This is a genomic window from Methylovulum psychrotolerans, from assembly GCF_002209385.1.
In the GTDB taxonomy this organism is placed as follows: Bacteria; Pseudomonadota; Gammaproteobacteria; order Methylococcales; family Methylomonadaceae; genus Methylovulum; species Methylovulum psychrotolerans.
Map to the genome: position 1 here is coordinate 633,043 of NZ_CP022129.1, position 57,671 is coordinate 690,713.

The following is a 57,671-nucleotide window of genomic DNA, read 5'->3' on the forward strand; positions in this document are numbered from 1 at the left end:
TGGCATTTACCAGCAGGCCTTTGGGGCAGCTAAAATCAGTAAGGCCTTACTTACGCATTGATTTCATGCTGTTGTTTTAATAACCCATTGAGCGGCCTAGAACACCGGACACAAACGCAACGATTATCCCAAAACATCGCCATTCTGGCTAGGATTCAACAACAGGGGCAAAGTTGCCCTTTAACATAAAAAAGCCAAATCGCCTTACGGCTTAAATGCTTAACCCATTACTTTGGAGGCTATCATGCTAGCAAAACTGACCCGTAACAACCAACTCACTTTGCCGGAAGCCCTTATCATGTCAGTTGGCAACCCCGAATATTATGATATTGAAGTAAACGCCGGACGCATTATCCTAACCCCCGTCAAACCCCAACAGGCGGATACCGTCCGCAACAAAATAGAAGCCCTAGGCATCAATGAACAAGATGTAAACGATGCCATCCAATGGGCAAGACAAGAGCCGATATGAGCCACCGCATTGTTCTGGACACTAATTGCATCATTTCGGCATTATTGTTTTCCAAACAAAAACTGGCTTGGTTACGCCATAGCTGGCAAAACGACATCACGGCTTTAACCAGCAAAGACACCGCTGGCGAATTAGTTAGGGTATTGGCTTACCCTAAATTCAAACTCACCAAGCCCGAACAACAACTATTGTTAGATGAGTTTTTACCCTATACCGAAACAATCGCCATCACCACCCTCCCCGAAGGCTTACCCACTATTAGGGATCAAGCCGACCAAAAGTTCCTAGTGCTGGCGGTAATCGGACAAGCCGAAGCCTTAGTCACAGGCGACGCGGATATTCTGGAGATACAGGCTGACTTTCATACGCCGCCCATTATGACACTGGCTGAATTTAAGGCTTGGCTGGAAAAATAAATGGCGGTTATAACACGCCGAAAATAGAGCATTACCAATACCCATTAGCCATGAACGATCACAAAAATATTTTCTTAATTTATATTTTTAAAAATGTGAGAAATTACCTAGCTATTTGACAATATATCGCTAAAATTATTCAGTTTTTCTTCTAAGAAATGAAATAAGGCGTTTCAAACCAATTTTATGAGCAAAATATTAACTTTTATAGAAAAGGCGACCAAAGCAGACCGCTCCTATAAATCCTTCAAATACTGTTTTGAATCCATTGATGTCCCAACGCTTATTTACGACGACAAACAAGGGATAGTTTTTAGTTCCGATAAAAACGGTGAAACAGATAAAGGCTTAAAAACCTCCAAGTCACTCAAAGAACAAGCATTCAGAATTGCCCAACAAGAAGAACCGCTTTTTAAATATTTTTTAGATGGCTCCCGTCGTACTTATAAAATTGATGATATAGCTTACAGCAATGTAGTTTACCCCATTATCAGCGGACAAATAGGCGTTGCTTGCTGTGAACGGAGCAATAAGGATAGCTTCAAGCGCTTATTATTTGAGCATCAATTAGTTTTAGCCATGCCCACTCGTGCGAACTATTTAGATGATAATCATGAGCTTTTCTTTAATCAACGTATTAAAGAACTAAATGAGCTATCTTTTTTAAAAAAATTTGGCATTCAATTTAGTCGGCTCCTTGTTTATCAAGCAAGCATATTAAAAGAAGGTGAAAAATATGAAAACCGAGGTATAGCTAAAATTCAAGATGAAATGATCGAGGCCGAAAAACGCTTAGTTCATAAGCTGGTACAAGATAAAAAACTTAACCCATTTTCTTATTTAATCAAAGACGGTTCTTTGGAGTATATGAAAACGGGAGCCGTAGATTCTAAGGAGCTATCTAAATTTAAAACTAATTATAAATGCGTGATTGGAGCGTCTAAGTCTTTTAATCCAGAGCTTTGCAAAGATGGAAATAAAAAAAGCATTGCCCAAAAAATTGCAGAATTGCCCCTGTTCCATAGAACGCCCGCTTATAAATATACCGTTGAGAGAATACCTGGCGTTACATTCAGTGTTTGGTATCTGAGAATTAGAGAACAACATCAAACAGCCAGCCCATTTGACGGAGTGCTAAAAATTGAAAAAATTTTAGTTTCCGAGCAAGAAAACGAAGAAGGCTTAGATTCTGATGAAATAGACCGTATTAGTTGTCATATTATTAACGAGCGCAACCCCACCTGTTACGGTTCAGATAATCGCTGGGCAAATCACTTATATCCTATATTTTTAACTGAAAGTTTTATAAAAAGTCAGTATTTAAGTGATGTTTATTTTTTAAATTTGTTTTGAATAGAATTATGAACAAAATAATTGGCAAAATTGCCGCTACCGAAAAATCACCAACAACAATAGAAGAATTCTTTTTTTGGACAGATAAAGAGAGGGTGTTACATCCGTTCGATGTTGTAAAGGTTGATCATCTTAGAAACTCATTTACTTTTGGCGTAATCGAAGAAATATCTCATATTACGGATGCTGCAAGTTATTTAACCAGTTATGTTTCTAACGATTTTGGTGATGTTACACATGCCCCTAATATGCACCGTATTGGTATGAATTTTGTTAAGGCAAGGGTTGTTGGTAATACAAATAATATTTACAACCCCGTTTTAGATGGTCGCAATGTAAGTCTAGCAAGCATCAAAGAAATACAAACAGCACTAGGACTTGATAACATAAAAAATCCTTTGCCATGTGGTTACTTAGAGATGTACGAAAGCGAAGATAAGGTAACGTTACCTGTGCATTTTAATTCGCATTTCCTAATAGGCCCAGAAGGAGCGCATCTTAATATTTCTGGTATATCAGGACTGGCGGCAAAAACATCCTATGCTATGTTTTTATTAAAAGCAATTCAACAAAACTACTTAACTAACAAAGATATTGACAAAAATGAAAGCATCGCTTTTGTTCTTTTTAACGTAAAAGGGAGGGATTTATTAGCCATAGATGAACCTAACCAAGACTTAAATGGAGCAGATAAAGATATATATAAAATGCTAGGCGTAACCGCCGAGCCTTTTGAAAATGTGAAATATTTTTATCCGTATACAAAAAATCATCAAAGTGAACATGCTAATACCTATGCTCACCCAAAAGATGTTCTTTACCAAATCGATGAAAACAAGGCTCTAAAATACAAATATATTTATGAGCAAGACAAAGAAAGCTTGGAATTACTTTTTTCAAATATAGAAGATTCTACGGGAACAATGGACTCTATTGTAAACTATATTATTACCGAACAAGGTGAATTTAATGGGTTAAGATGTTGGAGTGATTTTAAGGATAAAATCAATGAATATTGTCAAAAACAATCGGGGAAAAACAGCGAAATTACCGCTAATAGCTGGCGAAAATTTAAACGGGTTGTAAATAAAGCTTTAAATAATGACTTCTTTGCTCCCCGCATAACAAAAGATTCTAATGAGACCCGACTTGAGGAAGCAATCGAAAATATTCAAAAAAATGATATTCTCGTAGTAGATATTGCTAAATTAAGTGAAGACATGCAGGCATTTGTTTTTGGTGATGTTATCAGAGCAATTTACGAATTAAAACTGGGGCAACTCAGTGATAGAGCTGATGAAGAAATACCTTCTAAAATTATCATTTTTGTTGATGAGTTGAATAAATACGCTTCAAGCGATGTTCCTAAAAACTCACCTATATTAAAACAAGTCTTAGATATTACAGAAAGAGGACGTTCGTTAGGCATTATTTTATTTTCTGCCGAACAATTTAAAAGTGCCATTCATGATCGGGTAAAAGGCAATTGCGCTACTCATGCTTATGGACGAACTAATGCAATAGAAATATCCAAAAGTGATTACCGATTTATACCTGGTGTTTATAAAGGCATGATGACTCGCTTGGAACAAGGTGAATATATTATCCAAAATCCAATTTTCAGATCCTTACTCAACATAAAATTCCCAAAACCCGTTTACAAACAATTTAAAAATGGATGAGTTAAACAAAACCGTTATTGGCAAAGATATTATTGAATCCCTGACTCTAGGAATGTATGAAGACGCAAGGATTATTTATCGCGAATACATACAAAACTCAGCAGATCAAATTGATAAAGCAGTAAAGATAGGCTCTTTAGAATCGATTACTGATGGTAATATCTGGATTGAAATAAATAAAGATAAGAGGCGTATTGTGATTGAAGACAATGCAACAGGTATTAGCTTTCAAGAGACTGCGGAAATTTTAAAAAATATCGCTCAATCCACTAAAAAAAGAGGAATTGACAAAGGCTTCAGAGGAATTGGCCGCTTAGGCGGTTTAGCTTATTGCGAAAAACTGATATTTGAAACGTCTTACAAAGGTGAATGCGTTAAAACCATTGTTGAATGGGATGCAAGAAAACTCAAGCTCATTATAAATGACAGAAAAAACAAAGAAACCGCATCAGAAGTAATTGATAACATAACGGAAATACATCAAGAATCCGAACAGCAAGAAAGCCATTATTTTAAAGTAACACTCAATAATGTATCCAATCCCTCATTACTGAATGTAATAGATATTAGAGATTATCTGGCTATGGTTGCCCCGACCAATATCCATCCAAGATTTACTCTACTTTCAAAAATAAGAGACTATGTTCGTACCAATAATATTGTCCTTGATGAATATAAAATATATGTAAATTCGGATGAACTATCTAAAGCATATACAACAAAAATTTATGAGCTATCTGGCAATGAGAAAAAAACGATAGATGAAATAAAAGATATAGTCTTTTTTGAAAAAAAGTCTGATCAGGACGGAAGCCTGCTACTTTGGGGGTGGTATGGAACATGGAGCTTTTCAAAACAAATTCCAGAGAAAGCCAATCTCGCAAGAGGAATTAGATTACGAAAGAGCAATATTCAAATTGGGGATGAGTATTGTCTTGTAAAGTTACATAGGGAACCTAGAGGGAATTTTTATTATTTTGGAGAAGTCCATGCCATTCATTCAGAATTAATTCCAAATGCGAGAAGAGATTATTTCTTAGAAAATGATTATTTAATGGAATTTGAAAATCACTTAAAAGAGTATTTCAAAAAACTTTACGGTGGCTATCATTTATCATCAAAAATAAGAAGTGCTCAAAGAGACATATCCAGATTAGCTGAAATTAATAGAACGATTAAAGAAAAAGAACAAAAAGGTTATGTTAGCCATGAAGAAAAAGCAACACTAGAAAAAGAAAGACAGGAGCAGCTAGATAAAGCAACAAAAGCAGAAATTAGCCTACAGAAATATTCTGAAAATTCAAGAGAAAATGAAGTAAATGAAAGAATATTTAATGAGCTTACAAAAGAAAATGTTGCATTAAAAAAAACCAGCACTTCATTGCCTGTAGATGCTCAATTATCAAAAAAATCAGAAAATGATGAACCTGTTTTAAAAAAAGAAAAAGTAAAAATTATATTTATTGACGACAATACGCTGCCAAGACAAAACAAAGAAGAAAGAAAACTTATTAAAAGAGTCTATGACGTAATATCAAAAAATATTCCTGATAAAGCGATGGTGGAAAATATCCGTTTAAAAATAATCGATGAGTTTAATAAAGGAAAATAATAGAAATGGCAGCTAAAAATATCCTATTAATCGAGCCTAAATATAAAAATAAATACCCCCCACTAGGATTAATGAAAATTGCCACATATCATAAAATGCTGGGAGATCAAGTAACTTTTTATAAAGGGGACTTAAAAGAGTTTGTTTTGGATATAGTTTGTGACAAATGTACTGAGCAATTACTTTGCATTGATCCGTCTATTCAATGGCTCAATAAAAGACTGCTGATAAAAGAATTTATAAAAAGAAAAAACAATCTATTATTAAACGACATTGAGCTTATAACGCTAGACAATGCACCTTTAATTAAAAACGCATTAATATACTTTAGAGAATATTTTTTAAAACAAAACTACAAAAATGAACCGTTATTTGATAGGGTTTATGTGACAACTCTTTTTACATTTGACTGGAAAGCCGTTATTGACGCTATTTTATTTGTTAAGCTACTAACTAAGGATGTTAGGGTAGGCGGCATTATGGCTTCTTTGCTACCGGATAAAATAGAAGCAACAACGGGTATTAAGCCTACGGTGGGCTTATTGGATAAACCAGGAATACTGGATGATAACGATATTGTTATTGATGATTTGCCATTAGATTATTCCATTCTTGATGAGATAGATTACAAATACCCCACAGATAGTGCTTACTTTGGCATGATGACTAAAGGCTGTACAAGAAAATGTCCATTTTGCTCTGTACCAAAATTAGAACCCGTTTATATCCCTAAATTGAAAAATAATAATAGATTTAGCAAGGTAAAAGAGCTATACGGCGATCAAAGAAATTTATTATTGATGGACAATAATATTTTAGCCTCTCCAAACTTGCCCGAAATTATACAAGAAATAAAAGACTTAGGATTTTATAAAGGAGCAATTTATATTGAGCCCAATCAATTAGATATTGCTATTACAAATTTAATCGCAGGGATTAATAACAAAGCTTATACAAGGCGTGCTTATAGGCTCATTCATGATTTATTTAAAAGAACAAGAAGCAAAAATAGGGAGATTTATTATTCTGCCCTAGCTGAACACAATCTTTTGCAGCCAGAAACCGCAACAAAAGAACAGTTAATATCTGTTTATCCAAAAATAAAAGACATTTATGAAAAATATCGATACAAACAACCAAAACAACGGTTTGTTGATTTTAACCAAGGAACAGATTGTCGCTATATTACGGAAGATATTGTAAAACTCATTAGCGAGATCCCTATTCGGCCATTACGAATAGCATTTGATTATTTCGGCTTAAAAGAACAGTATATAAAAGCAATAAAACTCGCAGCTAAATATGATATAAAAGAACTGTCTAATTATATTCTTTATAACTTTCACGATACTCCAGACGAACTCTATAAAAGACTAAAAATAAATCAAGAACTAAGTGCAGAATATAATTTGCATATTTACTCTTTCCCAATGAAATATGTCCCCTTAGAGCCTGGAGGCAGAGATCATATTGGTAAACATTGGAATCGAAAATTTATTAGAGCGATTCAATCAATTATTAATGTGACAAAAGGAATTGTCGCGCCATCAAGAAATACGACACAAGGAGATTTTTTTGAAACGGCTTTCGGAAAAAACTTAGAAGAATTCAATGAAATTTTATATATGCCAGAAAATTATATTGTTTATAGAAAGCTATTTGAAGAAGAGCTAGGTTATACAGAAGTTTGGAAAAATGATTTCAGGAATTTAAATGAACAAGAAATAGAAATTATTAAGCCAATTATAGAAGAAAATGACTTTAGCAGCCTTAAGCCATCAATTGACAATAAAAAAATACTAAGAGTATTGATGCACTATACAATATCTAAAGACATCGCCAACTCTATTGCAAGAAAGGATCAGAATTATGAACAGCTAAAAAAGCAAACTGACAAGCTGATAAAACAAGACAACTTATTAAATTTGACATTGACTTATGATTATTCGTAATTTCAAAAACTATTAAAGCTGCATAGTGGTATGAAATTGCCCCGTTTATAAGCCAGATCCATGACCCCCATCCCCGTCCTAGACCTAAAAAACCAACAAGTCGTCCATGCTAAACAAGGCGACCGGGCGCATTACCAGCCCATCCACTCCCCCCTCTGCCCCTCGGCGGATATTTTCGCCGTCCTAGAAGCCTTCTTAAGCTTGGCGGATTTCGATACCTTTTACATCGCCGATTTGGACGCGATTACCCATCAAGGCCATCATGATGCGTTGCTGACGCAGGTGCTGGCGGCTTTCCCGCAGCTAACATTTTGGGTGGATAAGGGCTATCAACACGCCCAAGACTTACCGCCTTATGGCAATTATCTGCCCGTGCTGGGCAGCGAGTCTTATACCGACGGCTCCCTTAGCGAGTTGGCGGCGTTTGGCGGGCGTTTTGTGTTGTCTTTGGATTATTCGCCGACGGGGCAGGCGTTGGGGGCGGCGGAACTGTTTGCAGGGGCGCAGTATTGGCCTGAGGACATTATTATTATGACCTTGGCGAAGGTGGGCAGCGACCAGGGGCCGGACATGGTGCGGCTTAAGGCGTTTTGTGACACTTATCCCAAGCACCGCTTTATTGCGGCGGGCGGGGTGCGCAATCTGGCCGATTTGCAGGCCTTAAGCGCGTTAGGGATCAAGCAGGCCTTGGTGGCGAGCGCCTTGCATTCGGGGGCGATTGGGCGGGAGGCTTTGCTGAGCTTAAATACGGACAGAACATAAGCGGCAACGGGCAGGAGACCTACGCCCCCTTTCCTTAAGGCAAAAAAATACCCCAGCGGACTGAGGTATTTTTAACATCCGTTAAACGAAAAAGCTTACGCTTCGTTGTTAACAGCGAATGGGTGTTTTGCGTCTTTTTTAGCAGCAACAACTTCAGCAGCGGTTGGTGAACCGTCTACAGCGCGTTTCAGAGCTTCTTTAGTTGCAGCGTAGTTGAAAGATTCAATTTTCGCGTCGTCTTCAGCCATCCAGTGGATGAATACACCAACAGAGATGAACAGGTCGTCAGCTTCGTCAGCTGGGATAGTGCCGTCTTCAACACAATCAGCAACAGCCATAGCAACAGCACGTTGTGCTGGGCCAAACATTTGTACGGCTTGTTTAGAACCTTTGATAGTGACTTTGTTGAACAAAATAGTCGCAGGTTTAACCATCAGGTTAGGAGCAACAACAGCCAACAGAGTAGAGAAACCGTCTTTGTTGTTAGTCAAAGCAGTTGCGAAAGCAGTTTCAGCAGCTGAACCTCTTGGGCCAATGATCAAGTCGATGTGAGCGATTTCGTTGCCGTCGCCAACTAATGATTCACCAACGCACAATTTAGTAATTTTTGCCATTTTTGTTTTTCCCCTGTGAAGAAAAAGGTTGAAAGGTTTAAGCGAATTTTGACACCGTCTGTGTCTTGTTATTTGTCTTTGAAAACAAATTCTTGATGGATAGAGTCATGCACACTCTTCCTGTAAAAGTACCGCCAGCAACGTTGCTACGGTCATATCTGCTGTGGTGCCCGGATTTATTCGTTGGGCTTTTAGTGCCGCATCCGTTTGGTAAAGCAAAGGCAACACCTGTTCAGGGTCTGGGGTTTCCAGCACCTGGGTGAGCCGCGCCATGGTTTGCCTAATCATCTGGGAATACTGGTTACCATATTTTCTTTCGATGTGGCTGTCAGGAAATTGGCTTAACATCGTTGTATAAACCACTACCGCTGACCAGCTTTTGCTTTTCCATACATTTTTACCATTATAGTAGGTTGGTAAGGCAAAATCAAAAATATCTTCATAAGCAGTAAGGTATTGCAGGGCTATGCGGTCTTTGCCGCTGGCAAGCTGCATGGCGGCTTTTAGGGTCACGGTCGCGCCAGTATGCACATCTTGTTGTTCGGCCTCACCTAATCCGCCGGGGGCGGCAAGGGCTATGGCCCGGAACACCCAATCGGCATCGCTGACCGTGGTGCTGTCCAACACTTGCCTAAGGGCATCACGCAGCCCCAGGCCTGTGTTGTTCAGCACCGCTTGCACTAAGGGAGCGGCTAAGAGGATGATTCCTAAATTGGTATTACAGCCCACGGCAGCGCGGGTGGCCTTCACGGCATAATAGATTTTCTCGCCTAAGCTGTAATCAGGGCAGCATAACGGCGCAGCACTGACCTCGGCACTGAGGCGAAAATCGGCGACAGTCATATCATGCCCATCCGCGTAGACACTGATATTGCCGGGCTTGAACGCCTGCAACTCAAGCTCACACGCTTGCCGGTAACACGCTGCCAAACGGGCGGGAGATAAAGTCATGGTTTAAGAAGAGGATTAAAACGTTGTGCCATTAAGGGAAATATACTTCAAACGGTCAAGTTTTCGGTTTTTTGGTAGGGTACGCTGTACCCTCAGGGGCATAAATGCGTACCTTTAAAAAATCATCATAAAATCAGTGCAAAAGGTACGCACAGCGTACCCTACAGTGAATTGTAAAAGCCGGAAACTTGGCCGTTCACAGTATAATTGGTTTTGTTAACCGTTTTGCCGCTTGGGCAATCCAGCAGAGCCGTCAAGCCAAGCACCTGCCCAGCAAATCATCGGCCAGTAAGGCGGCGATATCCACCTCGCAGACGCTTTGCAGGCCCTTCCAAGCCGGGATGCTGTTGACTTCGATGATGGTGTACTGCCCTGCCCGGTCTTCAATAATATCCACCCCGGCGTAGTCCATCGCCAACGCCTCAGCGGCTTTTACCGCCAACTCCGCCAAATCGGCATTGAGGATGACAGGGGCGCAACTCGCCCCACGCGCGACATTATTCAGCCAGAACTTACCGCGCCGCTGCATGGCGGCAACGGCGCGGCCATTAATCACAAACACCCGATGGTCAGAAAAGCCTTCGCCCGCACATTCGACAAAGCGCTGCAAATAATACACGCCCCGGCTGGCGGTTAACCAGAACAAGTCGGTCATTTTTTCCAAACGGCGGATACCCTCGCCTTGCGAGCCGAACAAAGGCTTGCTGATCAGCAAATGACCGTTGCTTAATTCCTGCTCAGCCAAGGCCAACGCCGCTGCCCTATCCCGCAACACCCACGTTAAGGGAGTCGGCAAACCGGCATGGTGCAACAAAAAGCTGGTCATGCCCTTATCGACACTGCGCTCTATGGCATGGCCGTTATTGTAAACCGGGATAGCCAAGACTTTTAAGGCATGGAGTATGTCCAAATACAGCACCACCTCTTCCAGCGAGCCGCCGGGTACGCCACGCACAAAAACCGCATCCGGCAAAGCGTTTTCAAACTGAGGGATCAGTACAGGCAACTGGTCTGGGGCGATGCGCAAACGGCATTCGGTTAGGGAAACAAACTCGCTGTCAAACCCACGCTCAGCAAACGCCTGTTGAAGCTGTTTGCCGTGCCAGCCTGGGTCATCGGTAAAAATGGCTATTTTGCCCACGATGTCGGTAAAAGGTTGGGTTACATCCTGCCGCTAGAGCGGATGCCATAAGAATTTAGCTGAAAATAAACTCGCCCCTGTTGAGCGACAAGCCCACGGAGGAGGTTATTTTAGCTAAATCCTGCAAGGAGATTGTAAAAAAGCGATAGCCGGGCGGAATTAGCCGCCCGGCCACCTAAGACCAATTAGCCTTTTGCTTTGTTGCGTTCGTTGACTTCTTTAATCACTTCGTCAGCGACGTTTTTCGGACATGGCATGTAGTGCGAGAACTCCATAGAGAACTGGCCACGGCCCGAGGTCATAGTACGCAAATCGCCGATGTAGCCGAACATTTCGCTCAACGGCACATCAGACTTAATGCGCACACCGGTGATGCCTGGATCTTGTGATCTGATCATACCACGGCGACGGTTAAGGTCACCGATCACGTCACCGACATGAGATTCAGGGGTGAACGTGTCCACTTTCATAATTGGTTCAATCAATTGCGGGCCCGCTTTAGGGATTGATTGGCGGAACGCCGCTTTTGCCGCGATTTCGAAAGCGATGGATGAGGAGTCAACCGCGTGGAAACCGCCGTCTGTCAGAATGACTTTCAAATCCAAGCAAGGGAAGCCAGCCAGTACGCCTTTATCAAGCATACTCTTAAAGCCTTTTTCCACCGCAGGCCAGTATTCGCGTGGCACGTTACCGCCCGTTACCGCTGATTCAAACACAAAACCGCTACCTGGCTCGCCTGGCTCGATTTTATAGTTGATTTTCGCGTATTGGCCGGAACCGCCGGATTGTTTCTTGTGGGTATAATCGTCTTCAATCGCTTTGGTGATCGTTTCACGGTACGCAACTTGTGGTTTACCGACAAGAACGTCAACGCCGTGCGTACGTCTTAAAATATCAACCTTAATATCCAAATGCAGTTCGCCCATACCTTTCAGAATGGTTTCGCCGCTGTCTTCGTCAGTTTCAACGTGGAAAGACGGATCTTCTTGGATCATCTTACCTAAAGCAATACCCATTTTTTCTGAACCGGCCTTATCTTTAGGCGAAATCGCCAACGAAATAACAGGATCAGGGAATACCATAGGCTCCAATGTCGCAGGGAACTTAGGGTCACACAAGGTATGGCCAGTTTGGATGTTTTTCATACCCAATACGGCAACAATGTCGCCCGCTTGCGCAGATTCCAACTCATTACGCGTATCGGCGTGCATTTCGACGATACGGCCAATACGCTCAGTTTTACCGGTAAATGTGTTCAGCACCGAGGTGCCTTTTTCCAATTTACCGCAATAGATGCGCAAGAAAGTCAACGCACCGAAACGGTCGTCCATAATCTTAAACGCCAAAGCGCGTAAGGGTTTGCTAGCATCCACAGTAGCAAATTCCCCAGTCGGGTTACCTTCCAAATCCACTTCAGGCTGTGGCTGAACTTCGGTTGGGCAAGGCAGATAATCAACCACACCGTCCAGAACCAACTGCACACCTTTATTTTTGAAAGATGAACCGCAGAAAGTCGGGAAGAAGTCCATCTTAATAGTGCCTCTACGCAAGCACATTTTAATTTCTTCGATAGTCGGCTCTTCGCCTTCCAGATATCTTTCCATGACATCGTCGTCTTGGTCGGCAACCGAATCAATCAGCTTTTCGCGCCACATTTCGGCATCCTTAACCATATCGGCAGGAATGTCTTGGATGGTGTAGTTCATTGGATCCCCAGAATCATCCCAGATCCACGCTTGGCGAGTTAACACATCGACCACGCCGACGAATTCATCTTCACGGCCTATAGGCAATGTCATAACAATAGGTTTAGCGCCCAATACTTCTTCTACTTGCTTAACAACGCGGTAGAAGTCAGCACCAATACGGTCTAACTTGTTGATATAAATAACCCGCGATACTTTCGAATCGTTCGCATAACGCCAGTTGGTTTCAGATTGGGGTTCGACACCGCCAGAACCGCAGAACACGCCAATACCGCCGTCCAATACCTTTAAAGAACGATATACTTCAATAGTAAAGTCAACGTGACCCGGAGTATCAATGATATTGAAACGGTAGTCTTTCCAGAAACAAGTGGTTGCCGCTGATTGGATGGTAATACCACGTTCACGTTCTTGATCCATAAAGTCAGTGGTGGTCGCACCGTCGTGCACTTCACCGATTTTATGAATTTTACCGGTGAGCTTTAAAATCCGCTCGGTGGTAGTGGTTTTACCGGCATCGACGTGCGCGAAAATACCGATATTTCTGTAATGCGATAATTCTGTCATGTGTTTACTCTGAAAGGTTGGGCATAAAAAACTTTTGGGTGACCACTCATGAACCTTAAAACTCAAGAGGGCTTGGTTCGGACTGGGACTAATGGACAACCATAACCACAGCCTTGTAGGTGACGCTTAAGACACCATTGCATCGAGAAATGCGCAGGCCAGATGCAGTCGTCCAAAGCCAATGAGATAGCGTTTTTAAAGTCACCGTTGCTTCTCATACGTCCAGCTTTGAAAGCCGCCTATTTTAACCTAAAACGCGGACAAAAATACAGGAAACCATTAACAGGGCTTATAAACAGGCGTAAATTGCCGTTAACAGCGGCATTTATCCGCACCTAATCGGCCATAAAAGTTATACACAAAAGCTGTGGATAACTTTGTGGACAAAATGTCGGCTTTACGGGTTAAGCACGGTTTTTATTAGTGTTTTGTCAGATTGTACAAATATCGATCAATCTCATAAAAATAAGAAATATCAATCAGTTGCATTTACAAAAAATTATCATGGGCTTATCTGTGAACACACGCCAAGTCTTTGATTTTTTCTGTGGGCAACTATTGTTGAATCAAAACCGTTCGCCTAAAAAGCCCTACATTTTTTTCTTGACCCAGTTTGGGGCAAGAATAGCCGCTGGCGGCGGCAAACAGTGGCCGCTAAAAAAGTTATACACAAAACCTGTGGATAACTCTGTGGATTACTTGTAAAAATTAACGCTTAATGGCGGTTTTTGTTACAGTTTTGTTAAATTGTATAAATATAAGCCAATTTTATTATTTTTATTTATCATAGAGTTATATTATATATGGCAATAGATGGCGGATCGGCAAGCTCCGCTTAAGTGCTTGATTTTTGCTGTGGGCAAATCACCAAGACGACTAACCCCGTTTATCTTAAAATGCAATATTTTTGTGAGGTATATCACAAAAATAGCAGCCCCCTAGCCTCCAAGCGTTTAAAGGCAACACTTAGCCAAACAAAGGGGCATACTATGCCGACTTTATGCACAACAATAGACCATGCCCCGCACAAAAATCCACCGTACAGGCCACCTTGTCTGGACTGCGCGTCCGTCACTCCCGAAAATTCTCAAACTGCAACGGCACTTCCAGCTTCTCGTCACGCAGCATCTGAATAACCTCCTGCAAATCATCGCGTTTTTTTCCGGTTACCCGCACTTGCTCGCCTTGAATCGCCGCTTGCACTTTCAGTTTCTTGTCCTTAATCAATTTGACGATTTTTTTCGCCATCGCCGAATCTAGGCCTTGCTTTAAAGTGATTTCTTGGCGCATGGCTTTACCACTGCCTTTGGCATCGCCAAGTTCCATACAAGCAATATCAATCCCGCGTCGGCTGAGTTTGGCGCAGACGATGCTAAAAATCTGCTGTAACTGGAAGTTAGACTCCGACACCATGACAATTTTCTCATCGGTTAACGTCACCGACGAATCCGTGCCTTTAAAATCAAAGCGGGTATCCACTTCTTTGCTGGCCTGATCGACCGCGTTTTTTAACTCATGTTTATCAAATTCAGAAACAATATCAAAAGAGGGCATAGCATTAACTTCAAATAGATTAAAAACTAATGAGTCGCTGTCGCGACGACTTTTTAATCGGGTTCTCGCACCCGAAGGCGAGATACTTTCTTTTGCTCCGCCAAAAGAAAGTATCCAAAGAAAAGGCGGCCCGATTGCCGCTTGATCCTGCGCTTCTCGGTTTTGTCGGGGGTCGGCAAAGTGGGCTCCTGCCCACTTGCCGACGCGCGGCATCCCTGCCGCGCCCCTTCGGGCTTATCCCGACAAAACCTGCGATGCTCGGCGCGGCAAACGGGAGTAAAGCACGTTACTACGTAACGTCAGTGAAGCATTTTACAACAAAGCATAAGCCCGGATAGCTTCAGTCACCGCCCGGATCCTCAATTGGCGTATCGCCTCGCCGATTTGCGCCCCTTGCAATGTACCGCCGACAATCGCCGAAATATCCACCGACACCGCCGCCTTGGCGGCAGCGCGGAACAAGCCCGCTTGTGGATATGGACGGTTTTCAAAGCCCGTGCGCCCACGCGCGTCCGCCTCACAGGCCAATAAAAAACTCTCCAAGGCATTGGCGGGCTTAAACGCCCCCAAAGCCGCCAGCGTGTCGGTCAACGTCCCTGGCCGCAAATCCGCCGCCCTATGGCAATGGGTATGGTATTGCATCACTTGTTGCGCCAAGGCCTTAAAGCCGTTAGGAATGCGCAGCCGCGTACACATCGCTTCTAACAGCGGCAGGCCATTAGCCTCATGGCCGTTGTGGTGCGGCAAGTCTTCTTTCGGCGACAAAGCCTTGCCCAAATCATGCACCAAAGCCGCAAAGCGCACCTCAGGGCTAGGCGACAACAAAGCCGCCTGCTCCAAACACATCAGGCTATGCACCCCCGTATCAATTTCGGGATGATGCTTGGGCGGCTGAGGCACCCCGAACAGGTTATCCAACTCAGGGAAAATCCGCGCTAATGCCCCGCAGGCTTTTAAGGTAGTAAAAAACGCCGCCGGGGTGGTTTCGTTCAACGCCTTAAACAACTCCGCCCACACCCGCTCAGAGACCAGATAATCCACCTCCCCTGCCGCCACCATCGCCTGCATCAGCTCGCAGGTTTCCGGGGCCAAAGTGAAGCCTAACGTGCTGTAACGGGCGGCGAACCGCGCCACCCGCAAAATCCGCACCGGATCTTCGGCAAATGCGGGCGAAACATGGCGGAACACCCGTTGCTGCAAATCACGCTGGCCATGATACGGGTCTATCACCCGACCGTCGGGAGTCATCGCCATCGCATTAATGGTCAAATCACGGCGGATCAAATCTTCTTCCAAAGTCACATCCGGCGCAGTGTAAACACTAAAGCCCTTATAGCCATGCGTGGTTTTGCGCTCCGTCCGCGCCAGCGCGTATTCTTCTTGGGTGTCGGGATGCAAAAACACCGGAAAATCCTTGCCCACTGGCCGGAATCCTTGCTTAAGCAAACTGTCCGGCGTTTCGCCCAACACTACCCAATCGCGCTCGGTCACAGGCAGGTTAAGCAATTTATCACGCACCGCACCGCCGACGAGATATATTTCCATAATTAACTTTAACAGATTATAAAGAGTTGGCAGTAGCATAGCATAGGCGGCAACGATCAGGATGCACCCAACCGCCTTATAAACCCACCCACCGCCTGAAAACCGCCATTATAACGGATGCCGGACGGATAGAAAAAGGTGGTAAAATTCTTGTAAAACCCGGATTAACCGGACAAAGCACACACTCCCGCTAACTGGGATTTTGGCATTTATTTTGTCTTATCGTGTCAATATGATAGAAAACTTCCACAAGGCAAGGGGCTGGGCTGTTAAATTTTTTAACGCCCTATAAACTATAGGCGAAAGCAATGATAAACTTTAGATGAACTACATAGCTTATCCGCTTGTGAGAAGATTTGCTTGCAGATGAAAGCACCCCAGCCAATTTGTCCTGGTATGAAGCAGAACTCAGCCTAACCGAAGAAAAGCTGGCGACTCATAGCCCATACTATTTGGAATAGTAGACTGGCAACAGGCTAAACCAGCGCTGCTGGCCAAATAATCCGATACCCCAGCACCGTTGCTACCCATTAGCCGCCATGACTAAGCCCACAATCCCCCGCCCTGCCCTAGCCATTACGCTACTGATAATCGCCACCAGTTGCCAAGTCAAAGCCCCCAATACCTATAGCTTCGCACTCTGGGGCGACATGCCCTATACCCGCAACGGTGACGGGGCGAAAGACGGCGAGAAAATGACCCGCTTGCTTGCCAGCATGAACTCGGCGCACTTGGCGTTTACGGTTTATGACCGCGACACCAAAGACGGCGCCTCCCTTTGCACCGACAGCGCGATTGGCCTAGAAGTCCAAACCTTATTTAACAAACTCCAAGCACCTACCGTTTATGTGCCGGGCGATAATGAATGGACGGACTGCCACCGCCGCAATAATGGCGGCTATAACGCCCTAGAGCGGCTGGATTATCTGCGCAAAACCTTATTCGCCGACGGCTTTAGCTTTGGGCAAAACAAAATCCCCCTGCAACGCCAAGGCGCGGCGGGCGGACTGTATGCGGAAAACGTCCGCTGGCAACAAGGCAGTGTGGTCTTTGTCGGCCTCAATATGCCCGGCAGCAATAATAACAAAGTCCATGACGGGCATTGCCTTAACCCCAAAAGTGCCAGAACCGAAGCCGATTGTACTGCCGACAACGCCGAATACCGCGCCCGTGATGCCGCCAATATCGCGTTTTTACGCGCATCCTTCGCCATTGCCCGCCAACAAGAGGCGGTCGGCCTCATGGTCATCATCCAAGCCGACCCCGGTTTTGACCTGCCTGAAACCGACACGGAAAACGAGCGGCAAAAAGCAGGCTTTGATGGTTATGATGCGTTTCTGGCCGCCTTAATTGCCGAAACCAAAGCCTTTAACGGCCAAGTGGTGCTGGCACATGGCGACACCCATTTTTATAAAGTGGACAAGCCCCTAGCCGATTCTGCCCATCTGCTCAAAAACCTCACCCGCGTCGAAACCTTCGGTAGCCCTAATTTACATTGGGTGCAAGTGCAAATGGATGCCAGCAACCCGAACGTATTTAGCTTTCAGCCGATGATGGTGGACGGCAATTGAACAGATGCCATGATAGGCCAACTTTACTTATCTAAATCGGCAATCGCTTGTTTTATCTTGGCAATGCGTTCTGAATACTCATCGTAACTGAGCGCAGCTTGCAAGCGCTCCAATAAAGGCAAACATTCCTGATATGCCGCTAAGGCCTGTCCGTCACGTCCTAAACGACACAGACAATCCGCCTGTTTTTCAAGAGCAATGCTTAAATCCCGGAGAATTTGAGGTGTTGCCCGAAGCCTATTTTTTAGCTCTCGGCAAATCCGTAAGTTTTCAGTGTAACCCTTATAGGCGATCTCGTAACGGTTCAAGATACTATCAATATCGGCCACTTTTTCTAGTGAGACGCTTAGATCCCGCAACATTTCGGGAGTTTCACCTAAACTATCCTTTAACCCTCGGCGAATCTGCAAGCTTTCGGCATAGCCTTTATAGGCGACATCATACCGACCTAAAATCTTATCAATATCGGCAACTCTGTCTAATGAGACGCTTAAATCCTGCAACACTTCGGGAGTATCGCCCAAACTATCCCTTACCCCACGGCAAATCTGCAAGCTTTCGGCATAACCCTTATAGGCGGCATCATAACAGCCTAAAATCTTATCAATATCAGCAATATTGTTTAATGAGACGCTTAAATCCCGCAACATGTTAGGGGACTCGCCAAAGCGATCCTTTAAATCTCGGCGAATCTGCAAACTTTCGGCATAGTCCTTATAGGCGGCATCATAGCGGCCTAATATCTTATCAATATCAGCCACTTTGTTTAACAAGACACTTAAATCCCGCAATGCTTGGGGGCTATCGCCCAAGCAATCCTTTAACCCTCGGCAAATCTGCAAGCTTTCGGCATAACCCTTATAAGCGGCATCATAACGACCTAAAATACTATCAACATCGGCTACTTTGCCCAACGAGACACTTAAATCCCGCAATATTTGGGGATTGGCATTTGTGGTTAATTCGCGGTCAATCTGTAAACAGCTGACATAAGCTTGATAAGCGGCATCATAACGCCCCATTGTTTTTTCTATATTCCCCAATCCATCTAAAGCGATACCCAGCTTACGCAAAGCCGAGGCCGTTTCGCCTTCATTGGCCAGTATCTTATGGCTAAGAGTAAGCAATTGCTGGGCTAGACCCTCAGCCAACGCCCATTGCCCAGACTCTAAGGCCGCATCAAATGCATCTATCGTCACCAAAAACAGCTCATTATCCGCCATCTCCAGATACTGCACCCGCTGCCATTCACGGATTTCCGGTCTCATTAAGGCCTGTTCGCTCACTGTTAACGGTGTTGCGCCGGATTTGGGCGTGACATACTCATGATAACTACGCCGAACTGGTGCCTGTTGGCTAAGTCGCAATTGAGCGGTATAGTTTCTGACCGACCATAAATCAGGGGCTATTTCCCGCAAGCGGCTTTTGTACGCTACAGGTAAAAGGATGATAAAGGGACACGGATAGTCACGGCGGATACGGTCGCGGTTTTCATTAAAACGGGCGAAAAAATTATCCAAAGCCCGTTGCCATTCCGGCGAGCGGTGTTGATGCAATTCCAGCCAGCACGGCACGATGGTATGCGGCACTAAACAACGCCGTAAATCCTCAAAAATATCAGCGACTAAGCTTTCAGGGCGCGAGGGCTTAAGAATATGCAAGCTAGAGACTTGGCCTTGCAGTTGGTTCTGCAAGCGTTGCAGGAACTGCCCTGCCAGCAGCGCGTCTTCAACAAACAAGATAATCAGGCAAAACCGCTCCGCCCATTCGACATGACGGCTAAATTCCTGCCACTGCTCTTCTTCGGCCAGCGTCAAGACCATTATCAGTCCCCTATTTCATCGCACAATAGCGATTGAAAATTTTTTTAGACGGTCGCGCAGTCATAGCTGACATAAATTAAATCTCGTGTTGACGTTACAGCTAACAGTATAGGCCTTAACCGTAAAAATCAACAAGGTGGCTCAGCTTAATTTAACGCCGCTTAATTCTTAGCGCCATCCCATCAGGCCTTGCCTGACACCACGCCAAATCACCCGCCTTAATGCCAGCAACCACCACATTTGGTTGAAATAAACCGCCAATAGGGGCAATACCACCAATAGCTATCAGGTTTCTAAAAAACAAATATAACAATCAATAGCTTAAATTCAGGCACACATTATGCTTATCTAAGGTTTATAGCAATTCCGCTTCACTTTGCAGGTTTCATGCGATGACAGCCACACCTTCTTACTCGATCCAGCATCATACTTCGCCAATCGGCGAAGGGCCGTTTGATCTTGATACTGCTATCGACAACATCGCCCACTGGTTGCCCACCCAAGGGCCGATTAAAGATTTTATCCACCACAACACCTTACATGCCGTGCAACACCATCCTTTCCACAAAGGCGTGGCGATTGCGGCAAAAGTGTTTGGCGCACGCAGTTATTTGCCTTTAGCCGACTACCAGCAGTTATACCGAGACGGGCGGATTAAAGATTTCGCTATCGACTGGGCCATCGCCCACTCCGAGTGTAGCGAATCGGGCGCACAAGCTTTACGCGAACGGCTGTTTATCGCCGACGATAGCGTCCACTATCCGCCTGTATCGTTGGCTAACCACGGTATCCGCAACCGTTGGCTGACCCATTTGGAAGTTGACTTAAATTCTTTAGTACATCCGATCATATTCCGGCTGCTGGCTAATTTTCTTGACCAAGGCATTAGCCGTTGGACACTGGCAAAACCCGGCGAAAGTTTTTGGCAATGTGTGCAAAGGCTGGCGCAAAATAGCTTTATCCCGCTATATCCTTTCAACGAAGCCAGCGTGGTCGGTTTATTAGACCTTGACCCCGAAGAAGTGATTTTAAGCTGTCTTGAGGCCATCGTCGGCGACGAAGCCCTGTATGAGCAATATCTGCTGGAGTTGCTGCTGTCCCATCCTGGTTGGGCAGGTATGGTGCGGCTGATTGAGCTAGACCCCAAAATTTTGCTGCAACGCCGCCAAATTTCTTTAAAAGAAATGTTTGCCGTCGAACTGATGGCAGAACTTGCCGTCGTCCAGAAAAAATTCGCCGGACGGGCCATAAAAATCAGTGACTTGCCAAATTCCGGTGATTTTCTGCTGCTCAGCGATTATGAAGAAAAAATCACCATCCCCTTGCGCCTGAAAATCTGGCACGAGGCGATGGAATTTTCGCTCCATGCCGAACTGTTGGCGGCCTTAAAACCGACCGAACCTGCCGAAGCGGACAAATCCGCCCCGGTCGCCCAAGCCTTTTTTTGTATTGATGACCGCGAATGCTCCTTACGCCGGCACTTGGAAGAAACTCATACAGGTATTGAGACTTTTGGAGCCGCCGGTTTTTTTGGTATCGACTTTCTTTACCAAGGCTTTGACGATGCCTACCCGGTGGCACAATGCCCCAATATTATTAGCCCCAAGCATCTGATTTTAGAATCGAACCTGAAACCGGAAGCGCCAAAACCCAAAGTCAACGCCGAGCTTTCCAATCTGCATATTAACCGCCATTCGCTGTTACGCAGCCTGCTGGTCACACAATTTTTAGGCATGGCTTACGCCGCCCGGATGGCTTGGGATGTGTTCCGCCCAGGTTCACAATTGCTGAAAATCAAAAAACTCAGTGAAGTCAGCGATGCCCATACCCATTTGCATCTGTTGCGCGAAACCGACGAACCGACCGAAGACGGGCAGATGCTGGGCTTTTCTTTCCCGGAAATGGCCGACAAAATCGAAGGGCTGTTACGCAATATTGGCCTGACCCAAAATTTTGCGCCCTTAGTCGTGATTGTCGCGCACGGTTCCAGCAGCACCAACAATCCGCATTTTGCCGCTTACGATTGCGGCGCCTGCTCAGGTAAGCCGGGTGCACCCAATGCGCGGGCATTTGCCTGGATGGCCAACCATGCCAATGTCCGGGCCATCTTAAGCGAGCGGGGTATCGATATCCCCGACAGCACTTATTTTGTCCCCGCCTTGCACAATACCAGCCGTGATGAAATCACTTATTTTGATAAACACTTGTATTCGCAAGCGGCTATCGACAAATTGGCGGTGTTCCAGCAAGCCATGCAGGAAGCTTTAGATAAAAATGCCCTGGAGCGTTGCCGCTGGTTTGAATTAGGGCCACAAGCCCTGCCAAAAGAAGCACTGGAAAGCAATGCCTTGGAACGTTACCGCCTGTTTAAGACCGAGCCGCAATCGCAAGCGCGCAAAGAAGCCCACGACCATGTGATTGCCCGCGCCACCTCTATCTTTGAACCACGCCCTGAGCTGAACCACTCCAATAATTTGTACAGCATTGTTGGCCGCCGCAGCTTGACGCAAGACCTGTTTATGGACCGCCGGGCGTTTTTGCATTCATACAATCCGGCTTCCGACCCCGAAGGGGTGCTGATTGTCAAAATCCTCTCGGCCATTATTCCGGTCTGCGGCGGCATCAATTTGGAGTATCTGTTCTCGCGCATCGACAATTCGATTTATGGGGCGGGCACCAAGTTACCGCATAACGTCATCGGCCTGCTGGGGGTCGCCAACGGCGTGGAAGGCGATTTGCGTACCGGCTTACCGTCGCAAATGATTGAAGTCCACGAACCGGCCCGCTTGCTGATTGTAATTGAGCAAACCACGCCAGTGCTGGATAAGGCCTTCGCCAAATTAGGCGCGTCCTTAATGGAATGGCTGGATAATGATTGGGTGCGGTTGGTGGCCTGCCATCCCGACAGCCGTGAATTATCCTATTATTTCAGCACGGGTTGGGAAGCTGTGGATTTTTCTGAACAGACCGACATACCGTCCGCCGCTTATTCGGAAACGATTACCCAAGGGCAAAAAGCCACGATTCCGGTCCATCAATTGCGGAGAGCATCATGAATGTCTTGTTATTAACCTGCCAGTTTTTACCGTTGGCGGGCTTGTTGTTGATTGCCTTGTTTGGCAAAACGGAAAAGACCATTGCTGCCCTCAGCTTTTGGGTAACCCACGCGCTGGGTTTGAGCATTCTGGCATTACTGGTCACTTGGGGTATGCACGGCTTTGCCGATTACGAATTTGAATGGTTCGAGCTTTACGCACACGGCAGCTACGAGTTTCCTATCCTATTTTTCCTCGATGGCATAGGTGCCGCCTACCTATTCGCCATTTGGGTGATTTTCTCGATTATCGTCCGCTATTGCCGGTACTATCTGCACCGTGAATCCGGCTATAAACGCTTTTTTCTGACCATTTTCGGCTTTGCGTTTGGCCTGAACATGGTCATTCTGGCGGGCTCTATCGACATGCTGTTCGCCGGTTGGGAAATTGTCGGCATTTCGTCGTTCTTATTGATCGCCTTTTACCGCCACCGCATCCAGCCCGTGCGCAACGCCTTACGCGCGTATACCGTGTACCGTTTTTGCGATATTGGCCTGTTGCTGGGCGCGTGGATGAGCCATTTGCTGTTCCATGGCAGCGACCATTTCAGCCAATTGTCGGTATTGTTTGAACATACCGCCCCCTCGCCCGCCAGCTATCCGGCCTTAATGCTGATGTCTTTGCTGATTTTTATCGCCGCTTGCGGCAAATCGGCGCAATTCCCGTTTTGTTTTTGGTTGCCTAGGGCCATGGAAGGGCCTACACCCTCCAGCGCGATTTTCTACGGGGCTTTATCCGTGCATTTGGGTGTGTTCTTATTATTGCGCACCACCCCGATTTGGAGCTACCACATCATCACCCGCCTGATGGTCTTTGGCATCGGCCTGATAACCGTACTGGTGGCGAGCATTTCCGAAAAGACCCAATCGAATATCAAAGGTCAGATCGCTTATGCCTCCATCACCCAAGTCGGCATTATGTTTATGGAACTGGCCTTAGGCTTAGAGACTTTGGTGTTGCTGCACTTTTTAGGCAATGCCTTTTTGCGTTGCTACCAGTTATTGGTTTCGCCCTCTATTGTCGCCCACATGCTGCGGGTGGAAGGGGCTATGGATACCGATATGGGCTTTAAAACCACTGCCATGCAGGCGCGTTTTCCCGTTTCGGTGCGTGATACCTTACCCGAAGTGCTGCAAAACACCTTATACGTCTTTGCCTTACAAGAAGGTAATCTGGAGCGCTTAGTCCGCTCAGTGTTATGGGAACCCTTGAAAAATATCGGTGCCACCATCAACCGCTCTAAACTGTGGCAGAAAGCGGCGGTCGGCACAGGCGTATGCGCCCTGTTTGGCGCATTGGTCGGCTTAGGTTGGCTGGAGAGCACCTATCTGGCCATTCCGGTCGCCTTGGCAATGGTTTTAGCCTCGCTCAGTGCCTTTAGCCAAAAACATAGCTTTATCCACGTTTGGAATGCGGTGGCAATGAGTTGCCTGTTAGCGGCGACATCGGTATGGTTGCTGCAACCTAGCGCCCAATTCGACATCCTGCTGTTTATGACAGGCATAGTGCCTTCATGGTTATTAGGTCTGATCGTATTAAGCAAACTGCCGGGTAAAGAACGCTTTGCCGACGCGCCTTTTGCTTACCGTGCCATGTCAGAAACCCACCCTAGCTTGGCTTTGCTGTTGTTTTTAAGCTTTTTGGGTTTGGTGGGCTTTCCGATTACCCCCGCCTTTATCGGCGAAGACTTATTGTTGTACCATGCCAGTAGCGAATTCGCCTGGATAGCGGCGTTAATCGCCATTTCTTTCGTCATCAACGGTATTGCGGCGGCACGGGTGTTCTTACGCTTGTGCATGGGCCGTCCTACCGAAATCTGTAACCATACGGAAATCACCGCCTTGCAGGCTATTTTTAAATCAGATAAGTAAGCCGTCTGTAACCCACGAAGCCTTGTTACGCGTCGTGGGTCTCCACAAACCTATCGGTAGCCGCCACCATTCCCATGTCTGGCATGGTGGCGGCACACGGATTGGGCAGGCTGTTTTCTTTAGAAATCATAGGAGCCGGACTAGAAAATGCTAGCCATAAATTACGAGAAATGGGGGCAATCCCCGGAATTTTTGCGCAACCTTGCCCTGAACAGCGAACATCCACGGACACGCGAGCGGTTTTTGGCACTGTTTGAAATTAGCCAAGGCAAAAACGCGACCCAAATCAGCCGCGAGACAGGCCGGAACCACCAAACTGTCATGGGTTGGGTACATAGCTACAACGAATGGGGTCACGAAAGCCTATTGTATCGGCATACCGGCGGAATTTCCCCTACTAGCCGAAAAACCGCTGCGAGCCCCTCTGCTCATCAGCCCCATCAAAGCTATTCGGAAAGCCACGCCAGCACCGCCTAAAGCCTCTCAGGAACGTGCTAAATCGGAAAGTACTGCCTCCCCCCATAGGGTCTCCTAATTTTCGCCTCTACGACGGGGAAGCCATTCGCTCCCCACCCTGCGAAAAGGAGGACTGGGGTGGGGTTGAACACGCTGAGGCGCAATGACCACCGATACCTCAAACGGTCAAGTTTTCGGTTTTAGGACTAACCGTCCGCCCTGAGCTTGTCGAAGGGTGGCTGTTAGCCAATACGCTCAGCTACACTGCCTGATTGCCCACGCGACATCCGCCGCCTGACGGTTTTCTTTAACATCATGGACGCGGAACATTTTTACCCCCGCCATCACCCCTAAGGCTGTCGTCACGGCGGTGGCGGTGACCAATTCGGTAGGTTCCGCCACTTCGCAAATACTGCCCATAAAGCGTTTGCGGCTAGTCCCCAATAACACCGGAAAACCTAACGCCACAAAGACATCCAAATGCGCCAGCAAATCAAGGTTATCCTGCTTGCGTTTGCCGAAGCCTATGCCAGGGTCGATAGCAATATTATCTTTTTTAATACCCGCATGTAAGGCCGTCTCGATACGTTCTTGCAACGCCTCCAGCACCTCGCGCACCACATCTTCATAATAAGGGCTATCCTGCATAGTTTTCGGCGTATCTTGGCTGTGCATAATAATAATCGGCACAGCGGCGGCGGCGGCTACAGCAAACATATCGGTATCCTGCCGCCCGCCCGACACATCGTTAATCATATTTGCCCCCGCTACCAAAGCCGCACTAGCGACTTTGCTGGAAGTGGTGTCGATACTAATCAGGGTATCGGTAAACTCGCGGATAGCCGTAATCACCGGCACCACGCGGCGGATCTGTTCGTCCGCCGCCACCAGCTCCGCCCCTGGGCGGGTCGATTCACCACCCACATCAATTATATCCACCCCTTCGGCGAGCATCTTTTCCACTTGTTGAACCGCACTGGCTATATCGCTATAACGGCCACCATCGGAAAAACTGTCAGGGGTAACATTTAAAATCCCCATGATGAGCGGCTTATAAAATGGGTTGAACATAACGGCAAGCTCCTATGCTAGCGATAATAATGGCTTTATTGTCAGTCACGCCGACATTCGGCAAGGTTCGGTTCGGGGAACGAGAAAGGATAGAAGCAGGGGGATTACCTGCGCTTAAAAACACAGCGCGGAGCGGGATACATGGCGGCGAACATCCCAGAATACTGTCGAAAAACCCTTATCTGGCAAAGGGGCTGGACTTGTTAGGTTCCGGAAAATCTACTCTGAACGGCCAAGTTTTCGGTTAATCCGTTCGTGGTGAGCCCTTCGGCAAGCTCAGGAAAGCCCCGTCGAACCATGGGCGGATTAACCGTCCAGCCTTCGACGACCAGCGGAAGTTCCTGTGGGATAAGCTAAGCCGCTAGCTTAGCCAAGCCCTCCGGCCACCTATTCCAAGACCTGAAAAAAGGTCTCATCCGCGCGGATCATACCCAATTCATCCCGGGCGCGTTCTTCTAAGGCCTCTTGGCCTTTGCGTAAATCTTCAACTTCCGCGTAAAGTGCCTCATTACGCTGTTTCTTTTCTTCAACCTGCGCCTTCAATTCTTCCAAATCCTGTTCACGATTTTGTAATTGCGCAAGACTGCCATTCTTAGGTTCCCATAAACGGTATTGAAAATGCGCAATCAGCAGCACGATGATAACGAACAGAACCTTCATTAACGGACGACCTTTAGAATAGACCACAACAAAAATTACGCCTGAATAAGAACAGCCTGTCTTATGCGCCTAACGCTAGCGTATAAGACAGGCTGCTCCCAGACTTTGGCAAATTAGCACGACCTCCACCTACCCTCAAGCAGATGAAACCCGTGCCATTACACTTTACGCCTAAGACAATCGGCTTATTGCCGATTGTCCGATATGCTGGCTATTAGAGCATTTTAAACGCGCTACGGCCTGCATAAACGGCCAAATCACCCAATTCTTCTTCAATTTTCATCAGGCGGTTATATTTAGCAACACGGTCAGAACGGCTCAATGAACCGGTCTTGATTTGCCCTGTGCCGGTAGCAACGGCCAGATCAGCAATCGTGGTGTCTTCAGTTTCGCCGGAACGGTGCGAAACCACAGCAGTGTAACCCGCCGCATGGGCCATATCAATCGCCGCCAAGGTTTCGGTCAAAGTACCGATTTGGTTAACTTTAATCAAAATGGAGTTAGCAATGTTTTGGTCGATACCTTTTTTCAAGATAGCAGGGTTAGTTACGAACAAATCGTCACCGACCAATTGGATGCTGCCGCCCAATTTTTCGGTCAACAATTTCCAGCCGTCCCAATCGTTTTCGTCAAAACCGTCTTCGATGCTGATGATAGGGTATTTGCTGACCCAATCAACAAAGAAATCAGCCATTTCTGCTGACGTATAAGTTTTGCTTTCAGAAGCCAAGTTGTAAATGCCATCGGCATAATATTCAGACGCGGCGGCATCCAGACCTAAGAAAATATCCACGCCAGGTTTATAGCCAGCTTGCTCAATCGCTTGCAGGATAACACTGATCGCTTCTTCGTTAGATGACAAGTTAGGGGCAAAACCGCCTTCATCACCGACAGTCGTCGCCAAGCCTTTAGACTTTAACACTTTGCTCAGGTTATGGAACACTTCCGCGCCGTAACGGATCGCTTCGCGGAAAGTCGGTGCGCCGACAGGCAAAATCATAAATTCTTGCAGGTCGACGCTGTTGTCAGCGTGTGAACCGCCGTTGATAATGTTCATCATTGGCACTGGCAACACAAACTTGCCGGTTTTGTTCAGGTGGCGATATAACGGCACACCCGCTTCTTTCGCAGCGGCATGGGCGGCCGCCATAGAGACCGCCAACATGGCGTTTGCACCCAAACGGGCTTTCGTGTCCGTGCCGTCCAGCGCGATCATCGTGTTATCAATGTCCGCTTGGTCACTTACTTCTTTACCGATAATCGCATCACGGATTTCGGTTCTGACGTTATTGACCGCATTCAACACACCTTTACCCAAAAAGCGGGCTTTGTCGCCGTCACGCAATTCAATCGCTTCACGCTCGCCAGTGGACGCGCCCGATGGCACCATCGCACTGCCGATAACGCCTGATTCCAGAATGACATCGGCTTCTAAAGTGGGGTTGCCACGAGAGTCTAAAATTTCTCTGGCTTTAATGTCTACGATTTTGCTCATGTTTTGAATGGCTCCAAAGGTTAAAAATAAAAAGCAACAGGGGGTTGCATTTAGGGGGTAAAAATTAATTGACTATCCGATAAGGCGGATGCTCGGCTTGCCAATGAAAAATAGCTTGCCCCAGTTCGGTTTGATACAGCTCTGCTGTTTCTATTGCCCCGCGCAGGTAATTGGCTATACTATCGGAGGTAGCCTTTTTGTTGTTGCCTAATGCACTATGCTGGAAACCAATAGCCAATATCTCCAACAGGGTGTGGCCGTTGCACCATAACCAAGGATCACACTGAGCCGTATCGTTAAGCAAATGTTCTTCAGTGGCCGCTATGCCTTTCCTGCTTGCCACCGCATAAAGCTGGAAAAGCTCTACACGCCATGCCTGCCGAATTAAGACGGTGTCATTTTTATGTAAATCTTTAAGCTCCAAACTAGGCAGGGTATGTTGCTTAAACCATTCCAGGTGCGCAAACGGCAACGCCAAGGCCAGCAAATGCGCTTGTATCGGCTTATTTATTTGTTGCTCAAACGCCGCGATACATTGGCTATCACCAAATTCCGCCAATATTTTTCTAAAAACCGCAGGCGAACGTAACAACAAGGTTTCCAAATCATGGGTATCGGTTACACAGAGATTATTATCCCTAGGCAGACACGCCAAGCTATCATAATCATTATCGATCAAGCCTAAATGGCCATCTATCGCGCTTCTACTGGCATTTAATGCGCGGATATTCTCAATAACCGCTATTTTACCTGTTTTTCTAAGATTATTTTGTGCAAATGCCACCACAAAAACAATACAGCACAAATTTTCGGCAATTCTGCCATTCCAAAACTTTTCATCCCCCTCCCCTTCGACAAACAAAAAACTGCACTGTTTGTAGGCAGGGTTTTGCCTAAACATCAACAAGGCGGCATCAAGGCTATGGGTGTCAGGCAAACATAAAGTCATCCATTAACATCCAAACCCACCATCAAATGTGAGTTTTGTCCGACAATCGTCGGCGAATAGGTGGCAATAAGCACATCAAACTTGGCTTGCTCAACGATTTTCTTTAACTCGTCAATAAATTTATGCTGCCATGATATATGCAGGGATAGCTCAGGCTCATCAATCATCACCAAGGTATCCGGTTCGACTTTAAAAATCAGGTCGTAAAACATCACCAATTCGTGTTGCTCACCTGACGACAACAGGGCAAGATCAATTTCGCCTTCCTTGCCGATAACCACCAGGCCTTGCTGTTCGTCAATACGCAGTTCTTTGCCCTGAAACTTGCTGTTGATGATGTCCAGCAACAGCTGAATTTTCTGGCTCAACGGGGCTAAAACCTCTAGTTTTTCCTCACTGTCTTTGACATAAAGATCCATCACCGCTCTGTGCTGGGCTTCTAAGCTATCAATAGAGGCGGCATCCAAATTTCCAGCATCACTTATTGGTAACAGGCCTATAGCCCTTAATTTCTGCCGCGTATCTTGCAGGGTATTGAAATGGGCTTTTAACTGCTCATCGCTGTAATGCACAGTCGTTTTTAATAGCCGGAACGGAAACGTCTGCTCCAATTCTTGGGTTTTCTTGGCATAATCCGCCATTACCGATTTAATGGCTTGCTGTAACTCAGTGGCATATATTTTTACGGTATGGATGATAACTTCTTTCTGCTGAAACCCCTCATCCTGTTTTTCTGTGCGTATAAGCCGAGAAGCTTCAATGAATTGGATTGGCAAATGTCCTAGCCGTATAACAAGCCTTCCATCTACACAAACATTGCTTGCAACACTATTATCAACATCCATTTTTCTAAGAGCTGATATTAACGCAGCCAATTTATGATCAGGTTTTATTAGTGGATATAACGCTACAGAATCTATTTTTTCCTCATTAATAAACAGCATTAAATAATGACCTTTCTGTACTGGCTTTTCAAGCCTAATCAAGTCTCCATTCAGCTTCTCAACAATAAAACAAAGAAAAGGTATTTCGTAGAAATCCACAAACCGGAATGTAAATAAGCTATTGATCATGCGCAACACAGTCGTCTTACCAACCCCATTGATGCCATGCAAAATAGTGATACGCTCTTCTTGGTTAAACTCAATATGGTGATCATATTGATGAAATAAACCCGTAACAGAAACAGATTTTATACGCGCTGAATCAGCCATTTTGCACCCCAAATTTAGCCAGTGGTGTTCTGGGCAACTCCGAAAGCATCATTTTTCAAAGCTCTTTAAACAACACCGCCAAATCCACCGCCAAATCAGGAAACAAATAAGACACCGCCTTATCGTCACCCGCATAACTGTTCAGCAAGCGGTATTGTTGCGCCCCGTCATCCAAAACAAACTGGCTGATAACCTCCTCATAAGGAAACACCAGCCAATACTCCTTGACACCGCTTTCGGCATAGAGCGCGTGTTTAGTTTTGACTTCCTTCTTAGAATTGCCCTTGGATAAAATTTCAATAATCCAATCGGGTGCGCCGTTGCAACCTTGCTCATCCAACTTGCTGCCATCGCAAATCACACAAATATCCGGCTGCACCACCGTGGTCACTTCCTTATCGGCTAACAGCGATTTGCGGCGGTCGTAAAGACGGACATCAAACGGCGCAGCGAAGGCCTGACAGGGCTTGCTTTCAAAATAATTAAATAATGCGCCATTTAATCGCCATGAAATCCGTTGATGTTTGACATTCGGTGCCGGACACATCAACGATATTTTGCCTTTAATCAGCTCCACGGCCTCGTCAAACTGCCACGTCAAATAATCGGCATAACTGTAACTGGCGTTTAAGTCTAGCTGTGACAATTCGGTGATGGCAGGCATAACTCACTCCCTATAAGGTCGTTTCAATCAAAGGCTGGCTTTTCACGGCTTGATCCAACAGCATCAGCGTTTCCAATAACTCGCGCATCCGGTGTAAAGGCCAAGAATTCGGGCCGTCGCTTTTCGCTTCGGCAGGGTTAGGATGGGTTTCCATAAACAGCCCGGCAATCCCAACCGCCACAGCCGCCCTCGCCAACACAGGGACAAATTCGCGTTGACCGCCCGATGACGTACCTTGACCGCCGGGCAATTGCACCGAATGCGTGGCATCAAACACCACCGGGCAATCGGTATCGCGCATCGCCGCCAAAGAGCGCATATCCGAGACTAAATTATTGTAGCCAAACGACACGCCCCGCTCGCACACCATAATCTGCTGGTTACCCGCCGCTTTGGCCTTATTCGCCACATGCACCATATCCCACGGGGCAAGAAACTGGCCTTTTTTGATATTGACCGGAATGCCTTGGGCGGCAACCGCTTGGATAAAATTGGTTTGGCGGCATAAAAACGCCGGGGTCTGCATCACATCCACCACACTGGCGACTTCCGCCAACGGCGTGTCTTCGTGGACATCGGTCAACACAGGCACACCGATTTGCTGTTTCACTTTCGCCAAAATCTCCAAACCGCGCTCCACACCCAAGCCACGGAAGCTTTCATGCGATGAACGGTTAGCCTTATCAAATGACGATTTATAAATAAACGGAATGTTTAACGCCGTTGTGATTTCTTTTAAGAAACCCGCCGTATCCAACGCCAATTGCTCACTCTCAATCACACACGGGCCGGCGATTAAAAATAAGGGTTGGTTTAAACCGACTTCAAAGCCACATAATTGCATGAATTTTCTCGTTGTTATGTAAAATAGTAACCGTTAAGCCAGTGATGGCATTATTCGTACGCCCACAGGCCAAAGACTCCGGTCAAGCCGATGGCGAGGTCAGGAAATAAGCACGGAACCGCCTTATAGATACACCCACTAATTGGGCGGCCGAGTGGAGTGCAAAGGTCTTTAGCCTTTGCACGATGGCCTCTGGCAGTGTGTACCAACATTCAGGTCGGCGCTTGCTTGGTGGCGAACCCTATATCCGTCCCCAATATCGGCGACAGGCTTATCATTAATCCATCATACGTCAATTTTTTCAGGAAACTGCGGCACCAATACAGAATGTAGCAGCGGATAGTCGGCATTAAAAAAGCTCATTGCGCCTTTTTCATCGCACATCCAAACCTCTTGCGCACCCGCCTCAAAATACAATTGCCGTTTTTCCGCCATTTCCCTTGCCGTGTTACTGGCGGAAATGATTTCCACGCAAATTTCTGGGGCAATAGAAGCCTCAGTTTCACCTTTAATTTTTGCCAACAAGCCTAACGATACCCACGCGACATCGGCAACTTTCGTGCCTTTGCTGGTTTTAATCGCGCATTCGGGGAGTGTTTTCCCTTCTTTTAGCAGACAACGCAATAAGAATTCTATTTCACCTTGCAAAATAGAATGATAAAGCTTTACAGGACACATAATAACCCGACCATACTCGTCCAACTCAATCTTAAAAGGCAAATCCCTTAAACTGGGGTGATCACAAACTTCTTGCCAATTCATAGTGCCGTTGCTCCTAGATACCTGCAATAGGCCGGCCAAGCCGCTTATCGGTAAGCCGGTTCGTTCTTCATCAGACTGTAACGCACCGCCGCCGAGACAAAACCAGAGAATAACGGATGGCCTTTACGCGGTGTCGAAGTAAACTCAGGATGGAACTGGCAAGCCAAAAACCACGGATGTTCCGGTATCTCAACCACCTCAACCAAACGCCCATCTATCGACTTACCCGAAAAACGCATCCCAGCTTTTTCCAGCTTCTCAAAATACTGGTTATTAAACTCATAACGGTGGCGGTGGCGCTCAGTAATCACATCTTTTTGATACAGACTATACGCCAAGGTATCATGTTGTAAGCGGCACTGCTGACCGCCCAAACGCATAGAGCCACCCAAATCGGAATTTTCGTCACGCGTGACCAATTTCCCACTCTCCTCCATCCATTCGGTAATCAGGCCGATGACCGGATGCGGCGATTTAGGCAAAAACTCGGTGCTGTGCGCCCCTTCTAACCCGGCGACATCGCGGGCGAATTCAATAACCGCCGCTTGCATACCCAAACAAATACCCAGATACGGGATATTGTTCTCACGCGCATACCGGACAGTCGCAATTTTGCCTTCGACCCCACGCTCACCAAACCCGCCCGGCACCAAAATGGCATCAACCTCTTTCAGCCTGGCGACACCTTCATCTTCAATCACCTCAGAATCAATATAAACGATATTGACCTTAGTGCGCGTACGGATACCCGCATGGATCAAAGCCTCATTCAGCGACTTATAGGCATCCGAATGGTCAACATATTTGCCGACAATAGCAATATTGACGCTATCGACCGGATTAGCCAACGCATCCAGCACCTTATGCCATTCGGTCAAATCGGCAGGCGGCACATCCAAACGCAGCTTATTGACGACAATATCATCCAGACCTTGGTCATGCAGCAAAATGGGGATACGGTAAATCGAATCGGCATCCACCGCGCAAATGACCGCCTTTTCTTCAACGTTAGTGAACAAAGCGATTTTACGCCGCTCACTGACCGGCACCGGCTGCTCAGAACGGCAAATCAAAATATCCGGTTGGATACCGATACTGCGCAATTCCTTAACCGAATGTTGGGTCGGCTTAGTTTTGATTTCCCCCGCCGAACGGATATACGGCACCAGCGTCAAATGGATAAACAAGGCGCGGTCAGCCCCCAAATCAAAACGCATTTGCCGGATGGCTTCCAAAAACGGCAGCGACTCAATGTCACCGACCGTACCGCCGACCTCAATCAACGCCACATCCATGCCCTCGGCACTGTGATAGATGCGGGCCTTAATTTCATCGGTGATATGCGGAATCACCTGCACAGTCGCGCCCAGATACTCGCCTTTGCGCTCCCGGCGCAACACATTGTCATAGACCTGACCCGTCGTGAAATTGTTCTTCTTGGTCATCGTCGTTTTAAGGAAACGCTCATAATGCCCCAAGTCCAAATCCGTTTCCGCGCCGTCTTCGGTAACGAACACCTCACCATGCTGAAATGGGCTCATCGTGCCGGGATCAACATTAATATAAGGGTCAAGCTTGGTCATCGTGACCTTAAGGCCCCGCGCTTCAAGAATAGCCGCGAGAGAGGAAGCGGCAATGCCTTTGCCCAGCGATGAAACGACACCACCAGTAATGAATATGTATTTGGTCATGTAAATAATAAGGTCTTCAGAAGAGAACGGAGGACAAACGAATAAATAGTGAGCATTTTAATCGACAAAGGCCATTTCGTCATGGGCTTTCGGGAGTTTTGATAGACAAATACGCAGACAGGCATTTTCTGACTGGCAATAAAACTCCGCAGCCAGCCAATACCCCCCCACCGCCGCCAGTTGCCCATCCAGATAAACCAACGGCACCAACTCGCGCTCCCACGGCGGTATCCCCGCCTCTTGGAATAATTTCTTCAAACTATGCCGCCCTTGCCGATGCGGCAAACGGATTTTTTCCCCGCCTTGCCGCGCCCGCACCTCGACACAGCTCTGTTGCCAAACCGTTAGGGCAATGCCTGTAGAAGCAGGCACACACTGCAAACATTGCCGGGCATTCAGCACAAAAGCCGCTTGGTCGTGTGGCCATACGCCTGTTGCCAAGCTCAGGCTATGGGGGGGCAAACAATACAGCTTATCTTGATAACGGCGTAGGCAATAATCGGCGGTCGCTACGACAGGCGAGGCATCGGGACGTGCCGCCAGCACTTCGGTTTGCAGACGCGCCAGAAGATTCTGGGAGGGCATTTTAAGCTGTAAATATTGCAACCAATGGCGGATGACCCACTTTTGCTCAGCCTCGCTATAGGCCAATAAGCGGCTAATCGTTAAGGTCTGGTCAGCGGGGTTAAACACGGGTGCTGCCAAGCGGCCAGCGAGGTCACTTAATACCGCTTCGGCTTCGGCGCAATGCCCGGCACTCCGCGCCACGGTTTTATCCAAGGCGGGCCAGCGACGCTTTACTAACGGCACAATCTCGTTACGCAAAAAATTGCGGTCATAATCGCTATGCTGGTTGCTGGGGTCTTCCACCCACACTAAGCCATGCCCACGCGCATAATCGGCAATCGCCTGTTTGGCGACCGCCAGTAACGGCCTGACTAAAACCCCCTCCCCAAACGCCATGCGTTCGGGCATCCCCGACAAGCCGCGCAAACCGCCGCCACGAAACAATTGCAACAACACCGTTTCCAATTGGTCTTCACGGTGCTGGGCGACCATTAACACGTCATCCTTAGCCAATAAGGCCTTTAAAGCTGTGTAACGGGCATTTCTGGCCGCTTCTTCGGGGCTTTCGCCGGGCTGGGGCTGGGCGTTGACGTGCAGCACCTGAAACCCCACCGCCAAGTGCGCGGCGGTTTGCTGACAATGCGCCGCCCACTGCCCGGCTTGCGCCTGCAAGCCATGATGCACATACACCGCCGTGATCCGTTCGCGCAACAGCGGCACAGCCGCCGCCAAGTGCAGCAGCACATGCGAATCGACCCCGCCGCTATAGCCGATAACAAGACGCGCAGTGCGCGGGGTTGGCGCTAAGGCGGCGATAATCAGCTCAGGCGTTAAGCCGACCACTGCACCAAGCCGCTATACGCGGTTGCCAGCACCACCAAACCAAAGACAATGCGGTACCAAGCAAAGACGATAAAATCGTGGTGACTGATATAACGCAACAAAGCTTTGATGGCGATTAACGCGCTGATAAACGCAGCAATAAACCCCACTGCAAACGGCGGTGCATCGGTCGCCAAATCGAACAGTTCACGGTGTTTATAAACATCATAAGCGCTCGCCAAGAGTAACGTGGGGATCGCCAGAAAAAACGAGAACTCGGTCGCCGCCTTGCGTGACAAGCCAAACAGTAAGCCGCCGATAATCGTCGCCCCTGACCGAGACGTGCCGGGAATCAGCGCGAAGGCTTGCGCCAAGCCTAATTTCAAAGCATCCAGCCAGCTTAAATCTTCAACTTCTTGGACGCGGATATTATGCTGACGCTTTTCTGCCCAGATAATCACCAACGCCCCGACAATAAACGCCAAGGCGACCGGCACGGGCTTAAACAGCTCGGCTTTGATGATTTTACCGAACAGCAATCCCAGAACCGCCAACGGCATAAAAGCAATCGCCAAATTTAAAGTGAATTTTTGTGCCGATTTTTGGCTAGGCAAACCCATCACCACCGTGGCGATTTTTCGGCGATATTCCCAGCATACCGCCAGAATGGCCCCAACTTGGACAGCAATGGCAAAAACCTTGCCTTTCTCATCGTTCATATTGAGCAAATCGCCCACCAAGATTAAATGTCCGGTGCTGGAAATCGGCAAAAATTCGGTTAATCCTTCAACAATGCCTAAAATAAAAGCTTTAATCAGTAGTATGAGATCCATAATTAACGTGGGTAGAAAGTGAGAAAGGGGATGACGATTTAGAAAGGTAGGCGGGGCTTATAACAGCACATTAATATCAGGGTAGTCCTGCTTAAGCTGTTGCCGAAAGGCTTCAACCGCCGCTTCATCATTACGTTTATTACGCGCAATCGGCACGGTCAGGGTGCGGACGACCGTCATCGGCGAGGCCGACAAAAACACCAGCTTATCGGCCAAAGCAATGGCTTCGCGCAAATCATGGGTGACAAACAACACCCGGTGCGGACGTTGCTGCCAAAGCTGCATCAGCAATTCGCGTACCTGCCGGGCGGTCGGCGCGTCCAGCGACACAAACGGCTCGTCCATCAGCAACAAATCAGGATTAACGGCAAACGCGCGGATAATGGCGACCCGGCGGCTCATGCCCAGCGACAGGCGTTCTGGATAGACTTGCTGGACACTGGTCAGCTGCATCGCGTCCAACAGCGCATCAACGGTACTGGCAGGTGTCGCCTCCGCTAACACCAACTCGATATTCTCACGGACAGTCCGCCACGGCAACAGGCGCGGGTTTTGGAACACATAACCTATCTTAGGTAACTGCTGCCCTCCCCCGATCTCGCCTTGATAATCCTTATCCAACCCCGCCAAAATATTCAGCAAGGTGGTTTTGCCGCACCCCGAAGGGCCGACCAGGCACACAAACTCGCCGGCGTTTAAGTCTAAAGCAAAATCCGCAATGGCCGGCTTCACCGCCGCCTTGCCCACTGCCGGATAAGTTTTGCTCTGGATATGGATCTTCATCGCCGCCACCGTTGCGCCGACCTATCCAAAGGCTTTAACACCGCGACCTCAAACACCTGCATCACCACCACAAAAGCCACGGTATAAGCGAGGATGCTGGCGACATCGAACAATTGGAAAAATAAATGCAGTTGGTAGCCCATGCCGTTGCTACGCCCTAACAGCTCGACTACTAGGATGATTTTCCAAATCAACGCCAAACCGGAACGGGTCGCCGCCATGACGAACGGATGCAGTTGCGGCCAAATGACATGGCGCAAGGTTTTGCCTTTGCTAAAACCATAACACCGCGCCATCTCCAACAAATCCTGGTCTAAAGCACGGGTGCCTTCCCTGACCGTAACAATGACATTCGGCAATTTATTAATGACCACCGCCAGTATCGCCGCCGACTCCACCAAACCCAGCCAGACATAACAAAGGATAATCGTCACCAAAGCGGGGACGTTAAGAAAAATCACCAGCCAATTATCGAAAAACGCATTCAGCTTTTCGCTACGCCCCAACACAATGCCGATAGCCGACCCCATCAGCATGGCGACCGTAAAACTCACCACCAGCCTCAGTAACGTCACCCCCAAATGGTAAGGCAACTGCCCCGACACTATCGCCTGCCACAGCACAACCGCGACCGTATAAGGCGCGGGCAAAGTATGGCTATCGACCAACAAAGCCACGCCTTGCCAAAGGGCGATTAAGGCCAATAAGGACAGCGCGGGTAAAATAAACGGGCGAAACTTCAAAGCGGGCCGGGAGTCCAGAAAGTACCTGCCGGCAAGGTTTCGCTAGCCCCCGTCAATTGCTGTTGGCTTAAGGAATGTAACAAACTGTAAATACGCGCGGCGGCTTGTTGCTCCTTATCGCCCCAACCGCTGATATTGCCCTCGCAATAATGGCGGCGCAACACCGCTTGCGTCGCCACATCATCTGTCTGAGTCAACGGCACAATTTCATGCCAAGCGGCATCATCGGTACACAATTGGATTTTCGCCGCCGCACTGGCCGCTAAGAAATGCGTCAGAGCCTGTTGATGCGCCTGCGCCCAACTTTGCTTAAACACATAGCCTAACGTGGGGACTGTTTCGTGAATGCCCAAGCCTTGTAAAATGCCCTTACCGTCAATGATTTGCCGATAGCCTTGGCCTTCCAAACGGGCGGCAAAATGCCAATAGGTCAACAACGCATCAACCCGTTTCTGTAAAAGCTGCTCGTTTAGCAACGGCGGCGCACCGACGGTTTTTTCCACCGAAGCATTCAAATCCAAATGCTCTTGTTGCGCCAACGCTTGCAACAACAGCCAATTTTTATCCAACTCACCGCCCGCAACGCCTAAACGCTTGCCCACCAAGTCTTTCAGCGTATGGATAGGGCTGTCTTTCGCCACCACCAACGCGCCAGAGGCACTGGAATAAGGGTAAAACGTAAAATCCGCACCCGTTGCGCGTAACCGAGCCACCCACAACCAATCGGAGACAATCACATCCACCGCGCCAGATTGCAACGCCACCTTAGCCGCTTCAGGATTGGCGACCTGCTGGACGACCAATTCATAATCCGCCGCCGGATGTTTGTTTAAGGTAGCCAACTCCCAAGCCACCGTTCCCGTGGCTTGTACCGCAAGATGGATAGTAGTTTTTTCCGCAGCTACCGCCAAGTTAGCCGTCAGACAACATGCAATGAGAAAGCCAGTAAATTTCATAAAACCAATCATTTTGCAGAAGTTTAAAAGCCGCTATTTTAACGTGTCTGCCAGCACGCGTGTGAGAATGTTTACCATTTCCGCCTAACCTTCACCCTTCATCACCAACATACCATATTCTTCCGGCGTAATAGTGCCGCCACACCCCGCAACCTGATGCAAGTCAGCTTCGGGCAGGACATCTTGAATGGCATCAATGCGCTTCCATTGCGGCGACGGAGTGGGGCATTCCGGCTGCGGGGCATATTTGGAGGTCGCCACGCGCTGGTATGGGTGGATATAACGCGGACAATTGACAAACACCTCGGTGACGGTCACGCGCACTACCAATTCCGCTTCGTGGTACTCGGCCAATAAGGGATCATTATGGTCAATACTGGCGACACCATGCACCCGAATACGGTGCGGGGTTGTAAAATCAATAAACAGCAAACCGACCTTATCATTGACGCTAATATTGCCCATCGACAAAAACATGCCATTGCCATTGTAACTGGGAAAAGCCAAAGTTTTGCTGTCTAACACCTTAACAAAGCCCGGCACACCGCCTTTATACGAGCAAGTGGGATAACCGCGATGGTCAACCGTCGTCAAAAACAGCATGTCACGGGTCTCGATAAAGCCCTTGTGCATATCATCCAACTCCGGTTGGACAATGATTTGCCCCACCCGCTCCGCCAGCCCACGGGTCGCAAATTGGTCTTGCAGGGAAAGGTGTTGATCGCCGTATAGGTCATTCATGGGTTGGCTCCGGTCAGGTAAAGTGGCTAGTCTATAAATTTATTCTAAATGATAGCAAAAATGCGTTGCCAGCGGATAACCCTTAAAGCCAAGGCCATTACGCGCCGGATTTATTGCAAACCTCGTTCGCTTAGCGCGTAGTTAATCAATATCGCTAATCAACGCCATCATATCCTCAACCGACATCTTACCGCTCACCTCGCCCCCTTCCAGCAAGCTGTTCGCCAAATCGCGTTTATGCTTGTGCAAATCGACAATCTTATCTTCAATGGTATCTTTAGCGACTAGGCGGTAAATGGTCACGGGGCGTTTTTGCCCCATGCGGTGGGCGCGGTCCGAGGCTTGGTCTTCGACCGCCGGATTCCACCACGGATCCATGTGGATGACATAATCGGCGGCGGTCAGGTTTAAACCTGTCCCGCCTGCTTTCAGGCTGATTAAAAACAAATCGCCATCGCCCGCTTGGAAAGCATTCATGGCTTTTTTGCGTTGCGGCACAGGGGTGGAACCGTCCAAATAATGATAAGTAATGCCCTTCTTATCCAGCAACTCGCGGATCAGATCCAAATGCCCGACAAATTGGCTAAACACCAAAGCCTTATGGCGGTTATCCAGCAACTCATCCACCAACTCCTCAAACGCTTGCAGCTTGGAACTGCCGATATGAGAATCTTCCATCACCAAGCGCGGGTTACAGCAAGCACGGCGCAACTTCATAATTTCCGCCAACACCTTTAACTGCTGGTTGCCCGGTTGCTCTTTCGCGGAAGCAATGGCATCCATCGCATTACGGCGCAAGGCTTCGTACATGGCCCGTTCTTCGGTGCTCAGCTCAATATGCAGGGTGACTTCGGTACGCGGCGGCAATTCGGTCAAGACATCATTTTTCAGCCGCCGCAAAATAAAGGGCCGCAACAGTTTTTTCAGGCGTTGCTGTACCACATGGTCTTGCTGGTTTTCAATGGCATGGGCGTAGCGTTCGTTAAAGCGGCTCAGCGAGCCTAACAGGCCGGGATTGATGAAATTGAACAAATTCCATAGTTCGCCCAGATGGTTTTCTATCGGCGTACCCGTGGTGATCAGCTTAAACTCGGCTTGCAAGGACATCGCCGCTTTGGAGCGTTTGGTCAGGGCATTCTTAATCGCCTGGGCCTCGTCCGCCACCAACGTTTGCCAGCGGACTTGCCCTAAGCGTTCGGCTTCGGTTTGCAACAAACCGTAGCTACAGACGATCAAATCAAACTCGGCCGCATTATCCAGCATGGCTTGGCGGTCGCCATGACCAAAATGTTGGACGTTCAGCGTCGGCGCAAAGCGTTGGGCTTCTTCCAACCAATTGATGCACACGGAGGTCGGGGCCAAGATTAAAGTCGGCCCTTCTGGGGCGCGTGATAAAATCAAGGCCAAGGCTTGGACAGTTTTGCCTAAGCCCATATCATCGGCCAAACACGCCCCAGCCCCCCAATGTGCCAGACGCGACATCCATTGGAAGCCTTCGCGCTGGTAATCACGCAACTCGCCTTGCAAAGTGGACGGCACTTGCGGGTTTAAGTCGCTAATCGCATTCAAATGCTTTAACTGGTCTTTCCAAGGCTTACTGGCCGTAATCGCCATACCTTCGGTAATGCCGTCCAAGGCCGGAGCCGCTAAGGCATGGAAGCGGATTTTATCGTCCTGCACCTCACCTAAGCCCGTCAGATCATCCAGACGCTGGCGCAATTCACGGGTCAGGGCAATAATCTGCCCGTCTTCCAATTTCAAAAAGCGGCTGTTAGAGCCACTTAACAAGTGCATCAGCCGCTGCATATTAAAGACCTGGTCGTTATCAACAACCAAATCCCCGTCAACGCTAAACCAGTTTTGTTCTTTACGGATCGAGAACTGCGCCTGTGACAGGCCTGCCTCACGGCTGAGGCGGATTTTTTTGCCTTTCGGCCATTCCAGCACCGCAAAATCTTCACTCAGTGCCTGCAAATCCAGCAATACCTCCAGCGCCATTTCAGGATCATCCAACAGCCATTTCAGCTCCTTGTCCTTAAACAAGCGGGGACAATCGGCGAACAGCTTAGCGACATGGGCATTTTCGTCCTTAAAATCGCGGGTGGTTTGGTATTGCTGGCCGTCAATATCCGCTAATACTGTCGTACCGCCACTGGCGGGCTTGTACAAAGGGCCGCCGCTAAGAAACGGCTGGATAAACACATCGATTTGGATACCCTGCCCAACCGGCTGCAAATGGATATGCAGGCGGCTATCGGCGGCGACATCAATGGCATGGCTGGAAGTGCCGCCAATATCCGACTGCACCGTCAGCATAGAGGCGATTGAAGCAATGGAATCAATGACTTGCTGGCGGGCGGAAGCGGGTACGACCAAGCCATTTTTGCCTAGAATCTCAGCAACTTGCAGATGCTGGTTGTTAATGACATAAATAATCAGGCCATGATTGGCGGTTTTTTGGGCGATAATGCGTTGGCCGCTGATTTCTGGGAGCAACGAAATACGCAAATTATCCCCCTCCTCCTTGACCAATAATTGCGGCTCGGTAATGCTGATGTCGACCGGCTTGCCCGTTTGCTCTTGACCCGCCCAATAAACATTGGGGTGTCCGGCGGCGGCCAGCAGGCCATCCACCGACAATTCATACACGTCTTTGGCATAATAGCCGTAATAATCGCTTTCTTTATCAATGACGATTTTCGTACAAATCTTCCGGTCTTGCTCGCTCAAATACTCATAATCGGCCAAATCATGGTAAAGTTTTTTCAACGCGACCGGACGGCCTTTACTCCATTGGCCATTTTTGCTCAAGCGCTGCTCTTTCGGCACCAGAAATACCTCATTGCCCTCCAAGCTCAAACTCCACACCATGCGCAATTCTTGGCTAGTCTGTGCGCTAGCGGCTGGCTGGCCGCTGAGCTGGGTTAACGCCGTTAAAGCCCGCTCCCATAACGAGACTTTCGGCAACAAGTCGATAATCTCAGCAAACGGCGATCCGGCATAAAACGCGGCGATTTGTCGGCAATCGGCATCCTTATACTGCACACGCTGTAACAGTAAAGAACTGACCGCCGCATACCAAACAAAACCGGCATTTTGCGCTTGCTGGCACAGTTTCGCCAAGCCCGCCATAATCGCCACCATCGGGGCATTATTGGCAATGCTGTCGCTATCGACCAGCCAATATAAGATCAAAGCCTGAAACAAACGCTCGTAAGGGAACGTGGTGTGTTTCAGCAATTGATGACAAGACTCAATAGGTGCTTTGGCCTGATACACATCAATGGCTTGGTCTAACAGGCTATGGGCGAGATAAAACGGGTCATAGCCCGCTTTCGCCAGCATCGGCAAATGCTGTTTTTTAAGGTAAGCCACATTGTCCCCGGTTTGCGAGCGCAGCAACGCCAAAGCAAAGAAACAGCCATACAAGCCAGTAATGGTGATATTACGCTTATTGGTCTCTTTTTTTAGTTGCCGTAACGCCGCATTAAATAAGCTGATCGCCTCATCATTACGGTTTTGGAAAAACCGGGCGGTCGCTAATATTTTTAAACCCTCACTGGTCGCATCGCCCTCCAACCACAGCTGCGCATCCTGAAAATTGCCGCGTAACAGCCGTTGCTCAATAACCGTATGGGCAATTTCTGGATAACCGGGTTTGGTATTGCCAAACAACTGCTCCAGCAACAAATAAGGTTTTTTATCGGCGGTAAATTCCGTGTAATTGTTTGCCACCAGATATTTCAATGCCCCATATTGCATTTGCACAGGTAAGCTGGTGAACCAATCGGCATCAAAATCGTTGAAAAAGACGCAGTTAATATGTTCGGCAAAATATTGCGGATAATTGGCATATAAACGGTCAATATTGGCCATAAATGCCGACACGCTGCCTTGATACAAGAACAGCCGCAATTGCTTGACGATATGGCTGGCAATCACCCGGTGCGAGGGATAATAACCGCTATCGGCGATCAGCAAAGTCGCCAATTTTTTAAACCAAGGCTGCTCGACAGCCAAACGCATCAGACCTTCGCTATAACTGGGATGGCAGGCCCAGCCATCATTAGTGGCAATAATGAATTTACTTTTATGCAACTTTTCCTTAAGAACCTTATCTACTAAACGGACGGTTTTTACCTCGAAACCACCTGCTTTGGTCAACAAACTTTGCAAATTCGTCTGGCTAATCGGTGCATAAACTACCGCTAAGGCCATCATAATGTCTTGTTCGGCAGGAGTCAGCGCATTAAACGCAGCAAGTAATTTTTTATTCATTTTCAGAAATCGCTAATCCTTAGGGTTAAAGCTATCGCCATGAGGTTTTAAAAACACAAAGCAGACCATTAAGCACATGATTTTAAAATCATAAATCTTTAATTTGTTTTCGGGGTTTAATCGCTGGACATTCACCTGCCAGCTATCTATCATGCCACACACGGAACACACCAAGTGCGTTACCGTCACTGTCCAATAATGCTCAACTGTCCAAATGAGGGGTTTTTTATGCTAGAAAAACAACAATATGCACCGATGTTCAGAGCCTTGAACCAAAACAACCAATTAGTCAGTTTAACCGATTACGCCGGAGAAAAGAACCTCGTCTTATATTTTTATCCTAAAGACGACACCCCCGGCTGCACCATAGAGGCCAACCAATTTACCCAATTGGCAGACGAATTTGCCCAACTGGATACCGTCATTATCGGGATCAGCAAAGACTCATGCGAAAGCCATAGCGAATTTATCAAAAAATACGCCCTGAAAGTCGAATTGCTGGCGGACACGCGCGGCGAAATGTGTGAGAACTACGGGGTTTGGCGTGAGCGTGAAAAAGAAGGCGTTAAAAGCATGGCGATTTTCCGCTCGACGTTCATTGTTGATAAACACGGTGTCTTAGCCGAAGTGATCTACGGTGTCACCCCCGAAGGCCACGCCCAAGAAATCTTAGAAAAAATCAAAAATTTGGGCAAAAGCGCAGCAGTAGAAACAGCAGCAGAAGAAACAGCAGCAGAAGAAGTAACAGAAGCAGCGGCGGACGAAACAACCGCCGAGGCGCAATAACCACTATCCACCACTATTAAGGTTTACGCATGGACGTATCAGGTATCAACCACATCAATATTGTCGTTTCGGCCGGGCAGTTTCCGGACGTAGTGACGTTTTATGAGCAGATCATCGGCTTAAAGCAAGGTTTACGGGCGGTTTCCAAACGCAATGGCGCGTGGCTGTATTGCCACGACACCGCCATTATCCACCTGTCGGTGGTTGAACACCCCCCTTACCGGGGCAGTAACGGCCACTTTAACCATGTCGCCCTAAGCTGTAGCGGTGTCGCCGCTTGGGTGCAGCACTTAAACAGCCATCAGATACGCTATGATGTGGATTACCGTCCTGCGCCCGCAATGACCCAGTTGTTCCTGTACGACCCTGTCGGCATCCGCATTGAACTCAACTTTGCGGGGGAGCAACTGGACTTATCCGCCCCAGGAGCATAGCAGCCATGACCTCTGCACAAACAGCACCCGAACAACATCTTGACCTGAGCGGCAAAGCCGCCTTTATCAGCGGCGCGGCGGTCGGCATAGGCCGCGCCACCGCCTTGGCCCTAGGCAAAGCCGGGGCGATTATCGGCCTGCATTATTATAGCAGTGCCGCCGCCGCCCTCAGTTTGCAAGAAGAATTGGCCACCCAACACATCAAAAGCATTTTATTGCCCGCCGACCTGACCCAAGAAGCCGAAGCCAACGCCGCCATTGACAAGCTGGTCGCCGAGGCCGGACGCTTAGACATTGTCGTCAATAACAGTGGCGGTCTGGTAAAACGCGCCAAGATTGAGGACTGCCTGTTAGAAAACTGGCAAAAATCGCTGGACATCAACCTGACCAGCGCTTTTTTGGTCACTAAACGCGCCATCCCGCATTTACGCGCTACGGGTAACGGCAGTATAGTGAATATCCTCTCCTTGTCGGTACAAACCGGCGGGGCTAACGGCGGCGGGGCGTATGCCGCCGCGAAAGGCGGGTTGATGGTGTTTACCCACACCTTAGCCAAAGAACTGGCCCCGCAGATCCGTACCAATTCGGTCATGCCCGGCACAGTGGAGACCCAACACCATGAAATCCACTCGACCCCGGAAATGATGGAAAACTACCGCAAACAAACGCCCTTAGGCCGCAACACCTACGCCGAAGAAGTCGCCAGTTCGGTGCTGTTTTTGAGCAGCAACATGGCCTCGCATATCAACGGCGCGTTAATTGACATCAGCGGCGGGCGGTTTTTACGGTAAGCGTAAACCGTCCGCGATGGGCCGTCACTTATTGGGCAACACAGAGCGGAGTGCAATGGTCTTTAGCCATTGCACGATGGCTTAACCGAGTGTACCAACATGCAGTCCGCCAAACGCCGGACTCCCTATCAAGCACCCTGCGGACGGCCCCTTAAACCCGGATTGGCGTAACTTGCCCTGCGGTCAGATAATACTGATAATCCGCCAACACCAGCGCGTGGTCAAAGGCCAGTTCAGTGGTCAAATTATCAAACGTAAAAATAGCGCAATTTTTCGCATCGTCCGCCGCTTTCGGCATTCCCCGCGCTTCGCCGACATACACCGCCGTCACCGTATGGTTACGGATGTCGCGCTTGGGGTCGGAATACAAACCCAGCAACAGTTTCAGCGTCACCTCCAGCCCCACTTCTTCCTGCGCCTCACGCAGCGCCGCCTGCTCGACCGTTTCGCCGACATCAACAAAACCGCCCGGCAATGCCCAGCCGTACGGCGGGTTAGCGCGTTCAATCAATACAAAGGGGCGATGGGGCAAATCAATCAGCTCGATAATAATATCGGCGGCTAACAGTGGCGTAACGGGCTTATACATAGACATTCCTGAACAAAGATAGCAGACCAAACCGACGATTTTACCCCTTACTGGCAATAAAGGTAAAACCACCGGCTGCTATACAATGCCCAGCAAGCAAACGGCGGGCAATAAAAAAGGCGTTCTATCCGAGAAAATAGAACGCCAGGATGGCACCAAACACAGGCGAACGTGACGGTATCTTGACTTACCTTAGTACCTGCACTTATGATGCCATATCCATAATAACCATGCTATTCAATGAGTTAACATGCTTTAGCATAACACCCCTACAGACCATTATTTGCTTTTGCACTATAATAAGGCAAAAATAGTCCAAAGCAATGCGTCAACCCACTTTATATGCTAGCCTGACTTAATAAACCGCCACTTCGCCGCCGCTATTTCTCGCACTGGCAACCACTATCGTCACTTTGTCAAAATGCGTGAACCGCTCCCGCGCCTGTTGCGCCAGAGCCTCTGCCAAAGCCACGCCTTGCAGAGCACAAAAGCCCGTAGGCCCCCACGATGTTTGTCCGATGGCCACCGCCCCCTGCCCTGCCAGCCAAGCCATCACCTGCGCCACTTCGGGGCTAGTAAACACACCGCCTTGCGCCGAGGCGAAATGCTCGCCCACCGAGCGTTGCAGTTCGGTTATCACCTCGCCGAATTTGCCTAAATCTTGCTCTGCCACGGCAGGTAAGCCCTGCATCAACAGCAAATAGCACAAACGCGCCGCCTCCAGTGCCGAAAACGGCGGCAACTGACTAAAGGCCTGAACCTCCTGCGAACCATGCAAGCCTTGGCCACGCTCATCAAACACCAGCACAAACCGCCAATCCTCAGGAATATCCATCTGTACCAAAACGGGTGGGGTAATGGTTTTTTCACCACGGCCACCATCCACAACCAAGCCGCCCCGCTCAAAAATACCGATGCCAATGCCCGAACGCAAGCCCCGCTCGGTGACGGCAGCAATCTGCCGCACCGACAAACCCAAGCCATAAATGCCGTTAAGGGCCATACCTATCGCCAAAGCCATTTGCGTACCCGAACCCAAACCGACATGCTCAGGTATCGCGCTATCAATACGGATACGCAGTTGGTCGGATACCCCCAAGGCTTGGCAAAGCATAGTCAGGCACAGTTCCGCCCGCTTCGAAGACGGCCCGGTGACCAAACGGGTGGCAGCGGGGCTAGCAGAAAGGCGGGTACTGATTTCATTCAAGGCCACACCGATACTGCCAAAGTGGCGGCCTAACGAACCGCTTAAATCAAAGAATCCCATGTGCAAGCGGGCGGGGGCAATGACGGAGACTGAAGAATAATGAGCTTTCAAATTGAAGATACAAAAAGTAGTGCGTAATAATGAAATTATACCCGATTGCGTTACCGATGGGCGAACTCAGCGCGGATAGTTGCCAAGACCGCCGATAAATCAGGCCGCATCATAGCGCATAACGCCAGTGCCTGCGTCTCAACCGGAGAGCCGGACGGCACCAACACCGGAAACGCCCCCGCGCTGTGCGCGGCCATAATGCCAATCAACGAATCTTCCAACACCCAACAGGCATGGATAGGCGTTTGCAATAAGGCCGCCGCGCGTAAAAACACATCCGGCGACGGTTTGCCCGCCGCCACGTCATCACGACCCACCAGCACCTTAAACGCGCCAGCCAACCCCGCTAAGGCCAAACACTCCTGAGCATTCGCCGCCCGGCTATTCGTCGCCAAGGCAAACGGAATTTGCCGCGCCTCAAGATACGCCAACAACTCGGCCACCCCAGGCTTTACCGGAATACCGTCTGTCGTCACCCGTTCCCGCCAACACGCACCTGCACGGCGGTTAAATGCCTGTATATCAAAATCCGCCCCGCAAGCATCCTGTAATTTAGCGTCTATAGCCTGATGATGCAGGCCGGATAAGGACCTACAAAAACTGTCCGATAAATAGTGACCCATCCTTGCCGCCGCCTGTTGCCACGCTTGGCAATAAGTGCTTTCGGTATCAAGGACAAGGCCATCCATATCAAAGAGAACGGCAGAAAAAGGCATAAGCTTATCGTTCACGGTTTTGGTTTTTAGTTAGTGACGGCTTAAAATAATAGGCAAGGCCTGTACCCGAAGGAACACCGCCCCGGTAACTACCCACATAAAGCAACTTAAGCCCAATACCATCATGTTAACCCAATCCCACGCCAATACCCTAGCCCAAGCTTGGCTTAATGCCTGGAACCGCCACGACTTGCCCGACATTCTCAGCCATTACGCCGAAGACATTAGCTTTACCAGCCCGTTTATCGTCGCCCTACAAAACAGCTCAGACGGCACCGTCCACGGCAAAACCGCCTTGGCTGGCTATTTTGCCCAAGGCTTAGCAAAATATCCCGAACTGGCTTTCCAATTATTGCACGTCGTTACCGGAGTCAACAGCCTTACCTTAATCTATACCAGCGTCAATAACTTACTGGCCGCCGAAGTCATGGAATTAAATAGGGAAGGATTAATACAACGGGTGCAGGCACACTACTGCCAGCCTTAACGCGCTAATCATCAAGCGACATAAAGCCATGCAGGCCACGTTTGGACTTCACCGCCAACCAGGCTTTCAGCATCAGCAATTCTTCGGTTTCCTGTAAGCCGTCCAAACTCTGTTTATTCCGCAATAAACGGAACGCAGCGGCTAAGACGTTATAACGCTCGCCCGTAATGCCCGCCCGTCTTAAGCCAATGGTATTGAGCTTATAATGTCTGGCAGGACGGCCTCCAATCAGCGTAAAGGGAATCACATCCATATTTAAGCCCGTTGTCCCCTGCACTATCGCAAAAGCCCCGATGCGGCAAAATTGGTGCGCGACCACCGCCCCGCCCATAAAAACATTATTGCCGACCTGGACATGCCCGCCTATCGCCACGTTATTGGCAAAAATGGTTTTATCGCCGACATCACAATCATGGGCGACATGGCTATTGCTCATAAAATAACAGCCCGAACCGATACGGGTTTCCCCATCCGCCTTACTGGCGCGGTGAGCGGTAAAGCCTTCGCGGAACACATTATTATCCCCGCAAATTAACCATGACAACGTTTCTGCCTTAAAGCCAGTGTCCTGTGGCAAACCACCCAATACCGCGTGCGGATGCAATATATTGCCCGCGCCCATTTTGACATAAGGCTGCACCACGGCCTGCGCGCCGATGTTACAGTTATCACCAATTTCCACCGCACTTTCGATGACGGCAAACGGGCCGACAGTGACGTTATCGCCGAGTTTGGCATCAGGGGCAATATAAGCGGAGGGATGGATAAGGCTTGTCATGGTTAATGTCCGTTTCGTTTGTTAAAAAATAAAAGTAAAAGCCGAGCCACCCGGCACATCCGTCAAACAAAAGCCGTGCCGACAAACGCATTATAAAACTGCTTAGCTGTCCGCCCGCTTTTTGACGCACGTTGATGGGCAAAATCCAAGGCGGCTTTATGCAGGCTGGCGCGGGCAGCGTCCGCCACCTCAGGAAAAAGGCTATCGACAATAGCCAAATACGCTGGGGGCGTTTGCGGATAAAACCCTAACGACAGGCCAAAACGGTCAGACAGCGAGGTTTTTTCTTCTACCGTGTCCGAATAATGCACTTCCCTATCGACTAAATGGGAATCGAGGTTATCTTTCATCAACTCCGGCAGCAAATGCCGACGGTTGGAGGTGGCATAAACCAAGACATTGTCCGGCGGCAGCTCAACCGAGCCTTCAAGCACGCTTTTTAACGATTTGTAATGGCTATCGCCAGATTCAAAAGACAGATCATCACAGTAAATGATAAAGCGTTGGGGGAGTTCGCGGATGTCATCGACAATTTCCGGCAAATACACCAAATCTTGCTTATCCACTTCAATCAGGCGCAAGCCAGCGGTTTTATAAGCATTCAGCAAGGCTTTGATTAACGACGATTTTCCCGTACCCCGCGAACCCCACAACAAAGCGTTGTTGGCGGGCTTGCCCGCCAGAAAGCGTTCCGTATTGTCCACCAGCAACTGTTTTTTACCGTCAATCCCCAATAAATCATCCAATTGGATAGGATCAATGTGGCGCACCGGGCGCAGGTATTCTTTGCGTTGCCGCCAAATGGCGGCGTAAGTGACATTCCAATCAATCATGGCTCATACCCCTAGACGATAAAATCAAAGCTGTTGCAATTGCGCCAAGCCCAACCCCGTATAACTGGCGATTTTTTCCAAGCTCTCGCCCGCTTGCTTCATATTCTTTGCCAAATTCAACATCGCCTCTTGCCGCCCCTGTTCAAGCCCTTGCTCGATACCCTCGGCGATACCGTCAAAACGGCCATCCTGATACAAAGACCATGACATGCTCGCCTCATAGTGCATGTAATCGACATAACGCTCATACTGGGCGCGTTCGGCATCCGACAGCTTAAGGACAGCCATCACCTCTTGGGCTTTTTTCAGACCCTTAGCGGCAAAATCTTCCTTAATTTCGCCGTTTTTCAAAAAATACATCCATTCGTCCAAACTGTCCCGCGCCACACCGTCAAACTGGTTGACCTTAAGCAAATAATATTCGGGAAAAATCGCATAAGCCTGCTGCTTATTAAACATCCGCTGCTGGCGGCTGTTCAATTGCAAATGGTCATGCTGGTGGATGCCGATAAAATCGGTCTTGCCGTGGTACACATAATCTTGCCCCTGCCCTAAATCAAAATACAGGATGCTCACCGAAACCACCTTCACCACCTCTTGATACGCATCACCCTCTTTCAGATGCTCGGTAATCGTTTTGGAACTGGCATAAAGGATACGGTGCAAATAATCCAACTCACGGTCATGCTGCACCTCGACCAAAATAATCTCCCCGTTACGGTTTTTCACCTTCAGATCGACCTGGTTCAGCTTATCATCATGCGTCGCCTTATTGCCCTCGCTTTCCAATATCTCCAAAATCTCAATATCGTCCTTCAACAATTCCGACAAAAAGCCTTCCAACACCTCAAAATTGGCCTTACTGCGCAATAAGCGCTTCATCGCCCAATCAAAACTGATCAATTTACGTTGTGCCATCGCTATCTCCGCCGATTAGACATATTCATGGATATTAAGACGCACAGATGCAACATCACCCCCTAGGATGATACTGGGCATGTAATTCCTTCAACCGCTGGTTAGCGACATGGGTGTAAATCTGTGTCGTGGACAAATCCGAATGCCCCAGCAGCAGTTGCACGACGCGCAAATCCGCGCCGTGGTTGAGCAGATGGGTGGCGAAGGCATGGCGTAGGGTATGCGGCGACAGTTCTTTGCTGATGCCCGCTTTCAGGGCATGACGTTTGATAAGATGCCAAAAGGCTTGCCGCGTCATATTACTGGCGCGGCTGGTGACAAACAGATAATCGCTTTGGCGCTCGCCCAAGATGGCTTTGCGGGCTTGCCCCATATAGCCTTCCAGCCAGCTCATCGCCTCTTCGCCGACCGGAATCAGGCGTTGCTTATTACCCTTCCCCGTCACCCGCACCACACCCTGCCGGAAACTGACTTGCTCAAACTTCAAATCGACCAGCTCAGTCACCCGCAAACCCGTGGCATAGAGCATTTCCAGCATGGTCTTATCGCGGTAGCCCAGCGGACTGCTGACTTCGGGGGCGGCCAGCAGCAACTCCACATCGTTTTCCGATAAGGACATCGGCAAAGGGTGGCCGATGTGCGGCGAAGCAATCAGCGCGGTCGGGTCGGCGCTGATACGGTTTTCGCGGATATAATAGCCGTAAAAACGCCGCAAGCTGGACAAAATCCGCGCCGAAGAGCGGCTGCCGATACCGTCTTTATAACGGCTGCCGAGAAAGCCCGCCACCTGCCCGTTATCCACTTCCAGCAAAGGCTTGCCCGCCAACCATTTGGCAAAAATGCGCAAGTCGCTACGGTAGGCGGACAGGGTATTCTCGCTTAAGCCCTGCTCTGCCCACGCGGCATCCAAAAACTGGTCGATCAGCTCATCGCCGCTCATAACGCCGCCAAACGCTTAAGCCCTGCCGATACCATAATAGGTAAAGCCCATTTCTTTGAGCAATTCTGGCTTATACAAGTTTCTGCCGTCAAAAATCACCCCGTCTTTCAAGCTCGCCTTAATCAAATCAAAATCAGGGCTCCAAAAGTTTTTCCATTCGGTCACGACCAGCAAGGCGTTGGCATCGGTCAGGGCTTCTTCGGCGGACTCCACCAGCGTCAGACCGGGCTTATCGCCATAAATCCGCTTCGCCTCCAGCATCGCTTCAGGGTCATAAGCGCGGACAGACGCACCAGCGGCAATCAATGCCTCCAAAATAACGCGGCTGGGCGCTTCGCGCATATCGTCGGTTTTGGGTTTGAACGCCAAGCCCCACATCGCAAAGGTTTTGCCTTGCAAATCACCGTGGTAATGCGCCGATACTTTCGAGAACAGCACTTGTTTCTGGCGATTATTGACGTTTTCCACCGCTTGCAACAGCTCTGCCTCATAACCCATTTGCTGGGCAGTGTGTTCTAACGCCTTCACGTCTTTCGGGAAGCACGAGCCGCCATAGCCGCAACCCGGATAAATAAACGAATAACCGATGCGGGAATCGGAACCAATACCGTTACGCACTTTTTCAATATCTGCGCCCAAACGTTCCGCCAGATTCGCCAATTCGTTCATAAAGCTGATTTTAGTCGCCAACATGGCATTGGCGGCATATTTGGTCAACTCCGCCGAACGTACATCCATCGTGATAATCCGCTCATGGTTGCGGTTAAACGGCGCATACAACGCTTTCAACAGCTTTTCCGCCTTCGGGTTATCGGTACCGATAATAATCCGGTCAGGCTTCATAAAATCATCAATCGCCGCACCCTCTTTTAAGAATTCGGGGTTAGACACCACATCATAAGGCACATCGACCACCCGTGCCGCCTGGACTTGCTCAATCACTGCCTTCACCCGGTCGGCCGTACCGACAGGGACGGTGGACTTATCGACAATCACCCGATACTCCATCATGTTTTCGGCGATGGATTTGGCGACCGCCAAAACATATTGCAGATCGGCGCCACCGTCTTCATCGGGGGGCGTACCCACGGCGATAAACTGGAAGACCCCGTGCGCTACCGCCTCCAAAATATGGGTGGTAAATTTCAAGCGTCCGGCCCTTTGGTTATCCTTGACCATGTCTTCCAACCCCGGTTCAAAAATAGGCACGATACCTTGGCGCAAATTCGCTATTTTGGCTTCATCGACATCAATGCAGAGCACATCATTACCGACTTCCGCCAAGCAAACGCCCGTAACCAGACCTACATAACCAGAACCAAATACTGTCACTTTCATGTTGTTTTCCTAAGGGTAGCAATCGTCTAACTGTCAAGAGTGAAAAAAGGGCTGTGTGTTGTTTTTTTTACTTATCGTTTTTCCTGTCTTCTAGCAAGGTGACGACCCGCTTGGCATTTTCCTGCCAATATAGGCCCTTTTCCGCCAAGGTTTGCGCGGCGGCCTTGCCTAGCCGCTGACGTAAGTCCCCGTCTAAGCACAAAGCACACAACTGTTCGGTAAAAGCCTGCTCTTGTGCGGGGTCGAACAACAGCGCGTCTTGGCCGTGCGTCAATATCTCACGGATATTGGCACGGTCAGGGGCAATAATCGCCTTGCCCAAGACCATATATTCAAACAGCTTCAAGGGCGAAGCATATTCGACCACATCCGGTTGCAGGGCAATATCAAACGCCGCGACATAATTGGCCACCTCATCACGGTCAATAATACCGGTAATGGTGATATGCTCGCTGATGCCCAAATCCGCCGCCTGTTGCTCAATGGCGGCGCGGGCCGGGCCGTCGCCGACCAGCAATAAATGCCAAGCGCGGCCTTTATTATCGGCGATGGCCTGCACCACTTTATCTAGCCGATGCCAGTCGCGGACAAAACCGGTAAAACCCAACACCAGCTTGTTGTGCAGATTGTACTTGTCCAGCACTGTAGCGCTATCGATAGCGTGGCTGAAACGGGCTTGATTAATGCCGTTAGGGATAACCCTAATGCTAGCCGCTGACGCGCCGGCGGCAATGACGTGGTCAGCCAAGACCTGCGTCACGGGCAACACATAGTCGGCTTGCCGCCAGACATAAGACTCCGTCCATTTTGCCAGCCAATCCAATTGGATGCCGTCATGCTTTTTACGCTCGGCATACAGCGGCGCGTTGACTTCCAGCAACAACGGCACCTTAAAGAGTTTTTTCGCCCAAATGCCGGACGGCAAAAACAGATTGTAACGCTCGTAAATCACATCCGGCTTATGCTTAAGCATCAACGGCACGATTTTGGCGAAATCAAACAGCGCGTAGGCAAATTCAATAAACTCGTGCAAAAACCCCGGCAACAGGGTACGGATCATTTTTACCGACCCGGAACTGCTGCCAAAGCCTTTATGTTCTATAGCGTCCGGCTCGGCCATAATAACCTCATGGCCCAAAGCCCTTAAGGCGGTGATCAGTTCTTCAATATGGACATATTGCCCATCTTTGGAGGCAATCCGATGGTGATAGAGAATTTTCATCTTGTGCTAAAAAAATAAGGGCGAAACTTAATGGTGCGGGCTAGGCAATAGGCTGTCGAGCAGCGCGTAAACCCCCGCCACTGTATCATCCCAAGAAAATTTTTCCGCATAGGCGCGGGTATCGGGGCGGTGCGGATACTGGGCAAACAAAGCCTGCACACCTTCGGCAAGTGCCTTAGCCGTGCGTTGCCCGACCAACACACCAGCGGCAGGGGTGCGCACCACTTCCGGCGTACCCCAAATCGCGGTCGCCACTACCGGTGTGCCGCAAGCCATCGCCTCCAGCAAGACATTCGCCCACCCTTCGCGGCTAGAGGCCAACACCAGCGCGTCGGCGGCATTATAAACATCCCTCAGTTGCTGATGCGTCAACGCGCCTAAAAAACGCACCCGTTCACTTAAGCCCAAACGCGCCACCAACGCTTGCAGATTAGCCGACTCTTCGCCGTCACCCGCAATCAGCAACTCATAGCCAGGCAACTGTTGCAGGGCTTCAATCACCAAATGGTGGCCTTTGCGCTCGATCAAATGCCCGACCGACAATAAGGTCGGCTTATGCAAATTCATGGCCTGACGCAATGCGGTGCGGTCTTGCGGACAAAAAACCTGCAAATCCACGCCATTGCGCAAGGCATGGATTTTTTCGCCGGACACACCCAGCGCGATCATTTCCGAGCGCAAAGCTTCGCAAACCGTAATGATCTGCCCGGCTTGCCGTGCCGCCCATAAAATCATCTTTTTCGGCACAGCCTGTTGCGGGATCAAGTTAATATCCGTACCCCGCGCGGTAATGACCAACGGCTTGCCTAAGGCTTTTGCCAACAAAGCCGCCGCCACACCATCAGGATAAAAATAATGCGCATCCAGCACATCAAAATCATACCCGTCGGCAATCAGCCGCTTGAGTAACGGCAAGCTCGCCGCCGCCAACAGAGCGGGCGAGACCATCATGCCAAACTTAGGGATCACCGCATAGCGCGGATGATAAATGTCGATACCGTGCCGCTGTTCTTGGCGGCTAATCCGCGCATAATCGCCATACGCGCCAAATAGCTTGGCACTTGACGGAAACCACGGCACCGGGGCGACCACCTTAGCCTCTACATGCTTTTGTGCCAGCAAATGCCTAAGGCGCTGTTCGACAAATATGCCGTGGCGTAACTGCACATCATTGGGGTATAAAGTGGTGTAAGTCAGTATTCTCATAATAGCAGGCCGTTTTCCGATAATGGCTATGTTATTGCATTAATGCTTTCCCGTCGAATAATGTGTGCTACTTCTCAAATTTTTGGGCAAATCGTTATAAACTATACCGATTAAAAACTACCCAATAGCTTAACCGCGACCATGAAAGCATCCTTAACCGTTAGCGCAGTGCAACAGCCCTGCAACGCAGACCGCCAGACCAATCTGGACTATTCCATCGCCCAAATCCACGCCGCCGCCGCCAACAAAGCCGATCTGGTCATCCTGCCGGAACTGCATCTGGGGCCGTATTTTTGCCAAAACGAAGATTATAACCATTTTGACCTCGCCCAAGCCATTCCTGGCCCCACCACAGCCATCTTAGCGGATGCCGCCAAACAAGCGGGCGTGGTCATTGTCTCAACTATTTTTGAAAAACGCGCCCCCGGCCTCTACCACAACACCGCCGTCGTGTTCGACAAAGACGGCAGCATCGCCGGCAAATACCGGAAAATGCACATCCCCGACGACCCGGGCTTTTACGAAAAATATTTCTTCACCCCCGGCGATTTAGGCTTTACCCCCATCCAAACCTCCATCGGCAAATTGGGCGTGTTAATCTGCTGGGACCAATGGTATCCCGAAGCGGCGCGGCTCATGGCCTTAGCGGGTGCGGAACTGCTGATCTACCCCACCGCCATCGGCTGGGATATGGAAGACACCGAAGCCGAACAGCAACGGCAATTAGAAGCGTGGGTCACCGTCCAACGCGGCCACGCCGTCGCCAACGGCCTGCCCGTCATCGCCTGCAACCGCATCGGTTTTGAAAAAGCCCCCGATTCCGACAAGGGCATCCAATTCTGGGGCAACAGCTTCATCGCCGGCCCGCAAGGGGAAATCCTCAGCCGCGCCACCGCCACCGACGACACGCTCCTGACCTGGACACTGGACAGCGCCAGGACAGAGCGCGTCAGACAAATCTGGCCGTTCCTGCGCGACCGCCGTATTGATGCTTACGCGGATATAACCAAACGGTTTATTGATTAAACCTCCTGATTAGCAATAGGCTCTCCGGCATCGCCCCGACAACCAGCCGTTGCCTGCGTCGTAACTGGGGGTT

General features: G+C 48.6%; 49 protein-coding genes. 16 read left to right on the forward strand and 33 right to left on the reverse strand.

The genetic code is table 11. The features are described 5' to 3' along the window. The first annotated feature begins 244 nt into the window (after positions 1–244). From CEK71_RS02620 to CEK71_RS02650, 7 genes are all read left to right on the forward strand, one after another. Positions 245–472 carry an AbrB family transcriptional regulator gene (locus tag CEK71_RS02620; RefSeq protein ID WP_088617929.1) on the forward strand — a complete coding sequence of 76 codons (228 nt, stop codon included), beginning with the start codon at positions 245–247 and terminating at the stop codon, positions 470–472. Next, on the forward strand, positions 469–888 hold the full coding sequence (locus tag CEK71_RS02625) for a putative toxin-antitoxin system toxin component, PIN family (RefSeq protein ID WP_088617930.1): 420 nt from the start codon (positions 469–471) through the stop codon (positions 886–888). The genes CEK71_RS02620 and CEK71_RS02625 overlap by 4 nt, the downstream gene beginning before the upstream one ends. Positions 889–1,074: 186 nt before the next feature. Then, a complete protein-coding gene (locus tag CEK71_RS02630) occupies positions 1,075–2,241 on the forward strand; it encodes a hypothetical protein (protein ID WP_088617931.1) in 1,167 nt (388 codons plus the stop codon). 8 nt (positions 2,242–2,249) lie between these two features. Continuing rightward, positions 2,250–3,923 carry an ATP-binding protein gene (locus tag CEK71_RS02635; protein WP_088617932.1) on the forward strand — a complete coding sequence of 558 codons (1,674 nt, stop codon included), beginning with the start codon at positions 2,250–2,252 and terminating at the stop codon, positions 3,921–3,923. Continuing rightward, positions 3,916–5,535 carry an ATP-binding protein gene (locus CEK71_RS02640; protein WP_088617933.1) on the forward strand — a complete coding sequence of 540 codons (1,620 nt, stop codon included), beginning with the start codon at positions 3,916–3,918 and terminating at the stop codon, positions 5,533–5,535. The genes CEK71_RS02635 and CEK71_RS02640 overlap by 8 nt, the downstream gene beginning before the upstream one ends. Positions 5,536–5,540: 5 nt before the next feature. After that, the gene (locus CEK71_RS02645; protein WP_198328440.1) at positions 5,541–7,487 is read left to right on the forward strand and encodes a hypothetical protein; all 1,947 of its coding nucleotides are present in this window, start codon (positions 5,541–5,543) and stop codon (positions 7,485–7,487) included. A 60-nt stretch (positions 7,488–7,547) separates the two neighbouring features. After that, a complete protein-coding gene (locus tag CEK71_RS02650) occupies positions 7,548–8,249 on the forward strand; it encodes a HisA/HisF-related TIM barrel protein (protein ID WP_088617934.1) in 702 nt (233 codons plus the stop codon). Positions 8,250–8,344: 95 nt separating this feature from the next. Here CEK71_RS02650 and fae read toward each other — a convergent pair whose 3' ends face one another. From fae to CEK71_RS02690, 6 genes are all read right to left on the reverse strand, one after another. Next, positions 8,345–8,863 carry a formaldehyde-activating enzyme gene (gene fae, locus CEK71_RS02655; RefSeq protein ID WP_088617935.1) on the reverse strand — a complete coding sequence of 173 codons (519 nt, stop codon included), beginning with the start codon at positions 8,861–8,863 and terminating at the stop codon, positions 8,345–8,347. A gap of 105 nt (positions 8,864–8,968) precedes the next feature. Further along, entirely contained in the window at positions 8,969–9,814 is an 846-nt protein-coding gene (locus CEK71_RS02660) for a triphosphoribosyl-dephospho-CoA synthase (RefSeq protein WP_088617936.1), read from the reverse strand. A 253-nt stretch (positions 9,815–10,067) separates the two neighbouring features. Further along, positions 10,068–10,955 (reverse strand): ATP-grasp domain-containing protein, encoded by an 888-nt coding sequence (locus CEK71_RS02665; protein ID WP_088617937.1) that lies wholly within the window; start codon positions 10,953–10,955, stop codon positions 10,068–10,070. 185 nt (positions 10,956–11,140) lie between these two features. Then, the gene (gene fusA, locus CEK71_RS02670) at positions 11,141–13,228 is read right to left on the reverse strand and encodes an elongation factor G (RefSeq protein WP_088617938.1); all 2,088 of its coding nucleotides are present in this window, start codon (positions 13,226–13,228) and stop codon (positions 11,141–11,143) included. Between the two features lie 1,071 nt (positions 13,229–14,299). Beyond that, positions 14,300–14,782 (reverse strand): YajQ family cyclic di-GMP-binding protein, encoded by a 483-nt coding sequence (locus tag CEK71_RS02680; RefSeq protein WP_088621479.1) that lies wholly within the window; start codon positions 14,780–14,782, stop codon positions 14,300–14,302. A gap of 312 nt (positions 14,783–15,094) precedes the next feature. After that, the gene (locus CEK71_RS02690) at positions 15,095–16,327 is read right to left on the reverse strand and encodes a multifunctional CCA addition/repair protein (RefSeq protein WP_088621480.1); all 1,233 of its coding nucleotides are present in this window, start codon (positions 16,325–16,327) and stop codon (positions 15,095–15,097) included. Between the two features lie 539 nt (positions 16,328–16,866). On the opposite strand from CEK71_RS02690, the gene CEK71_RS02695 reads away from it, so the two are divergent. Beyond that, the gene (locus tag CEK71_RS02695; RefSeq protein ID WP_088617940.1) at positions 16,867–17,898 is read left to right on the forward strand and encodes a hypothetical protein; all 1,032 of its coding nucleotides are present in this window, start codon (positions 16,867–16,869) and stop codon (positions 17,896–17,898) included. A gap of 23 nt (positions 17,899–17,921) precedes the next feature. On the opposite strand, the gene CEK71_RS02700 is transcribed toward CEK71_RS02695, so the two are convergent. Then, on the reverse strand, positions 17,922–19,721 hold the full coding sequence (locus CEK71_RS02700; protein ID WP_088617941.1) for a tetratricopeptide repeat protein: 1,800 nt from the start codon (positions 19,719–19,721) through the stop codon (positions 17,922–17,924). 392 nt (positions 19,722–20,113) lie between these two features. On the opposite strand from CEK71_RS02700, the gene CEK71_RS02705 reads away from it, so the two are divergent. The 3 genes from CEK71_RS02705 to CEK71_RS02715 all read left to right on the forward strand — a co-directional run bounded on the left by CEK71_RS02705 (position 20,114) and on the right by CEK71_RS02715 (position 25,164). Then, the gene (locus CEK71_RS02705; protein WP_088617942.1) at positions 20,114–22,777 is read left to right on the forward strand and encodes a YbcC family protein; all 2,664 of its coding nucleotides are present in this window, start codon (positions 20,114–20,116) and stop codon (positions 22,775–22,777) included. Beyond that, positions 22,774–24,687 (forward strand): proton-conducting transporter transmembrane domain-containing protein, encoded by a 1,914-nt coding sequence (locus tag CEK71_RS02710; protein ID WP_088617943.1) that lies wholly within the window; start codon positions 22,774–22,776, stop codon positions 24,685–24,687. Before CEK71_RS02705 ends, CEK71_RS02710 begins: the two co-directional genes overlap by 4 nt. A 147-nt stretch (positions 24,688–24,834) precedes the next feature. Then, the gene (locus tag CEK71_RS02715; protein ID WP_088617944.1) at positions 24,835–25,164 is read left to right on the forward strand and encodes a helix-turn-helix domain-containing protein; all 330 of its coding nucleotides are present in this window, start codon (positions 24,835–24,837) and stop codon (positions 25,162–25,164) included. Between the two features lie 234 nt (positions 25,165–25,398). Here CEK71_RS02715 and folP read toward each other — a convergent pair whose 3' ends face one another. From folP to CEK71_RS02800, 16 genes are all read right to left on the reverse strand, one after another. Then, positions 25,399–26,214, reverse strand: coding sequence for a dihydropteroate synthase (folP, locus tag CEK71_RS02720; protein ID WP_088617945.1), 816 nt, complete (start codon positions 26,212–26,214; stop codon positions 25,399–25,401). Between the two features lie 387 nt (positions 26,215–26,601). Beyond that, positions 26,602–26,874, reverse strand: coding sequence for a septum formation initiator family protein (locus CEK71_RS02730; protein ID WP_088617947.1), 273 nt, complete (start codon positions 26,872–26,874; stop codon positions 26,602–26,604). A 214-nt stretch (positions 26,875–27,088) separates the two neighbouring features. After that, positions 27,089–28,369 carry a phosphopyruvate hydratase gene (eno, locus tag CEK71_RS02735; RefSeq protein ID WP_088617948.1) on the reverse strand — a complete coding sequence of 427 codons (1,281 nt, stop codon included), beginning with the start codon at positions 28,367–28,369 and terminating at the stop codon, positions 27,089–27,091. Positions 28,370–28,433: 64 nt separating this feature from the next. After that, positions 28,434–29,318, reverse strand: a complete 885-nt coding sequence (locus tag CEK71_RS02740) for a DUF4435 domain-containing protein (protein ID WP_088617949.1) — start codon at positions 29,316–29,318, stop codon at positions 28,434–28,436. Then, positions 29,315–30,532, reverse strand: coding sequence for an AAA family ATPase (locus CEK71_RS02745; protein WP_088617950.1), 1,218 nt, complete (start codon positions 30,530–30,532; stop codon positions 29,315–29,317). Before CEK71_RS02745 ends, CEK71_RS02740 begins: the two co-directional genes overlap by 4 nt. 55 nt (positions 30,533–30,587) lie before the next feature. Then, a complete protein-coding gene (locus CEK71_RS02750) occupies positions 30,588–31,196 on the reverse strand; it encodes a Uma2 family endonuclease (RefSeq protein ID WP_088617951.1) in 609 nt (202 codons plus the stop codon). 10 nt (positions 31,197–31,206) lie between these two features. Continuing rightward, a complete protein-coding gene (gene kdsA / locus CEK71_RS02755; protein ID WP_088617952.1) occupies positions 31,207–32,040 on the reverse strand; it encodes a 3-deoxy-8-phosphooctulonate synthase in 834 nt (277 codons plus the stop codon). A 285-nt stretch (positions 32,041–32,325) separates the two neighbouring features. Next, a complete protein-coding gene (locus CEK71_RS02760) occupies positions 32,326–32,802 on the reverse strand; it encodes a Uma2 family endonuclease (protein ID WP_088617953.1) in 477 nt (158 codons plus the stop codon). Positions 32,803–32,846: 44 nt separating this feature from the next. After that, entirely contained in the window at positions 32,847–34,493 is a 1,647-nt protein-coding gene (locus CEK71_RS02765; protein WP_088617954.1) for a CTP synthase, read from the reverse strand. A gap of 57 nt (positions 34,494–34,550) precedes the next feature. Beyond that, the gene (gene tilS, locus CEK71_RS02770) at positions 34,551–35,903 is read right to left on the reverse strand and encodes a tRNA lysidine(34) synthetase TilS (RefSeq protein ID WP_088617955.1); all 1,353 of its coding nucleotides are present in this window, start codon (positions 35,901–35,903) and stop codon (positions 34,551–34,553) included. Then, complete coding sequence (locus tag CEK71_RS02775) at positions 35,891–36,715, reverse strand: undecaprenyl-diphosphate phosphatase (RefSeq protein WP_088617956.1); 825 nt, start codon at positions 36,713–36,715, stop codon at positions 35,891–35,893. Before CEK71_RS02775 ends, tilS begins: the two co-directional genes overlap by 13 nt. Before the next feature lie 57 nt (positions 36,716–36,772). Then, positions 36,773–37,507, reverse strand: coding sequence for an ABC transporter ATP-binding protein (locus CEK71_RS02780; protein WP_088617957.1), 735 nt, complete (start codon positions 37,505–37,507; stop codon positions 36,773–36,775). Continuing rightward, on the reverse strand, positions 37,495–38,241 hold the full coding sequence (locus tag CEK71_RS02785) for an ABC transporter permease (RefSeq protein ID WP_088617958.1): 747 nt from the start codon (positions 38,239–38,241) through the stop codon (positions 37,495–37,497). The genes CEK71_RS02780 and CEK71_RS02785 overlap by 13 nt, the downstream gene beginning before the upstream one ends. Beyond that, positions 38,238–39,197, reverse strand: coding sequence for an ABC transporter substrate-binding protein (locus tag CEK71_RS02790; RefSeq protein WP_088621481.1), 960 nt, complete (start codon positions 39,195–39,197; stop codon positions 38,238–38,240). Before CEK71_RS02790 ends, CEK71_RS02785 begins: the two co-directional genes overlap by 4 nt. A gap of 84 nt (positions 39,198–39,281) precedes the next feature. Continuing rightward, positions 39,282–39,938 (reverse strand): pyridoxamine 5'-phosphate oxidase family protein, encoded by a 657-nt coding sequence (locus CEK71_RS02795; RefSeq protein ID WP_088617959.1) that lies wholly within the window; start codon positions 39,936–39,938, stop codon positions 39,282–39,284. Between the two features lie 141 nt (positions 39,939–40,079). Beyond that, positions 40,080–44,216, reverse strand: a complete 4,137-nt coding sequence (locus CEK71_RS02800) for a DEAD/DEAH box helicase (protein ID WP_088617960.1) — start codon at positions 44,214–44,216, stop codon at positions 40,080–40,082. 228 nt (positions 44,217–44,444) lie between these two features. Between CEK71_RS02800 and CEK71_RS02805 the strand changes: the two genes are divergently transcribed. Genes CEK71_RS02805 through CEK71_RS02815 form a run of 3 tightly spaced genes read left to right on the forward strand, consistent with a single transcriptional unit; the run spans position 44,445 to position 46,227 of the window. Continuing rightward, positions 44,445–45,002 carry a peroxiredoxin gene (locus tag CEK71_RS02805; protein WP_088617961.1) on the forward strand — a complete coding sequence of 186 codons (558 nt, stop codon included), beginning with the start codon at positions 44,445–44,447 and terminating at the stop codon, positions 45,000–45,002. 29 nt (positions 45,003–45,031) lie between these two features. Continuing rightward, positions 45,032–45,436: a VOC family protein gene (locus CEK71_RS02810; protein WP_088617962.1), complete on the forward strand. Its 405-nt coding sequence runs from the start codon at positions 45,032–45,034 to the stop codon at positions 45,434–45,436. A 5-nt stretch (positions 45,437–45,441) separates the two neighbouring features. Continuing rightward, a complete protein-coding gene (locus CEK71_RS02815) occupies positions 45,442–46,227 on the forward strand; it encodes an SDR family NAD(P)-dependent oxidoreductase (RefSeq protein WP_088617963.1) in 786 nt (261 codons plus the stop codon). Positions 46,228–46,378: 151 nt separating this feature from the next. Here the strand turns inward: CEK71_RS02815 and CEK71_RS02820 are convergent, their stop codons facing one another. From CEK71_RS02820 to CEK71_RS02830, 3 genes are all read right to left on the reverse strand, one after another. After that, on the reverse strand, positions 46,379–46,816 hold the full coding sequence (locus CEK71_RS02820; protein WP_088617964.1) for an NUDIX domain-containing protein: 438 nt from the start codon (positions 46,814–46,816) through the stop codon (positions 46,379–46,381). 355 nt (positions 46,817–47,171) lie between these two features. Then, positions 47,172–48,134 carry a beta-ribofuranosylaminobenzene 5'-phosphate synthase family protein gene (locus CEK71_RS02825; protein WP_088617965.1) on the reverse strand — a complete coding sequence of 321 codons (963 nt, stop codon included), beginning with the start codon at positions 48,132–48,134 and terminating at the stop codon, positions 47,172–47,174. Between the two features lie 50 nt (positions 48,135–48,184). Continuing rightward, entirely contained in the window at positions 48,185–48,850 is a 666-nt protein-coding gene (locus CEK71_RS02830) for an HAD family hydrolase (protein ID WP_088617966.1), read from the reverse strand. Positions 48,851–48,974: 124 nt separating this feature from the next. On the opposite strand from CEK71_RS02830, the gene CEK71_RS02835 reads away from it, so the two are divergent. Further along, a complete protein-coding gene (locus CEK71_RS02835) occupies positions 48,975–49,337 on the forward strand; it encodes a nuclear transport factor 2 family protein (protein ID WP_088617967.1) in 363 nt (120 codons plus the stop codon). 4 nt (positions 49,338–49,341) lie between these two features. On the opposite strand, the gene lpxA is transcribed toward CEK71_RS02835, so the two are convergent. The 7 genes from lpxA to CEK71_RS02870 form a co-directional block, all read right to left on the reverse strand. Then, complete coding sequence (gene lpxA / locus CEK71_RS02840; RefSeq protein WP_088617968.1) at positions 49,342–50,115, reverse strand: acyl-ACP--UDP-N-acetylglucosamine O-acyltransferase; 774 nt, start codon at positions 50,113–50,115, stop codon at positions 49,342–49,344. Between the two features lie 62 nt (positions 50,116–50,177). Further along, positions 50,178–50,948 carry an ATP-binding protein gene (locus CEK71_RS02845; RefSeq protein ID WP_088617969.1) on the reverse strand — a complete coding sequence of 257 codons (771 nt, stop codon included), beginning with the start codon at positions 50,946–50,948 and terminating at the stop codon, positions 50,178–50,180. 24 nt (positions 50,949–50,972) lie between these two features. Next, positions 50,973–51,866 carry an Rpn family recombination-promoting nuclease/putative transposase gene (locus CEK71_RS02850; RefSeq protein WP_088617970.1) on the reverse strand — a complete coding sequence of 298 codons (894 nt, stop codon included), beginning with the start codon at positions 51,864–51,866 and terminating at the stop codon, positions 50,973–50,975. 55 nt (positions 51,867–51,921) lie between these two features. After that, positions 51,922–52,806, reverse strand: a complete 885-nt coding sequence (xerD, locus tag CEK71_RS02855; protein ID WP_088617971.1) for a site-specific tyrosine recombinase XerD — start codon at positions 52,804–52,806, stop codon at positions 51,922–51,924. A gap of 15 nt (positions 52,807–52,821) precedes the next feature. After that, the gene (locus tag CEK71_RS02860; RefSeq protein WP_088617972.1) at positions 52,822–54,144 is read right to left on the reverse strand and encodes a UDP-glucose dehydrogenase family protein; all 1,323 of its coding nucleotides are present in this window, start codon (positions 54,142–54,144) and stop codon (positions 52,822–52,824) included. A 67-nt stretch (positions 54,145–54,211) separates the two neighbouring features. Then, entirely contained in the window at positions 54,212–55,366 is a 1,155-nt protein-coding gene (locus tag CEK71_RS02865) for a glycosyltransferase family 4 protein (protein WP_088617973.1), read from the reverse strand. Positions 55,367–55,393: 27 nt separating this feature from the next. Then, entirely contained in the window at positions 55,394–56,572 is a 1,179-nt protein-coding gene (locus tag CEK71_RS02870) for a glycosyltransferase family 4 protein (protein WP_088617974.1), read from the reverse strand. Positions 56,573–56,713: 141 nt separating this feature from the next. Here CEK71_RS02870 and CEK71_RS02875 point away from each other — a divergent pair, with 141 nt between their 5' ends. Continuing rightward, positions 56,714–57,598 (forward strand): carbon-nitrogen hydrolase, encoded by an 885-nt coding sequence (locus CEK71_RS02875; RefSeq protein WP_088617975.1) that lies wholly within the window; start codon positions 56,714–56,716, stop codon positions 57,596–57,598. Positions 57,599–57,671 lie beyond the last annotated feature (73 nt).

Bases quoted from the DNA above. Each gene is read 5' to 3' on its own strand.
- CEK71_RS02620 (WP_088617929.1), top strand. From the start codon at position 245: ATGCTAGCAAAACTGACCCGTAACAACCAACTCACTTTGCCGGAAGCC.
- CEK71_RS02625 (WP_088617930.1), top strand. From the start codon at position 469: ATGAGCCACCGCATTGTTCTGGACACTAATTGCATCATTTCGGCATTA.
- CEK71_RS02630 (WP_088617931.1), top strand. From the start codon at position 1,075: ATGAGCAAAATATTAACTTTTATAGAAAAGGCGACCAAAGCAGACCGC.
- CEK71_RS02635 (WP_088617932.1), top strand. From the start codon at position 2,250: ATGAACAAAATAATTGGCAAAATTGCCGCTACCGAAAAATCACCAACA.
- CEK71_RS02640 (WP_088617933.1), top strand. From the start codon at position 3,916: ATGGATGAGTTAAACAAAACCGTTATTGGCAAAGATATTATTGAATCC.
- CEK71_RS02645 (WP_198328440.1), top strand. From the start codon at position 5,541: ATGGCAGCTAAAAATATCCTATTAATCGAGCCTAAATATAAAAATAAA.
- CEK71_RS02650 (WP_088617934.1), top strand. From the start codon at position 7,548: ATGACCCCCATCCCCGTCCTAGACCTAAAAAACCAACAAGTCGTCCAT.
- fae (WP_088617935.1), bottom strand. From the start codon at position 8,863: ATGGCAAAAATTACTAAATTGTGCGTTGGTGAATCATTAGTTGGCGAC.
- CEK71_RS02660 (WP_088617936.1), bottom strand. From the start codon at position 9,814: ATGACTTTATCTCCCGCCCGTTTGGCAGCGTGTTACCGGCAAGCGTGT.
- fusA (WP_088617938.1), bottom strand. From the start codon at position 13,228: ATGACAGAATTATCGCATTACAGAAATATCGGTATTTTCGCGCACGTC.
- CEK71_RS02680 (WP_088621479.1), bottom strand. From the start codon at position 14,782: ATGCCCTCTTTTGATATTGTTTCTGAATTTGATAAACATGAGTTAAAA.
- CEK71_RS02690 (WP_088621480.1), bottom strand. From the start codon at position 16,327: ATGGAAATATATCTCGTCGGCGGTGCGGTGCGTGATAAATTGCTTAAC.
- CEK71_RS02695 (WP_088617940.1), top strand. From the start codon at position 16,867: ATGACTAAGCCCACAATCCCCCGCCCTGCCCTAGCCATTACGCTACTG.
- CEK71_RS02700 (WP_088617941.1), bottom strand. From the start codon at position 19,721: ATGGTCTTGACGCTGGCCGAAGAAGAGCAGTGGCAGGAATTTAGCCGT.
- CEK71_RS02705 (WP_088617942.1), top strand. From the start codon at position 20,114: ATGACAGCCACACCTTCTTACTCGATCCAGCATCATACTTCGCCAATC.
- CEK71_RS02710 (WP_088617943.1), top strand. From the start codon at position 22,774: ATGAATGTCTTGTTATTAACCTGCCAGTTTTTACCGTTGGCGGGCTTG.
- CEK71_RS02715 (WP_088617944.1), top strand. From the start codon at position 24,835: ATGCTAGCCATAAATTACGAGAAATGGGGGCAATCCCCGGAATTTTTG.
- folP (WP_088617945.1), bottom strand. From the start codon at position 26,214: ATGTTCAACCCATTTTATAAGCCGCTCATCATGGGGATTTTAAATGTT.
- CEK71_RS02730 (WP_088617947.1), bottom strand. From the start codon at position 26,874: ATGAAGGTTCTGTTCGTTATCATCGTGCTGCTGATTGCGCATTTTCAA.
- eno (WP_088617948.1), bottom strand. From the start codon at position 28,369: ATGAGCAAAATCGTAGACATTAAAGCCAGAGAAATTTTAGACTCTCGT.
- CEK71_RS02740 (WP_088617949.1), bottom strand. From the start codon at position 29,318: ATGACTTTATGTTTGCCTGACACCCATAGCCTTGATGCCGCCTTGTTG.
- CEK71_RS02745 (WP_088617950.1), bottom strand. From the start codon at position 30,532: ATGGCTGATTCAGCGCGTATAAAATCTGTTTCTGTTACGGGTTTATTT.
- CEK71_RS02750 (WP_088617951.1), bottom strand. From the start codon at position 31,196: ATGCCTGCCATCACCGAATTGTCACAGCTAGACTTAAACGCCAGTTAC.
- kdsA (WP_088617952.1), bottom strand. From the start codon at position 32,040: ATGCAATTATGTGGCTTTGAAGTCGGTTTAAACCAACCCTTATTTTTA.
- CEK71_RS02760 (WP_088617953.1), bottom strand. From the start codon at position 32,802: ATGAATTGGCAAGAAGTTTGTGATCACCCCAGTTTAAGGGATTTGCCT.
- CEK71_RS02765 (WP_088617954.1), bottom strand. From the start codon at position 34,493: ATGACCAAATACATATTCATTACTGGTGGTGTCGTTTCATCGCTGGGC.
- CEK71_RS02775 (WP_088617956.1), bottom strand. From the start codon at position 36,715: ATGGATCTCATACTACTGATTAAAGCTTTTATTTTAGGCATTGTTGAA.
- CEK71_RS02790 (WP_088621481.1), bottom strand. From the start codon at position 39,197: ATGAAATTTACTGGCTTTCTCATTGCATGTTGTCTGACGGCTAACTTG.
- CEK71_RS02795 (WP_088617959.1), bottom strand. From the start codon at position 39,938: ATGAATGACCTATACGGCGATCAACACCTTTCCCTGCAAGACCAATTT.
- CEK71_RS02800 (WP_088617960.1), bottom strand. From the start codon at position 44,216: ATGAATAAAAAATTACTTGCTGCGTTTAATGCGCTGACTCCTGCCGAA.
- CEK71_RS02805 (WP_088617961.1), top strand. From the start codon at position 44,445: ATGCTAGAAAAACAACAATATGCACCGATGTTCAGAGCCTTGAACCAA.
- CEK71_RS02810 (WP_088617962.1), top strand. From the start codon at position 45,032: ATGGACGTATCAGGTATCAACCACATCAATATTGTCGTTTCGGCCGGG.
- CEK71_RS02815 (WP_088617963.1), top strand. From the start codon at position 45,442: ATGACCTCTGCACAAACAGCACCCGAACAACATCTTGACCTGAGCGGC.
- CEK71_RS02820 (WP_088617964.1), bottom strand. From the start codon at position 46,816: ATGTATAAGCCCGTTACGCCACTGTTAGCCGCCGATATTATTATCGAG.
- CEK71_RS02830 (WP_088617966.1), bottom strand. From the start codon at position 48,850: ATGCCTTTTTCTGCCGTTCTCTTTGATATGGATGGCCTTGTCCTTGAT.
- CEK71_RS02835 (WP_088617967.1), top strand. From the start codon at position 48,975: ATGTTAACCCAATCCCACGCCAATACCCTAGCCCAAGCTTGGCTTAAT.
- lpxA (WP_088617968.1), bottom strand. From the start codon at position 50,115: ATGACAAGCCTTATCCATCCCTCCGCTTATATTGCCCCTGATGCCAAA.
- CEK71_RS02845 (WP_088617969.1), bottom strand. From the start codon at position 50,948: ATGATTGATTGGAATGTCACTTACGCCGCCATTTGGCGGCAACGCAAA.
- CEK71_RS02850 (WP_088617970.1), bottom strand. From the start codon at position 51,866: ATGGCACAACGTAAATTGATCAGTTTTGATTGGGCGATGAAGCGCTTA.
- xerD (WP_088617971.1), bottom strand. From the start codon at position 52,806: ATGAGCGGCGATGAGCTGATCGACCAGTTTTTGGATGCCGCGTGGGCA.
- CEK71_RS02860 (WP_088617972.1), bottom strand. From the start codon at position 54,144: ATGAAAGTGACAGTATTTGGTTCTGGTTATGTAGGTCTGGTTACGGGC.
- CEK71_RS02865 (WP_088617973.1), bottom strand. From the start codon at position 55,366: ATGAAAATTCTCTATCACCATCGGATTGCCTCCAAAGATGGGCAATAT.
- CEK71_RS02870 (WP_088617974.1), bottom strand. From the start codon at position 56,572: ATGAGAATACTGACTTACACCACTTTATACCCCAATGATGTGCAGTTA.
- CEK71_RS02875 (WP_088617975.1), top strand. From the start codon at position 56,714: ATGAAAGCATCCTTAACCGTTAGCGCAGTGCAACAGCCCTGCAACGCA.